This window comes from Streptomyces sp. NPDC046931, assembly GCF_040644655.1.
Lineage (GTDB): Bacteria > Actinomycetota > Actinomycetes > Streptomycetales > Streptomycetaceae > Streptomyces.
Genome location: NZ_JBEYWX010000005.1, coordinates 301,424 through 347,607, shown reverse-complemented (window position 1 = coordinate 347,607; position 46,184 = coordinate 301,424). Strand labels below are relative to the sequence as shown.

46 protein-coding genes and 4 pseudogenes are annotated in these 46,184 nt (G+C 69.4%); 26 read left to right on the top strand and 24 right to left on the bottom strand.

The features are described 5' to 3' along the window. The first annotated feature begins 304 nt into the window (after positions 1–304). The gene (gene lexA / locus ABZ876_RS13655; RefSeq protein WP_361779008.1) at positions 305–976 is read left to right on the top strand and encodes a transcriptional repressor LexA; all 672 of its coding nucleotides are present in this window, start codon (positions 305–307) and stop codon (positions 974–976) included. A gap of 572 nt (positions 977–1,548) precedes the next feature. Continuing rightward, positions 1,549–1,692: a hypothetical protein gene (locus tag ABZ876_RS13650; protein ID WP_361779005.1), complete on the top strand. Its 144-nt coding sequence runs from the start codon at positions 1,549–1,551 to the stop codon at positions 1,690–1,692. 53 nt (positions 1,693–1,745) lie between these two features. Here ABZ876_RS13650 and ABZ876_RS13645 read toward each other — a convergent pair whose 3' ends face one another. Then, on the bottom strand, positions 1,746–2,120 hold the full coding sequence (locus ABZ876_RS13645; RefSeq protein ID WP_361779002.1) for a hypothetical protein: 375 nt from the start codon (positions 2,118–2,120) through the stop codon (positions 1,746–1,748). Positions 2,121–2,221: 101 nt separating this feature from the next. On the opposite strand from ABZ876_RS13645, the gene sigJ reads away from it, so the two are divergent. Beyond that, positions 2,222–3,172, top strand: a complete 951-nt coding sequence (sigJ, locus tag ABZ876_RS13640; protein WP_361778999.1) for an RNA polymerase sigma factor SigJ — start codon at positions 2,222–2,224, stop codon at positions 3,170–3,172. 348 nt (positions 3,173–3,520) lie between these two features. Further along, positions 3,521–3,994, top strand: a complete 474-nt coding sequence (locus ABZ876_RS13635; protein ID WP_361778996.1) for a GNAT family N-acetyltransferase — start codon at positions 3,521–3,523, stop codon at positions 3,992–3,994. A 136-nt stretch (positions 3,995–4,130) separates the two neighbouring features. Here the strand turns inward: ABZ876_RS13635 and ABZ876_RS13630 are convergent, their stop codons facing one another. Beyond that, positions 4,131–4,688: a GNAT family N-acetyltransferase gene (locus ABZ876_RS13630; RefSeq protein WP_361779067.1), complete on the bottom strand. Its 558-nt coding sequence runs from the start codon at positions 4,686–4,688 to the stop codon at positions 4,131–4,133. Between the two features lie 34 nt (positions 4,689–4,722). On the opposite strand from ABZ876_RS13630, the pseudogene ABZ876_RS13625 reads away from it, so the two are divergent. Beyond that, positions 4,723–4,902, top strand: a pseudogene (locus ABZ876_RS13625) (IS5/IS1182 family transposase); the annotation flags it as partial. Between the two features lie 309 nt (positions 4,903–5,211). On the opposite strand, the gene ABZ876_RS13620 reads toward ABZ876_RS13625, so the two are convergent. Then, positions 5,212–5,862, bottom strand: a complete 651-nt coding sequence (locus ABZ876_RS13620) for a TetR/AcrR family transcriptional regulator C-terminal domain-containing protein (RefSeq protein ID WP_361778993.1) — start codon at positions 5,860–5,862, stop codon at positions 5,212–5,214. Positions 5,863–5,936: 74 nt separating this feature from the next. On the opposite strand from ABZ876_RS13620, the gene ABZ876_RS13615 reads away from it, so the two are divergent. Next, positions 5,937–7,319, top strand: a complete 1,383-nt coding sequence (locus ABZ876_RS13615) for an FAD-dependent oxidoreductase (protein ID WP_361778991.1) — start codon at positions 5,937–5,939, stop codon at positions 7,317–7,319. Between the two features lie 24 nt (positions 7,320–7,343). Here the strand turns inward: ABZ876_RS13615 and ABZ876_RS13610 are convergent, their stop codons facing one another. Then, positions 7,344–8,585, bottom strand: a complete 1,242-nt coding sequence (locus ABZ876_RS13610) for a SpoIIE family protein phosphatase (protein WP_361778988.1) — start codon at positions 8,583–8,585, stop codon at positions 7,344–7,346. A gap of 534 nt (positions 8,586–9,119) precedes the next feature. On the opposite strand from ABZ876_RS13610, the gene ABZ876_RS13605 reads away from it, so the two are divergent. The 4 genes from ABZ876_RS13605 (at position 9,120) to ABZ876_RS13590 (ending at position 13,679) form a co-directional block, all read left to right on the top strand. Then, a complete protein-coding gene (locus tag ABZ876_RS13605; RefSeq protein WP_361778985.1) occupies positions 9,120–9,818 on the top strand; it encodes an SDR family oxidoreductase in 699 nt (232 codons plus the stop codon). Positions 9,819–10,066: 248 nt separating this feature from the next. Continuing rightward, a complete protein-coding gene (locus ABZ876_RS13600) occupies positions 10,067–10,678 on the top strand; it encodes a DUF4232 domain-containing protein (protein WP_361778982.1) in 612 nt (203 codons plus the stop codon). 317 nt (positions 10,679–10,995) lie between these two features. Further along, positions 10,996–12,858: an FG-GAP-like repeat-containing protein gene (locus tag ABZ876_RS13595; protein ID WP_361778979.1), complete on the top strand. Its 1,863-nt coding sequence runs from the start codon at positions 10,996–10,998 to the stop codon at positions 12,856–12,858. A 191-nt stretch (positions 12,859–13,049) separates the two neighbouring features. Then, positions 13,050–13,679, top strand: a complete 630-nt coding sequence (locus ABZ876_RS13590) for a hypothetical protein (protein WP_361778976.1) — start codon at positions 13,050–13,052, stop codon at positions 13,677–13,679. A 63-nt stretch (positions 13,680–13,742) separates the two neighbouring features. Here the strand turns inward: ABZ876_RS13590 and ABZ876_RS13585 are convergent, their stop codons facing one another. Beyond that, a complete protein-coding gene (locus ABZ876_RS13585; RefSeq protein WP_361778973.1) occupies positions 13,743–14,312 on the bottom strand; it encodes a dihydrofolate reductase family protein in 570 nt (189 codons plus the stop codon). Positions 14,313–14,450: 138 nt separating this feature from the next. Between ABZ876_RS13585 and ABZ876_RS13580 the strand changes: the two genes are divergently transcribed. Continuing rightward, positions 14,451–15,065 (top strand): TetR family transcriptional regulator, encoded by a 615-nt coding sequence (locus ABZ876_RS13580; protein WP_361778970.1) that lies wholly within the window; start codon positions 14,451–14,453, stop codon positions 15,063–15,065. A gap of 90 nt (positions 15,066–15,155) precedes the next feature. Here ABZ876_RS13580 and ABZ876_RS13575 read toward each other — a convergent pair whose 3' ends face one another. Further along, the gene (locus ABZ876_RS13575) at positions 15,156–15,677 is read right to left on the bottom strand and encodes a hypothetical protein (RefSeq protein ID WP_361778967.1); all 522 of its coding nucleotides are present in this window, start codon (positions 15,675–15,677) and stop codon (positions 15,156–15,158) included. A 258-nt stretch (positions 15,678–15,935) separates the two neighbouring features. On the opposite strand from ABZ876_RS13575, the gene ABZ876_RS13570 reads away from it, so the two are divergent. The 3 genes from ABZ876_RS13570 to ABZ876_RS13560 all read left to right on the top strand — a co-directional run bounded on the left by ABZ876_RS13570 (position 15,936) and on the right by ABZ876_RS13560 (position 19,358). After that, the gene (locus tag ABZ876_RS13570; protein WP_361778964.1) at positions 15,936–18,188 is read left to right on the top strand and encodes a helix-turn-helix domain-containing protein; all 2,253 of its coding nucleotides are present in this window, start codon (positions 15,936–15,938) and stop codon (positions 18,186–18,188) included. Between the two features lie 15 nt (positions 18,189–18,203). Next, positions 18,204–18,758 carry an XRE family transcriptional regulator gene (locus ABZ876_RS13565; protein WP_361778961.1) on the top strand — a complete coding sequence of 185 codons (555 nt, stop codon included), beginning with the start codon at positions 18,204–18,206 and terminating at the stop codon, positions 18,756–18,758. Between the two features lie 393 nt (positions 18,759–19,151). After that, positions 19,152–19,358 carry an acetyl-CoA synthetase gene (locus ABZ876_RS13560; RefSeq protein WP_361778958.1) on the top strand — a complete coding sequence of 69 codons (207 nt, stop codon included), beginning with the start codon at positions 19,152–19,154 and terminating at the stop codon, positions 19,356–19,358. Between the two features lie 40 nt (positions 19,359–19,398). Here the strand turns inward: ABZ876_RS13560 and ABZ876_RS13555 are convergent, their stop codons facing one another. From ABZ876_RS13555 to ABZ876_RS13525, 7 genes are all read right to left on the bottom strand, one after another. Continuing rightward, entirely contained in the window at positions 19,399–22,044 is a 2,646-nt protein-coding gene (locus ABZ876_RS13555) for a glycosyl hydrolase (protein WP_361778955.1), read from the bottom strand. 236 nt (positions 22,045–22,280) lie between these two features. After that, positions 22,281–22,775 (bottom strand): DUF1877 domain-containing protein, encoded by a 495-nt coding sequence (locus ABZ876_RS13550; RefSeq protein WP_361778953.1) that lies wholly within the window; start codon positions 22,773–22,775, stop codon positions 22,281–22,283. Between the two features lie 245 nt (positions 22,776–23,020). Further along, positions 23,021–23,374 (bottom strand): VOC family protein, encoded by a 354-nt coding sequence (locus ABZ876_RS13545; RefSeq protein WP_361778950.1) that lies wholly within the window; start codon positions 23,372–23,374, stop codon positions 23,021–23,023. 180 nt (positions 23,375–23,554) lie between these two features. Further along, positions 23,555–23,911 carry an ArsC/Spx/MgsR family protein gene (locus ABZ876_RS13540; protein ID WP_361778947.1) on the bottom strand — a complete coding sequence of 119 codons (357 nt, stop codon included), beginning with the start codon at positions 23,909–23,911 and terminating at the stop codon, positions 23,555–23,557. Between the two features lie 49 nt (positions 23,912–23,960). Continuing rightward, the gene (gene folE, locus ABZ876_RS13535) at positions 23,961–24,617 is read right to left on the bottom strand and encodes a GTP cyclohydrolase I FolE (RefSeq protein WP_361778944.1); all 657 of its coding nucleotides are present in this window, start codon (positions 24,615–24,617) and stop codon (positions 23,961–23,963) included. Position 24,618: 1 nt separating this feature from the next. Next, positions 24,619–25,077, bottom strand: coding sequence for a hypothetical protein (locus tag ABZ876_RS13530; RefSeq protein ID WP_361778941.1), 459 nt, complete (start codon positions 25,075–25,077; stop codon positions 24,619–24,621). Positions 25,078–25,153: 76 nt separating this feature from the next. Continuing rightward, a complete protein-coding gene (locus tag ABZ876_RS13525) occupies positions 25,154–25,702 on the bottom strand; it encodes a DUF2231 domain-containing protein (RefSeq protein ID WP_361778939.1) in 549 nt (182 codons plus the stop codon). Positions 25,703–25,824: 122 nt separating this feature from the next. Here ABZ876_RS13525 and ABZ876_RS13520 point away from each other — a divergent pair, with 122 nt between their 5' ends. Beyond that, complete coding sequence (locus ABZ876_RS13520; protein ID WP_361778936.1) at positions 25,825–26,577, top strand: helix-turn-helix domain-containing protein; 753 nt, start codon at positions 25,825–25,827, stop codon at positions 26,575–26,577. A gap of 121 nt (positions 26,578–26,698) precedes the next feature. Continuing rightward, on the top strand, positions 26,699–27,472 hold the full coding sequence (locus tag ABZ876_RS13515) for a hypothetical protein (RefSeq protein WP_361778934.1): 774 nt from the start codon (positions 26,699–26,701) through the stop codon (positions 27,470–27,472). Positions 27,473–27,525: 53 nt separating this feature from the next. On the opposite strand, the gene ABZ876_RS13510 is transcribed toward ABZ876_RS13515, so the two are convergent. Both ABZ876_RS13510 and ABZ876_RS13505 read right to left on the bottom strand, forming a co-directional pair. Continuing rightward, entirely contained in the window at positions 27,526–28,119 is a 594-nt protein-coding gene (locus ABZ876_RS13510; RefSeq protein ID WP_361778931.1) for a TetR/AcrR family transcriptional regulator, read from the bottom strand. 252 nt (positions 28,120–28,371) lie between these two features. Beyond that, positions 28,372–29,250, bottom strand: a complete 879-nt coding sequence (locus ABZ876_RS13505; RefSeq protein ID WP_361778928.1) for an SDR family NAD(P)-dependent oxidoreductase — start codon at positions 29,248–29,250, stop codon at positions 28,372–28,374. Positions 29,251–29,684: 434 nt separating this feature from the next. Between ABZ876_RS13505 and ABZ876_RS13500 the strand changes: the two genes are divergently transcribed. From ABZ876_RS13500 to ABZ876_RS13490, 3 genes are all read left to right on the top strand, one after another. Further along, positions 29,685–29,885 (top strand): hypothetical protein, encoded by a 201-nt coding sequence (locus ABZ876_RS13500; RefSeq protein ID WP_361778925.1) that lies wholly within the window; start codon positions 29,685–29,687, stop codon positions 29,883–29,885. Positions 29,886–30,496: 611 nt separating this feature from the next. Next, positions 30,497–31,039 (top strand): HD domain-containing protein, encoded by a 543-nt coding sequence (locus ABZ876_RS13495; RefSeq protein ID WP_361778922.1) that lies wholly within the window; start codon positions 30,497–30,499, stop codon positions 31,037–31,039. A gap of 822 nt (positions 31,040–31,861) precedes the next feature. Then, positions 31,862–32,080, top strand: coding sequence for a hypothetical protein (locus tag ABZ876_RS13490; RefSeq protein WP_361778920.1), 219 nt, complete (start codon positions 31,862–31,864; stop codon positions 32,078–32,080). A gap of 1,115 nt (positions 32,081–33,195) precedes the next feature. Here the strand turns inward: ABZ876_RS13490 and ABZ876_RS13485 are convergent. From ABZ876_RS13485 to ABZ876_RS13470, 4 genes and pseudogenes are all read right to left on the bottom strand, one after another. Further along, a complete protein-coding gene (locus tag ABZ876_RS13485; protein ID WP_361778917.1) occupies positions 33,196–34,623 on the bottom strand; it encodes an alkaline phosphatase family protein in 1,428 nt (475 codons plus the stop codon). A gap of 419 nt (positions 34,624–35,042) precedes the next feature. Next, positions 35,043–35,561 (bottom strand): hypothetical protein, encoded by a 519-nt coding sequence (locus ABZ876_RS13480; RefSeq protein WP_361778914.1) that lies wholly within the window; start codon positions 35,559–35,561, stop codon positions 35,043–35,045. 6 nt (positions 35,562–35,567) lie between these two features. Beyond that, positions 35,568–35,654, bottom strand: a pseudogene (locus ABZ876_RS13475) (FAD-dependent monooxygenase); the annotation flags it as partial. 191 nt (positions 35,655–35,845) lie between these two features. Continuing rightward, positions 35,846–35,935: pseudogene (locus ABZ876_RS13470) on the bottom strand (FAD-dependent monooxygenase); the annotation flags it as partial. Positions 35,936–36,119: 184 nt separating this feature from the next. Between ABZ876_RS13470 and ABZ876_RS13465 the strand changes: the two are divergent. Next, the gene (locus ABZ876_RS13465; protein ID WP_361778911.1) at positions 36,120–36,269 is read left to right on the top strand and encodes a DUF3761 domain-containing protein; all 150 of its coding nucleotides are present in this window, start codon (positions 36,120–36,122) and stop codon (positions 36,267–36,269) included. 60 nt (positions 36,270–36,329) lie between these two features. Here the strand turns inward: ABZ876_RS13465 and ABZ876_RS13460 are convergent, their stop codons facing one another. Continuing rightward, positions 36,330–37,250 carry an MBL fold metallo-hydrolase gene (locus ABZ876_RS13460; protein ID WP_361778908.1) on the bottom strand — a complete coding sequence of 307 codons (921 nt, stop codon included), beginning with the start codon at positions 37,248–37,250 and terminating at the stop codon, positions 36,330–36,332. A gap of 549 nt (positions 37,251–37,799) precedes the next feature. Here ABZ876_RS13460 and ABZ876_RS13455 point away from each other — a divergent pair. The 3 genes from ABZ876_RS13455 to ABZ876_RS13445 all read left to right on the top strand — a co-directional run bounded on the left by ABZ876_RS13455 (position 37,800) and on the right by ABZ876_RS13445 (position 40,732). Beyond that, positions 37,800–38,456 (top strand): TetR/AcrR family transcriptional regulator, encoded by a 657-nt coding sequence (locus ABZ876_RS13455; RefSeq protein ID WP_361778905.1) that lies wholly within the window; start codon positions 37,800–37,802, stop codon positions 38,454–38,456. Then, positions 38,453–39,880: an MFS transporter gene (locus tag ABZ876_RS13450; RefSeq protein ID WP_361778902.1), complete on the top strand. Its 1,428-nt coding sequence runs from the start codon at positions 38,453–38,455 to the stop codon at positions 39,878–39,880. The genes ABZ876_RS13455 and ABZ876_RS13450 overlap by 4 nt, the downstream gene beginning before the upstream one ends. Positions 39,881–40,132: 252 nt before the next feature. Next, entirely contained in the window at positions 40,133–40,732 is a 600-nt protein-coding gene (locus ABZ876_RS13445) for a DinB family protein (protein WP_361778899.1), read from the top strand. Positions 40,733–40,782: 50 nt separating this feature from the next. Here the strand turns inward: ABZ876_RS13445 and ABZ876_RS13440 are convergent. Then, a pseudogene (locus ABZ876_RS13440) lies at positions 40,783–41,006 on the bottom strand (antibiotic acetyltransferase); the annotation flags it as partial. 59 nt (positions 41,007–41,065) lie between these two features. Continuing rightward, the gene (locus ABZ876_RS13435) at positions 41,066–41,452 is read right to left on the bottom strand and encodes a VOC family protein (protein ID WP_361778896.1); all 387 of its coding nucleotides are present in this window, start codon (positions 41,450–41,452) and stop codon (positions 41,066–41,068) included. 72 nt (positions 41,453–41,524) lie between these two features. Here ABZ876_RS13435 and ABZ876_RS13430 point away from each other — a divergent pair, with 72 nt between their 5' ends. Beyond that, positions 41,525–42,484: a YafY family protein gene (locus ABZ876_RS13430; protein WP_361778893.1), complete on the top strand. Its 960-nt coding sequence runs from the start codon at positions 41,525–41,527 to the stop codon at positions 42,482–42,484. A gap of 96 nt (positions 42,485–42,580) precedes the next feature. Here the strand turns inward: ABZ876_RS13430 and ABZ876_RS13425 are convergent, their stop codons facing one another. Next, positions 42,581–43,738, bottom strand: coding sequence for an FAD-dependent monooxygenase (locus ABZ876_RS13425; protein ID WP_361778890.1), 1,158 nt, complete (start codon positions 43,736–43,738; stop codon positions 42,581–42,583). A gap of 74 nt (positions 43,739–43,812) precedes the next feature. Here ABZ876_RS13425 and ABZ876_RS13420 point away from each other — a divergent pair, with 74 nt between their 5' ends. Next, a complete protein-coding gene (locus ABZ876_RS13420; protein WP_361778887.1) occupies positions 43,813–44,370 on the top strand; it encodes a TetR family transcriptional regulator C-terminal domain-containing protein in 558 nt (185 codons plus the stop codon). Between the two features lie 171 nt (positions 44,371–44,541). Here the strand turns inward: ABZ876_RS13420 and ABZ876_RS13415 are convergent, their stop codons facing one another. Continuing rightward, entirely contained in the window at positions 44,542–44,838 is a 297-nt protein-coding gene (locus ABZ876_RS13415) for a hypothetical protein (RefSeq protein ID WP_361778884.1), read from the bottom strand. 1,157 nt (positions 44,839–45,995) lie between these two features. On the opposite strand from ABZ876_RS13415, the gene ABZ876_RS13410 reads away from it, so the two are divergent. Continuing rightward, a partial coding sequence (locus ABZ876_RS13410; protein ID WP_361778881.1) for a PAS domain S-box protein occupies positions 45,996–46,184 on the top strand: 189 nt, incomplete at its 3' end.

Below are 46,184 nucleotides of genomic sequence, written 5' to 3'. Positions count from 1 at the left end.
TAAGGACTGGGCCACCGCGGACGCCATCCGCGACCAGCTGAACCAGTCGGGTCTGGTCATCGAGGACAGCCCCCAGGGCCCACGCTGGACCCTCGCCCCCGCCTGGGCCGACGAGCGGCGGTGAGGGCCGCCCGGACGGATCGGCCCCGGGGCGGCGCCTTCGCCGGCCGGGACCCTCGCAGGCCGGAGCTCATGCCGTGGCGGCGCATACGGCTCCACGACACTCGATAGTAGAAAGAGTGTTCCATTTGTGGGGGGTCGCGGGTTAAAGTCGCGCTCTAAGATCTTGTACGGAGGTGCCCGGATGGAGAACAACACGCCAGCGCGCCGGGGGCGGCCGCCGGGCACCCGGTCCGCCGAGGGAGAGCTGACCACCCGGCAGCAGGACATCGTGCGCTTCATCACCGACACGGTCGAGCGGCAGGGCTACCCGCCGTCGATGCGCGAGATCGGCCAGGCGGTCAGACTCGCCAGCACCTCATCCGTCGCACACCAGCTGATGGCGCTGGAGCGCAAGGGAATCCTGTACCGCGATCCTCACCGGCCGCGCGCCTACCGCGTACGGGCACCCGAGGCCCCCGACACCGCGCCTCGGACGGAGCCGCCCGTGGAAGTGCCGCTGGTGGGCCGGATCGCGGCCGGCGCGCCCCTGCTCGCCGAGGAGATGGTGGAGGACGTCTACCAGCTCCCGCGCCAGCTGGTCGGCGAAGGAGAGTTCTTCGCGCTGACGGTATCCGGCGACAGCATGATCGACGCGGCGATCTGTGACGGTGACATCGTCGCCGTGCGCCGTCAGGACAGCGCCGACCACGGCGACATCGTCGCCGCTCTTCTGGACGACGAAGCGACGGTCAAGGTGCTGCGGCGCCAAGAGGGGCAGGTCTGGCTCATGCCCCGCAACCCCTCCTACGACCCGATCCCCGGCGACCAGGTACAGATCCTCGGCAAGGTCGTAGGCGTCCTGCGCGTTCTCTGACCCGCCGGGCCCGTGGATGGTGCGTCAGGGGATTTCTCCAGCACGTCGGCGGTTGAGCAGATAGGCCGGCAGGCTCGGCTGCTTCGGAGCGACCGGGAATCCGCGGTCGTAGGCAAGGCATGCCATCGCGGGCGGTCCGAGTGCTGCCTGGGCGCGCGGCGCCGCCGGTTCGCCCCGGGTAGCCGCCGTGCTCGGTGAGGGCTTCGGCGAGCCCCTCGGCGAAGGCGTCGTGGTCGAGTCGACGGAGTCGTCCTGCCGCAGTGTCGCCAGTGGCACTTGGCACAGTCGGCTGGTCCAACCCTTGTTGCGGCACGCGATGGCGAGTGCTGGGTGTCCAGCCAGGCTCGGGCATCCGCCGGAGGTTCGAGAGCCTCGAAGCCGGACCGACCCGGCTGCGCCGGCACGCCGCCGCCCTGGCTCGCGAACCTCTCCCCGTCATGCGCGACGAACTCCTCGCCGCCTTCCTCGTCGATCCCCACCCGGAACGACGTCGCCTCCCGGCCCCACATCCGACGCCAGCCGGATCCCACGCAGCCGACAACCCCGCGCGGTACTAGAGACGGCGCTGACGCGTGCCGCTCGCCGGCGGCCTCAACTCACAGGCCCTCAGCCTCGCCGCCCGCAACACCGCGAGCATGCAGGACATCGGTGCCGTCCAGGGCACCGCGACCCTCATGCGCCGACTCGGCGCCGCGCTCGGAGTCTCCCCGTTGTGATCACAATCCACGGCTGGAGTACTGGTTGATCCCGGCGGGCCCTGTATCCGACCTCAGCGTCGAGCCAGCGCCAGCACACTCAGACCGAACATCAAGACGCCCAGGGGGAGATGGACCGACGGAATGTGCGCGATGCCGAGCACGACCTGGACCGAGGCCAGTACGAGGAATCCTGACGCGTGCCAGACAGGCCGGGGCGAGCCGCCGCCCGGCTTCCACGCCAGCACCGCCGCGAGCACGTACAGCATCGACGCCCCGTACATCACACGGGCTCCGACACTGTGCAGCGTCTCTCCGTAGGACGAGGTCAGCAGCAGTCCGGCGGAGACCGCCTGAAGGAAGATGGTCAGGGTCTGCAGGGCGATCGCGATCTGCAGGAAGGAGGAGTTGCGCTGTGCGTTCGCCGTCGCCGTCACCTGAGTAGCCATGTCACAGTCCCCTTTTCCGCCCTCGGGCAGTAGATCGATAAGGTCTCACCAGTCCGACGACGCGGGCTGGCGCAAGGTAAGGCGAGGGGGCGGTCGGAAGCATGGGGACTGTCGGGGCCGGCACAGATGAGATAGCCGGCGAGCGACGCCAACTGATCAATGTCGCTTACCGGTTGCTGGGTTCGGTAACCGAGGCCGAGGACGCCGTACAGGATGCCTACGCACGCTGGTACGGGCTGTCACGAAGCCGGCAGGAGGAGATCCTGTCCCCCGCCGCCTGGCTGACGACGGTGACCAGCCGCATCTGCCTGGACCTGCTCGGCTCGGCGCGGGCCCGCCGTGAACGCTATGTCGGCGCGTGGCTGCCCGAGCCGCTGCCCGACCGCACCGAGTGGGACCACGCGGGCGGCGCCGACCCCACCGGCCCTTCAGACCCTGCCGACCAGATCGTCCAGGACGAGTCGGTGGCCATGGCCTTCCTCGTCGTCCTGGAGTCGATGACGCCCGCCGAGCGGGTGGCGTTCGTCCTTCACGACGTCTTCCGGTACCCGTTCGCCGAGATCGCCGACGTTCTCGGCCGGACCCCTGCGGCCTGCAAGCAGCTGGCGGCCTCCGCCCGGCGGCGGGTGGGCGTCGCGCGCGCTCCGGTGACGGCGACCGGCCAGGCCGACGTGGTGAGGCACGTCAAAGAGGCGTGGGAGACCAAGGACATCGCAGCCCTCGTCGGTCTTCTCAACCCGGCCGCCGTGATGACCGCCGACGGCGGCGGCATGGTCGGCACCGTCCTGCGACCGGTCGAGGGCGGCGCGCGCATCGCCCAGTACATGGTCGCCATTGCCGACAAGGCTCCGGGGCTCGAACTCTTGGTGCGGTCGGTCAACGGTGTGCCGGGCCTGGTGGCCCTGCGTGCCGGCGTCGTCATGACCGTGGCCTCGTTCGTCGTCTCCGACGGGCGCGTCACCCGGATCTGGGCGGTCCGCAACCCGGAGAAGCTGCGACCGTGGGTGCTGGAGGGCTGGGGCGTGTATGGAAAGCAGATCTTACGACTTTGAGAGCGATTGAGTACGGGACGTGTTGGCCTGGCTGGTCGGCTGGTGCAGCGGCGTACGGCAGCCCCAGCCGCAGGTGCACCAGCGTGACAAGGAGCCGGTCGACGAAGACCCGACGTTGCTTGGGTCCGGTACCAACAGGCCGCCTGCGGTCCCCGCCCCCCCGCCGTTCACGCAAGGCCGACTCACGGGCGGCCTGCCACTTGGAGGCGAGTTCTTCGAACGACTCGCCGAACTGTGCGCGGGAGACCCCGGATAGGGCAGGGTGGGAACAGACCGCACGGGGCAGGCTTGCGTCACAACTTGCCCAACCCGTGTGGACCTTCGCCTGTAACGGCGAGGGCGCCTGCCATGATCGTCATCATGGGGATACACATCGCACCGGCCGCGGTGGCCGACTTCCACCAGGTCCTGACTGATCACCCCCGCTACTGGGGCGAACGCGACCTTCGGTCGCTGCACCTGCTGGCCCTGGTGCAGGAATTCGGTTCCACCTGTTTGGTTGCCCGGGCCGAGGACGGAATTCGTGGCTACATCTTCGGGTTCGTCACCCCAGACGGCACCGGGTACGTGCATCTGATCGCCACGCGGGATGATGCCCGTGGCACCGGTCTCGGGCGTCGTCTGTACACGGCGTTCGCTGAAGCAGCGGAACGTCACGGTGCACGGACGTTGAAGGCGATCACGTCAGTTGAGAACACCGGCTCGATCGCCTTTCATCGCAGCCTGGGCTTCGACACGAAGATCGTCGACGACTACAACGGCCCCGGCCGGGCTATGGCCGTCTTCCACCGAGAACTGTCGCTCAACGTCTCGCGGCCCTGAGCCACCAGCCGTCACCGGTAATCGCTCCCCAGTACGTGAGTCGTGGGATGACCTTGGTTCGTCGCACGTGGAGATCCGACGGACGAGCAACGGGCGGTGCTGGAGCCTTTGTCGCCGGGGGGCAAGAAGCCCGCGGCTACCGTCCCCGTTGCCGCCATCGACGAGTGGTTGTGAGGTACTGGTCCGACGACAACTCGAACACCCGTACTCGCCGACCGCAGGTGGGATTCACGGTCTCACGGACCGGATGCATCCCCAGTTTGGTCATGATCCGTTCGGAGGCGTCGTTGCCCACTTGAGTGATGCTGACGATCCGCTCCAGCCCTCGCTCTTCGAACCCGAACCGTACAGCGGCCGCAGCGGCCTCGGTGGCCAAGCCCTGGCCCCAGTGTGAACGCCCCAGCCGCCAGCCGACCTCAACGGCCGGCAGCACCTCCGGCAAGAAGTCGGGCACCGAAAGGCCGGTGAATCCGGCCAGCCCGCCAGTGGACCGGATCTCCACGGCGAACAGGCCGAAGCCCTGTGACTCCCACTCGCTCTCCCATGCCTGGACCCCGCCGCGAGTCTGCTGTTCGTCACGGACGCTGCCGTCACGGATCCACCGCATGACCTCGGGGTCGGCATTGATGGCAGCCATGGGCGCAACGTCTTCCTCGCGCCAGCGACGCAGGATCAAACGCGGAGTCTCAAGCATGACCATCCAATCATTCTGGATTACACATGGGCTCTCCGCCATCGACGAGCTCGGCGCCCGCGGCGCGCTGGACTGGTCGCGGTGCGCGATGGACTCCGCCAGCGTCCGGGCGGCACAAGGGGGGCTGCTGACCGGACCGAAACCGACCGACCGAGGCAAGAGCGGATCGAAAATCCATCTGATCAGGGACCGGAACCGACTGCCCCTGTCGCTGCGTATCCTCGGCGCCAAGACCCACTACAGCCTCGGCCCGAAGCCGCTGCACTGCATGGCCCGCAAAGGCATCGAGTCCGCCACGCGAACGGGCGGCCGGCGCTGGGGCGTTGGGGGAACCGGATCTCCGGCGGCCCCTCGGGCGCCGGCGGTACGACCGAGGGGTGTGCTCCGCGGCTTCAACAGCTGCGGCCGTGTCACGTCGCCCGCCGCCAGATCTTCGCATCAGGAACGCACCACCCACTACCGACCACGGGTGACAATCCACAGTCCAAGCGCGTGAGGAAACCGAAGGCGTCCTGTTTCCCGGTCAGTCGATTCCATACCGTGCCGCGATGCCGGCGATCACGAGTTCCAGCCCCTCTGTGAAGTGCCGCTCGTAATCCGCGAAGATCTCGGCGCCTGCGGCGGCGGACAGCGGGAAGTCGGCCATCGTCCGGGCGCGTTCCTCGACGTCGAAGCCCTCGCGCCGTTCATCGGGCAGTGGCTCGACGCCCTGCTCCTCTGTGACGAAGCCGATCGTGTAGAGGTACGTCGTCGCGGTCGCGCGAACCGCCTGGGCGAGGGTGAAACCGGCGGCCGTGAAGAGACGCAGGGTGTCCTCCATCTGCTCGGCGTGCTCGACCCCCGTGAAGCGTGAGCCGCTGAAGACCTTGGCGCCGTCGCGGTAGGCGCGCAGCGCCTCGCGCAGGCCGTGGTTGGACTTGCGCAGCCGCTCCTGCCAGGTGTCGGTGCGGTCGAGTGGCGTCCCGGCGACCATCCGGCGGTACATCTCCGTGGCCATCTCGTCGAGCAGCGCCTGCTTGTCCTTGAAGTGCCAGTAGAGGGCAGGCGCCTTGACGCCCAGCTCGCGGCCGATGGCACTGAGCGTCAGGCCCTCGAGGCCCACCTCGTTCAGGAGGTTCAGGGCGGCGTCCGCGACCCTCTTGCGGTCGAGGGGCACACGTCGGTTCGCAGTCACGCTTGACAGCTTAACGCCGTTAAGGCCATCGTCGTGCCCAACGGAATTTAACGACGTTAAGGAGCGTGGGCGGCATGGCTGCACAGGTGGACGTCCTGGTGGTGGGTGCGGGCCCCAGTGGGCTGACCCTCGGCATCGACCTCGCCCGGCGCGGGGTGGACGCCCTCGTGGTCGAGCGGGCCGACGGGCTGTTTCCCGGCTCGCGAGGCAAGGGAATCCAGCCGCGCACCATGGAGGTCTTCGACGACCTCGGCGTCCTCGATGCGATCCGCGCGGCTGGAGGCGCCTACCCGGCCGGGATGATCTGGCAGGACGGACGGCGCATGGGCGAGCGCCGGATGTTCGACCCGGCCGAGCCGACGGAGGACTCGCCGTTCACCGAACCGTGGATGGTGCCACAGTGGCGCACGCAGGAGATCCTGCTGGCGCGGCTGGAGGAACTGGGCGGGCGGGTCGCCTTCCGCCGGGAGGTGGTCGGCCTTGTGCAGGACGAGGACGGGGTGACCGTTCGATTCGCCCGCGGCGCCGACCTGAGGGCCGGTTATGTGGTGGCCGCCGACGGGGGCCGCTCGGCGGTGCGCCGGGCGCTCGGCATCGGCATGACCGGCGAGACGGTCGATCCGAGCACCATGCTGGTGGCGGACCTCCGTATCACCGGCCTGGACCGCGACAACTGGCACGTCTTCCCGCCAACGGGGCAGGGCGACGGCTTCATGGCGATCTGCCCGCTCGCGGGCACGGAGGACTTCCAGCTCGCGGCACAGTACCCGGAAGGCACTGCGGTGGACCTGTCCCTCGACGCCATACGCAAGCTCGTCGCCGCCCGCTCGCACCTCACCCCCGAGGACGTGACCGATGTGCGGTGGGCCTCGGACTTCCGCCTGCGGGCCGCCCTGGCGGACCGATTCCGAGAGGGCCGGGTCTTCCTCGTCGGGGACTCGGCACACGTCCACTCACCGGCCGGCGGCCAGGGCCTCAACACCAGCGTGCAAGATGCGTACAACCTGGGCTGGAAGCTGGGCGTGGTACTGCGCAACGGTGTGCCCGCCTCACTCCTCGACACCTACGAGCAGGAACGGCGCCCGATCGCCGCCGACATGCTCGGTCTTTCGACGAGTGTTCACCGCGGCGAGACCCGTCGTGGTGAGGCGACCCGTCAGCTCGGCCTCGGCTACCGGACCTCGTCCCTCACGGAGGAAACCCGTCAAACCCCGGGCCCGGTGAGGGCGGGCGACCGCGCACCTGACGGGACGGTGGACGGGGTACGGCTGTTCGACGCGTTCCGGGGGCCGCACTGGACCCTGCTGACGGCCGGCACGGACGCGGCACAGGGGTACGGCGCGGGGGTGTTTCTCATCCGCCCGGACGGTTACGTGGGCTGGGCGGGAGACACCACGGAGGGGTTGGCGGAGTACGCGGGGCGAGTGGGGGCCGAGGGGGCGCACCGGATCCCTTAGCGGACTTCGACAGGCGCGGCGGCGCTACAGGCGCACGACGATCAGGGCGATGTCGTCCTCTCCGCCACCGCTGACTCCGAGGCGGGACAGCAGGGTGTCTGCCAGGTGGGCAGGACCGAGGCGGGAGTGGGCGGCGAGGATGTCGATGAGCCGTTGCAGTCCGGTGTCGATGTCCTCGCCCCGGCGTTCGATGAGCCCGTCGGTGTAGAGCACGAGTGTGTCGCCGGGGGTGTAGGGCACGGCGGCCTGGGGGCGCGGGACATGTTGGGGGCGGGCTCCCAGCGGCGGGTCGGTGGCCTGATCGAGCAGGATGGCGGTGCTGTCGGTGCGGGTGAGGATCGGTGGGGGATGGCCGGCGCTGCTGTAGGTGATGTAGTGGCGGCTGGTGTCGATGACGGCCTTGACCGCGGTGGTGGCCAGTGCTCCTTCCAATGAGCGCGCGTACAGCCCCAGGACCTCCATGGCCCTGGCAGGCTCGTTCAGGGCACGGACGGCGGCGGACAGCGCGCTGCGAAGCATGCCCATGACGGCGGCGGCCTCCAGGCCGTGGCCCACGACATCGCCGACCGCGACGGAGAAGCCGCCCTGGGGCAGGTCCACCACGTCGTACCAGTCGCCGCACACGTTGAGGCCTTTGGCGGCGGGCAGGTAGCGCACCGCGATGTCGTGGTGCCGGGCCAGGTCCGGGGCCTGCATCATCGCCTCCTGGAGGGTGACGGCGACCTTCCGTTCTCTGGCGTGGGCTTGCCGCAGTTGCTCGTTCAGCCGCTGAAGCTCCTGCGCCCGCACATAGAGTTCGGATTCCATGGCTCGCTGCTCGCTGAGCCCCTGCTCCGGTCGCGGGCGGTCGCTGTGGGAGAGCACGAACTCGGTCACGTCCTCCATCCGGTGGAGGATCCACGCCACCTGTCCGTCCGGCCCGGGCACGGGGACGTTGATCGGGGACGCCCATCGTTCTTCGAAGACTCCGGGGCGATCGGGCACGGGGATGTCGTACTTCTGTACCACCAACGTCTCCGGCTGTCCCGAGCGCAGAACCCGGTGCAGGGAGGCATTCAGGCTCCGCGCCCCGTCGGCATCGGGGTCCGCGGGATTGCCGGGGAAGGCGTCGAAGAGATACCACCCGACCAGGTCTTCGCGAGGTCGGTGGACGGCACGGCAGAACGCATCGTTGACATCCAGGATCACCAGATCGCAGCCCAGCACCAGATACGGACTGAGTGTGGCAGCGAACAGCGCCCGGTAGTCGATGGGCGGCGCGGTCACGGGAGACCTCCGTTCCGGTCCGGTGGCCCCTTCTCCGCTTCTACTATGCGCCTTGCCGGTCACCACACCAGCGTGGCAGGCCCTCGGGGTGTCGTCAGAACCCCTGGTCAGGAAGGTGCCGGTCACCCTCCGGTCCCCGGCACAGCGGTAGCACTGTCGGCATCTCGGTCGCTGCTAGGTCATCGGAGGCTCTCGGACAGGGGGTCACGGCGGGGTGCGGCGGGGCTGAGTCGCTGGTGCGCCGCATATACGGACAGCGGCCGCAGCGCGACAGGGTGGTCACAGCATCGGCGAGAACCCGCCGAAGTGTGGTGCTCCTGATCGGGGACACCGGGCGGGTTCTACTTCACCGTGAGCGACAGGACGGACAGGATGGGCCTCCGTTCGGGAGAGGGTTTGATCGGGAGGGGGCGTTGGGATGGTTACGACCTGCAAGCAGCGATCGCAGACGGCGAGGTGCTGCGCCGCGTGGCGCGGGACCTCCCCGAGTCCGCGGGCCGGGGCCGCGCACGCTGGACAGCAAAGGAACCGATGATGGACATCAAAGGATCAGTCGCCCTGGTCACGGGGGCGAACCGAGGCATCGGCCGTGCGTTCGCCCGTGCCCTGATCGAGCACGGTGCCGGCAAGGTCTACGCGGGAGTCCGCGACCCCGCATCGGTTGCCGACCGGGACGTCACACCGCTGCGTCTGGATGTCACCAAGCCCGAGGAGGTCCTCCAGGCCGCCACGGTGGCGGATGACGTCACCATCGTGATCAACAACGCGGGCATCGGGGGCGCCCGCACCAAGCTCTGGGAGGGCTCCTTCGACGGTGCGCGCGCGGCGATGGAGGTCAACTACTTCGGCACCTGGGCCGTCTCCCGGGCGTTCGCCCCCGTCCTCGCCCGCAATGGTGGTGGCGCACTGGTGAACATGCTGTCAGTGGCCTCCTGGGTCGGGCAGCCCCTGTTCCCCGGCTATGCCGCGTCCAAGGCGGCGCAGTGGTCCTTGACCGACGCCCTGCGGCAGGCTCTGATCGAACAGGGCACCTTGGTGGTGGGCGTACACGCCGGTTTTGTGGACACGGAGCTGAGCGCCTGGACGGACGCGCCGAAGATCAGCGCGGCCGATGTGGCCGAGCAGACGATGCAGGCCCTGATCCACGGTCGGAGCGAGGTCCTCGCCGACCAGGAGACCAGGCAGGTCAAGGCCGCTCTGTCGCAGCCGCCCAACCCCGACCCCCGCCCCTGAACGCCGACCTGCCCTGCCGGGCCGGGTACACCGACATCCGGCCACGGGCGGCGGCGTGCCTCCGGCCCTGGCGCTGGTGCACCGGCGTGGAAGCGGCGTAGGCGCAGGCACCTCGAACGCTCCTGCGTGCGGCGCACAGGCCGGGCGCCGGCTGGAACCTCGTCGGGCGGCAATACATCTCTCTGTGCGGGAAGACAGAAGCGGCGGCACCCGGCCCCCGCAGGGGTGTCTTCACCAGAGGGAAATTCATGGTACGGCGGACAGCAGCGGTCTCCGCGATCGGCCTGGCGGTGCTTCTGGCCGCCACCGCCTGTGGTCGTGGCGAGACCGTCTCCACCCAGCCGGCCAAGGGAGCGCCGCAGACAACCGCTTCCACCACCGGGCCGAGGGCGTCCTCCCCGGCCTCGTCCAACCCGACCGGGGCCGCCGCCTGCGCAACGCCGCAGCTGCGCTGGAAACTGACGCGCCTCGACCGCAAGACGCACAACGCGCCGACGGCCCTGCTCAGCGCCACGAACACCGGCACTCGGCCGTGCGCCTTCGACGGCTACCCCGACATCGACGTCTACGTCGGCAAAGGCCCGAGCGTCTCCTCGAAGCCGAAGAGAGTCACGTCGGTCCGGCTGGTGCTGAACGCGGGCCATGCCGTCGAGTTCCCGCTTTTCTACGCGCCGACCGCCGACCCGCAGGGGAGCTGCTTCATCCCGGGCGATGACGACCCCCGCATCTCCGTGCGCCCACCGCACGCCGCCGGCGGCGACTACGGTGCCTCCGCGCAGCTGACCGACGTGAAGGGCCGCCATCTGCGAGCGCAGGTGTGCGGGACCACCATCCAGCTGGGCGCGCCCCAACCGGGTTAGGCGATATGGCTATTTACCGTGTGCAAACCTTCCGTCCGTGCGATCATGGTGGCTGCGACCGCTGACCACGGTCGACCGGAAACCGCCTCGCGGCGGCACGGGGGAGACGCAACGGGACGCGCTGTCATGTGCAGTGAGCACCACGTTGCAGGCGGACAGCGGGACATCACGCATCGCGCTGCGTAGCAGTGGATCGCCGTGCGGAGGACCAGGGCCGGTCTGGCCCACGGCTTCGCCGTGCCTGCCCTCGACACGCACAGCCGTGCGACTCACCGTGCCTGCCTCACTTGGAGAAGACCACGTTGCATAGAAGACGAATGTTCGGGGCTGTGGGTGTGCTGTGCACCGCGACGCTGATGGGCAGCGCGGCCGCAGCCCAGGGCGCCACGCCGGCCCCATCCACCACCGGCCCGGCGCCGGCCACGCCGGCAACTCCGCTCAAGACCACGTCCCTACCGAGCGCCTCGCAGTCGCTCGCCGCCTCACCGTCAGCCGACAACGGCTGGACGGTCCAAGAGGCCATCCGGTTCTGGACACCCCAGCGGATGGCCTCGGCCACCGACCCTTCGGGCCGCGTCGCCCAGCCGAGGGGCTGGACGGCACAGCGGAAGAACGGCCTGACCGGCGCCGGACTCACCGGTCAGCACTTCGGCGGCATCAAGTCCGTCGGCATGCTCTTCCACACGGACAGCAGTATGCGGGCCCACTACTGCTCGGCCAGCGTGGTGCGCAGCGCGGGTCACGACCTCATCCTCACCGCCGGACACTGTCAAGGCAAGAACGCCGCGTTCATCCCCAAGTACGACGCCACCAAGTCGGCGGCCAAGCAGCCGTACGGGATCTGGCCGGTCAAGGAATGGTTCCGCGACAAGCGGTACGCCTCCGACAAGAGCGTCAACTCCGACCTGGACTTCGCCTTCGCGAGCCTGAAACCCAATGGCCGCCGGAAGATCCAGGACGTCGTCGGCGCCAACACCCTGGCCCGTACACCCGGCTTCACCAACAAGGTGACGGTCATCGGCTACCCGTCGATCGGGCACAACCCGCAGGATCAGGCGGTCCGCTGCGCCAACGTCCGGACGACCGCGCTGCCGTCCTACTATCAGATGCAGATCGACTGCGGCGGTATGTGGGGCGGTGTCTCCGGCGGCCCCTGGTTCTCCAAGTTCGACGCCTCGGGCAACACCGGCCAGATCATCGGCAACGTGGGCGGCTTCAACGGGGGCGGCCCCGATGTGCGGCCCAGCGACCCCCTGTACAACCGGATCACCTACAGCCCGCTGCACGGGGACCGCTTCTTCCAGCTCTACGCCGACGCCCAGAGGGGCCTCCACCCCGACCACGGCCCGTACCACCAGCCGCCTCTGCCCTACACGATGGGCAACGGTTCGACCTGGAAGCACGCGAAGCTGATGGCCTCGGGCGACTTCAACGGCGTCGGCCACAGCGACATGCTCGTCGTCTGGGACGACGGCGAGGTGACCCTCTACACCAGCGACGCCAAAGGCCACTTCGTCGCCGAACAGCAGATGCTGGCCGCCAACACGACCTGGAAGCACGCGGCGACCATCACCGCGGGCGACTTCACCGGATCGAACCGTTTCGACCTGATGGTGCGCTGGTCCGACGGCGAGGTCACGCTCTACGGCGACGTCGGCACCAACGGCCTCAAGGTGCCCGGCACCCGGATGGTCGGCCCCAACACCACCTGGAAGAACGCCACCCAGATCGCCGCGGGCCGCTTCAACGCCTCGCAGTACGTCACCGACCTGATCGTGCGCTGGTCGGACGGCGAACTGACCCTCTACACCAGTGTCGGCGCGGGAACCTTCGGGCAGGAGCACAAGCTCAAGGACCCCAACCACACCTGGAAGAACGCCACGCTGCTCACCAGCGGCGAATACTCCGGCAACCAGAAGTGGGACCTGATGGTGCAGTGGTCGGACGGCGAGCTCGACAACTACGTGGGCACCACCCCCTCCGGACTCGGCACCGAGGCACGCATCAAGAACCCCAACGGCCTCTGGACTCACAACACCGTTATGACCACCGGCAGCTTCACCGGCAACCACCGCACCGATGACCTGGTCGTCCGCTGGTCAGACGGCGAGACGACGATGTACGCCGACACCGGCAAGGACCATCTGGGCACCGAAGGAAACCTGGTCCCCCACGCCTGATCCCGAAAGTCCACGGCATGGTGCCGCCCAGCGCCCTTCCGAGCTGGGCGGCACCGCCGTTGACCAGCTGCTCCAGCGCAACAGGGGGCCAGATCCGCCACTTCGGGATGATCTTCCTCATGCGTAGGTAATATCTGTCTCCTGAGTGGTGAAGTTCGCTTCACAGCTCTGGACCGGGGGCACGGGGAATGATGGCGACGGGCCGACCACAGACCGGCGACGCGGTGATCCTGGTCCCCGGAATCATGGGCAGCGAACTGGTCGACACGACCACCGGCCGCACTCTGTGGGGACTGTCGGACCCGCGCTGGTATGTCTCGGCGTGGCCCTCCGGTACGTCGTTGTCCGCGCTGCGGCTCACCCCCGAGGAACGGTCGGGACGTTACGGGCGAGTTCGAGCGACACGCCTGATCCGCTTTCCCGCGTTCGCACCGGTTCTCGCCGGCCGGTCGCCGTACGAGCAGCTGCGCAAGGGTCTGCGCGCCGTCGTGTGGCACCCGGCAGCCGTCGCGGAGTTCGCGTACGACTGGCGGCTGCCGGTCGCTCACAATGCGGCCCCGCTTGCCGAGTTCGCCCGCCGCCACCTCGACGACTGGCGCGCTCATCCCGCCTACGCAGAGGGCCGGTCCCGCCTCGCCCGTGCCGAGGACGACACGCCCGCGCGCCTTGAACCTGCCCGCACGCGCCTTCTACGAGCGCTCGGGGTGGACGTACGCCGGCCACGAGCAGGCGACCCCGGTCTGGAGAAGGCGGGCTTCTCCGTGCGGGAACGGCTGTACTTCAAGGTGCTCGACGAGCCCTTGCGGAAGTCCGCTGTCTGATGTCCGAGTGAGCCCTGTGGTCGCGGTGGCCACCGGCGGGGAGCTGTGGCGAGTGCCCTCACTTCATTTCCTCGTGTAGGTGACGATGTTGACGCCGGAATCGAAGCCGCGGCGTGAGGTCGGCAGAAAGCCGGTGGGGGCGAACCGGCCGTCGAACAGGGGGATACCGGCACCGAGGACGACCGGATTGTGCTTGATGATCAGTTCGTCGATTTCGTCACGGAGCGCGGCGGCAAGCTTGCCGCCCCCGGCCAGCCAGATGTCCATGCCGTCCTGCTTCTTCAAGTCCCGCACCAGTGCCGCCGGTTCGTCGGCGACGATCTCCACCTCCGGGTCGGCGGAGGTCAGGGTGCGGGAGACGACGTACTGCGCCAGGTGGGCGTACGGGCTGGTGATGCCCGCCTTCAGACCCGGCTCATAGGTGCCGCGACCCATGATCACGGTGTCGAAGTGCCGGTGCGGGGTGTCGGTCAGGCCGAGCGGCCCGCGAACGTGCACCGGCATCGTCTCGGGGTACTCGGCGAGGATCGCTTCCTGGACCTCCCCCTCGAAGGGGAAGAAGTCGTAATCACCGTCCGGCCCGGCGATGTAGCCGTCGAGGCTGGCAGCGACGTAGTAGGTGAGCTTGCGCATCCGGTCTCTTTTCTCTCTGCCGACGCGGCGAGGCCGGAGCCGCGTCCGGCCTCGTTCTCATTGATGTACTGTGGCTGAAGTGGTTTGAACGTAGTACTGCACTCGCAGTGGTGTCAATGAGTTTCCCAGGAGCTGCCGATGCGTCAGAACCCGGCCCGCCGTACCGCCTTGCTCGATGCCGCCGTCGAGGTCCTCGCCCGCGAGGGCTCCCGGGGCCTCACGTTGCGCGCCGTCGACAAGGAGGCGGCCGTCCCCACCGGTACGGCGTCCAACTACTTCGCCAACCGCGCCGACATGCTGGCCCAGGTCATGGAACGCACCCGCGAGCGTCTGACCCCCGATCCGGCCGAGCTGGCCGACACAATGAACGCCGCGCCGTCACAGGAGCTGGTCAAGACCCTGATGCTCCAGCTCGTCGACCGCATGCGCCGCGACCGCAGCAGTCACCTGGCCATGCTCGAACTGCGTCTGGAGGCCACCCGGCGGCCCGAACTCCACACGGAGCTGACGCGCTTCTTCACCGCCGAACTCGAGGCCAACACCGAGTTCCACCTGGGCCACGGCCTGCCCGGCGACCGCACCGGGGTGGTACTGCTCTACCTGGCCATGCTGGGGCTGATCGTCGATGACCTGACCGTCCCGGAACTTCTCACGCCGCACCGGCTCGACGCCCTGATCGACGTCATGGTGACGCGCCTCCTCCCGGAAGAGGCTGCCTGCCCACCGCAGCCGACCTCTCGCAGCGAAGGCTGAGCTTTCTCACCGGACAGTGAACGAAGGGCTCGCCGCGGGCCGGAAGCCCTGTAGGCGGCCAACCGGAATACGGCCGGAACATGGACGGTGCTACTGGGGCCCCATCACGGCGGAGACGCAGGGTGCGGACAAGGGCACCGCTGCGTTCCTCCGCCGTGATGGGCCGGGCAGTCCTACCCCCGGCGGGCAACCCAGGTGGCCTGGCTTGACGGGTCGTTGATGTCGACGGTCACGCCGGACCACCTGCTGTCCGAGCCGAGGTGTCCGTCGTACCAGGGCGGTGTGTCCGAAGTTCCAGTGGATGAAGAAGACGACGTTGCCTCCGCTGAGTTTGCCGTCGATGTCCCCGCTGTTGCCTTCCCAGGAGGCGAATCCGGTGAAGTTGCCGTCACCGTTGGGAGTGCCAAGGAAGAGGCTCACATGGGGAGCATTGCTCTGGTCCATGATCCACTTTCCGTCGAAACCGCCCGCTTGTAACACGGCAGGCGCCGACGACCGTGCCGCGTCCCGCCCATCGAGGGCAGAGGCGTCCGCAGTGGAGACGGTGAAGGCCAGCATGGCTGCCGAGACAGCCGCCACCGCCCCTGCTTTGCGCATCAGTCCGAATGTCATGAACCCCCTCCTTGGAACCCCTCGGAAACCAGCATGCGAGGAGGGGTACGCAGGACAGCCGCCGATCGCGCACAAACCACCCGTGGGGATATCCCCGAGGTGAAGTCACAAGGGGGCAGCCGGAGTGCGCCAAGCGCGTGGTCTCCGTGCTCCGCCTGGGCGCCGAGACCTCAAAACGTTCGGTTCGTACGTGCAATGTGCGGCAACCGTACGCAATCCGTACGGTCCATGGACTAGGGTGAGCAGTGGGAGGTGTGGATGTCGGAGTTGTTCGAGGCGGTCGATGCGTTGATCGCGTCTGCGTCGCCGCTGCCGCCGCCGGCGGAACGCAAGCGGCTGCGCCAAGCGCACGGGCTGACGCTGGACCAGGTCGCCGGCGCGCTGAAGGTACGGCGGGCGACGGTGAGCGGCTGGGAGAACGGGAAGACCGAGCCCAGGCCGCCGGAGCGGGAGGCCTACGCGCACCTGCTGAAGAAGCTCGCTGAGCTCTACCCCGTCGATGCGGCTCCCGCGGCCGCCACTCCTGCGTCCGAGACGTCCACGGCCGTGCCGGCCCCCGCAGGCGCGGCACCGGAAGAGGCACGGGCTGCATCCACCAGCGCGACGCCGGACGCCGCAGTCACGACTGGCTCCAAGAACACCCCACCGCGACCAGCCCTCGTAACCGCGTCCCGTCCGGGGGCCACCACAGGGCCGCCGACGAGTCGGCCGGGAGCGAAGAAGACCGCCCCCAAGAAGGCCGCTGCGACCACTGCGACCGTGTCTGCACCGGCCGCGGCCGATCCATGGTTCGAGAACGGGCCGCTGGCCGTTGTCGACGTCGACCAGGAGGGGGACGTCCTCGCCTACTGCGTCGGCGGGCTGGTCCTGGACGTGCCCGCCAAGTCACTCCCGTCGCTGGTCGACTGGACCCTGACCGAGGCGAGGCTCGGCGCGCCGCGCCTGAACGGCTCGGGCAAGGACGCCGACCCGCTGCTCGTGCTCACCGAGGCCGCGTGTGAGCGGTACGGGCTGCCGGTGCGCCTGTCGAAGGAGGAGCGCCTGGCCGGGCGGATCCCCGACTCGCACAAGGTCGTCACACAGTTGCTGCGGGCGAACTGGCAGCTGACGAAGCGTGGGTTCGGGCCCTGGGCGCGGATCTACCGCCCGGCCGAGGGCGGCCGGCGCAGGTGCGTCCAACTGTGCATCCCGTCCTGGGACGCGCTCGACAGCCGCCACTGGGGTGGTGCGGCGCAGTCGCCGCCGGCAGAACTGGCCCGGCTCCTGGGCGCCTACGCGACCCGGGTGATGACCCCTCGAGGCTCCACCGCCGTGACCGGCCTGGAGCTGATGACCGCCCTGCACCCGCCCACGAGGGCGAGCCGGCCGGATGAGAGCGGCGAGCGCCACAGTGAGCACAATCCCGGCTCGCTCGGCAGTCATCCGGTGGACTGCGCGCCGTGTGAGGCCCCCGACGGGCACCCCCTCCTCGCCGGCCTGCCCCGTTTCCACCAGCGGGGCCCGGCGGAGATGTTGCTGGAGGAGGCGTACGACTGGGCGCGGCCGCTCACCGACGAGGAGTGCCTCAAGCGCTATGTGGTCGGTCTCGACGTGAACCTGGCGTTCGGTGCGGCCGCCAACGGCGCCCTCGTCGGCCTCGCCGGCGAGCCGGTCCGCGTCAAGGACCCGGTCTTCGATCCTAAGCTGCCCGGCAGCTGGCTGGTGGACCTCTCCCACGTGGATCTGTCCCACGTGCTGGTCGGCAAACAGCGGCAGCACCTCGACGGCAAGCTGCTGCCCAGCCCGTTCACCCCGACAGGCGACCGGCCCGACGGGCCGGCCTGGTACGCGACCCCGACCGTGGCGTATGCCGTGGAACTCGGCTACGACGTCGCACCCCTCGAGGCGTACATCAGGCCTTCGAGCGGCCGCTACCTGGACGGCTGGTACAAGCGGCTCCGCGACGCGTACATCGCCACCATGGCAGACCTCGGCGTACCGGAGGACCTGACGCCGGAGCAGTTCCTGACGGCGATGGACGGCCACAAGCAGCGCGATGAGCAGATGGTGATCGTGCTGTCCGCGATCAAGGCGACCGTCAAGGGCGGCATCGGCAAACTCAGGGAACGACCGCGCGGCGGCGGGTGGCGCCCGGGCCGGCCCTGGCCGGCTCTGTCACGGCCGACCTGGCGGCCGGACATCCGCGCCGCCGTCATCTCCCGGGCCCGTATCAACATGCACCGCAAGATGCTCGCGCTCGCGGCGGCCACCGGGCGGTACCCGGTGGCGATCCTGTCGGACTGCGCCGTGTACGCCGCCGACGGCCCCAGCCCGCTGGACGTCCTGCCCTACCAAGGAGGCAAGACGGTGCCCGGCAGCTTCCGGCTCGGGGTCTCCCCGGGAATGGTCAAACACGAAGGCACCCAGACCACCTTGTGGGCCGAAGAGGTCCGGGAGCGGCACGGCCCGGAACTCAACCTCGCCCGCTACATCAAGGACGGCCGGATCTCCGCCGCCGACGGCGGAGAGTAAGAGAGGGGCTGGTCGATGGACACGGTCGGGGAAGGCCTCGAAGAGGCGCTGCGGAAGGCGTTCACCCGCCCCGTCCCGAAGAGTGCGGGCGCGCAGATGCGGTATCTGGTCAAGCAGCTCAAGGGCACCAGGCCCGTGGCCGAGCTGCTCGGCATCACCCAGCGCACCGTCGAACGCTACGTCAAGGACCAGATCCGAAGGCCCAGGCAAGAGCTCGCGGAGCGTCTCGAGCGCGAAGTCCGCAGAAGGTGGCAGCCGCAGATCCGCGCCCGGGCCAAGCAGCAGGCCGCCACCCGGACCGGCCTCGTCATCGACACCCGCGCCCGCTTCGGCTACACCGCAGCCCCCGGCACCACCGACGACCCCCGGCTGCGCCACCTCACCGTGGCACTGCCCCCCGAATACGCCGCCCGCCTGTTCGACGCCCAAGAAGCCGGTGCCACCGAGCGCCGACTGCGTGACATCGCGGCCGACGGTCTGGGCGAGATCTACTTCCGTGACCGCGGCCGCCGCGCCCAGGGCCTGGATGTGGAGTTCACCGACGTGGAACATGTGGAGTTCGACCTGTAGCGCTGCGCGGGAGGTGCCGGCATGCGATGGTGGGGCGCAGGATGGGCGGTCGCCGGGATGATCGTCCTGGCGGCCTGTGGTGCGTCTTCAGGGGATGGACCGAGCGAAGGGGCGTCGGCGGACCGCGCGGCGCAGCCGTCGAGTGGCGAGCCGACCCACAGCTCTACGGCCCCGCTCCCGGCTCCGCCCTCGACTCCGCCCGCGAGCCCCGGCACGCCGCGCCGGTCAGCGTCGGCCGCTCCGCCCTCCGTTACCGCGGGGAGTTGCGCCGCCGGGCATGCGCAGGTCACCGTCGCCCCCGGCGACGCACCCGTGCGGCGGCTGTGCGTGCGGCCCGGGACGATGGTGTCGCTCATTCTGGAGCCCCGGGTCGACGACCGGAGGTGGACGGTGGTGCGCAGTTCCGCGCCGGTTTTCGTCGTGCCGTCCGGCTGGCGGCTGGGCGGGGACGGTGCCGCTCGTGCCTCGCTGCGGTGTGCGGGCACCCGGGGCGGCACGGCCAGGGTCATCGCGCTGGCGAAGGCACCGGATGTGGCGGGCGCCGCGCGCGCTGCCTTCACCCTGGACGTGAGTGTGGTGCCGTATCCGCGGGAGGGGTGACCCCGGAAGCCGGCGCCACCCCTCGCGCATCCGAGATGCGTCAGTCGCAGTCACGCACCCTGATCGTGTAGATGCCGCGGCCGTGCGTGGCCGCGTACAGGGTGCCGCCGTCCGGGCTCAGCTTCAGCTGGAGCACGGCGACGGCCGGGAGAGAGCCGACACGCTGCCACTTGGTGCGCCCCGGCGCCCGGTAGACCACACCGAGGTCGGTGGCGAGGGCGAGGCCGCCGTTCGCCGTGACGACCGCGGAGTTGGTCGGCACATCGGGGAGGTTCGCCGAGATGCCCTTCCAGGTGGTGCCACCGTCGGTGGACTCGAAGACGTGGCCGACGCCGGCGCCGGGCCCCTCGGTCCAGTGCCGGGAGAAGCCGTTGACCGCGAGGAAGACATGGTCGGCGTTCTTCGGGTCGATGGCGAAGCCGCTGAGGTAGCGGTTGGGCACCGTGCCGTCCGTGCCGCCGGCCGGAAGGGTGATGTCGTGCCAGCCGGTGCCGTCCGCGTTGCCGACGGCGATACCGCGGGCGAAGCCCTGGTTGTTGCAGGGCCCGCACCAGGCCGCGTAGACCTTGCCGCCGGAGGCAGCGACGGCGGTCGCGGTACGGCCGGCGCCGAGGTCGTACACGCTCTTCCACTCGGAGCCGCTGCGGATGGCATAGCCGTGGGTCTGCACCCAGATGTGGCGGCCGCCAGCGATCCAGGTGGAGCCGTTCTTCATGTCGGCCGCCAGCGGGGCGATGAAGCGGGCCTCGCTGGTGGCGTTGTCGGCCGGGGCGACGTTGTACGACGTCGCCTTGCCGGGGTCCGTGGTCCAGGAGCCGTCGTTCACGGCGCAGTTCTGGGTGACCTGGACCGCGAGGTAGACGTACTCCTCGGCGAGGTTGCAGCCGTTGGCCGGGTCCGTGAGGGTGTCGCCACCGTCGCCGCCGAAGTTGGAGCCCATGACCTTGTCGTTGCTGCGCAGGACGGACTGACCGTTGTCCTGGAGGCCGCCGGTGACGGAGACGCCGCCATGGTCCGGGTCCTTGCCGATGCCCACCGAGTAGTACTGGAGGGTGTCGATGGTGCCGTCGTTGAGCGAGGTCCAGTCGGTGGCGTGGCCGGAGGCGTCCTGTGCGCCGTCGACCGGGCGCCGGTAGGCACCCCCGTCGTTGCCGACGTACACATAGCTCTTGCCGTGGTAGCCGCCGATCGCCACGCCATGCTGGTCGGAATGCGTGGTCTGGCTGCAACTGCCGGTCTGCCTGGCCGGGTCGATGCTCCAGCAGGAGAACGGGAAGTTCCAATACGGGCCCACGGTGGACCAGGTGGCGCCGCCGTCCTTGGTCTCGTAGACCTCCTCCAAGCCCGCGTACACATGCCGGGGGTCGGCCGGGTCGACGGTCAGGAACTGGTTGTACCAGGCCTGCACGCCCGGCATGTAGCCGGCGGTTGTCAGCGCGGAGCCGTCGGCGGCCAGCTGTTTGTAGTCGGCGATCTTCGTCCAGGGACCGAACGGCGAGACGGCGCTGTAGATGCCCTTCAGACCGCTGTCCGGGTTGGTGGCCATCTGCTCGGGCGACTGGTCGATGGCGTAATAGCGGGAGCCGTCCCCGGACCGGGCGAAGGTGACCGTGCCGACGTTGTCCGCGTCGGTCGGCAGGTCGCCGAAGCCGCTGCTGATCCGCTGCCAGCTGCCGCCGACCTTGGTGTAGAAGCCGTTGTAGTCGTCACCGCTGCGCCAGCCGACCGCGAGGATCACCTTCGAGGGATCCCTGGGGTCGATGGCGATGTCGTTGGTGATGTTCTTGTACGCGGCGGCGTCGTCGGCCGCCTTCGAACCGCCCGGCAGATAGTCGGGGTTGGGCGCGAACTCCAGCTTCCACGAGCCGCTCAGCTTCTTCGTGGAGTGGCTCCACACGCCCTCGCTGGTCGCCGCCCACACCTTGCCGCCGCCGAACCGCAGTTGGCGGACGGTGGTGCTCTCCAGCTCGTCGCCGCCGACCCGGGTACGAGTGGAGAAGGCGCCGTGGTGTGGGTCGGACAGCAGGAACACGCCGCTGCCGAGGTACGCGTCCGCGTTGGTGTTCGCCTCGCCGGTGCCCAGCCACAGCCGTCCGGTGCTGTCGAGGGCGAGCGCGCCGGTGGACTGGGAGGGCAGACGGTCGCTGATGGGCTGCCAGTGCCCGCCACCGTTCCGCGAGCGCCACACTCCTCCGCCCGCGCTGCCCGCGTAGACGTAGCCGTCGTCGTCCGCGGCCATCGCGGCCATGCGGCCGGTGACGTTTCCGGAGCCGCCGCTGGAGTTGGAGTCGATGTCGCGATAGCGCGAGTCGTCGGAGTTGTACGGCAGGCCGGTGCTGTGCCGCCAACTGCCGCCGGTGCGCGGCAGTTTCGTCAGGCCGCGCCAGGCTGCGCCGTAAGCGCCCGGCGCGACGATGCCGGGGGAGGTGCGGGCCTCGGCGTACTGGTCCGCACCCTCGGCGATCTCATCGGCCTCGTTGCCGTCGTTTCCGTCTTCCGACTTCGCTGCGGGATGGATGACGCCAACCGAGTGCCCGCGCTCGGCGGCGAGTTGAGCAAGCATGCGGGCCCCGAAGGGGCTGGTGTGGCGGCCGGGCGCGGCGCTCGCGGGTATCGCGACGAGCCCGGCGGACGCGGTGATGGCACAGATCGTGAGCCACCGTCTTCTGCGGGTTTGTGCTGGCACCAGATCCTCCTGAACGGGTGTGGATACAGCCGTCGCAGGAGACCCGATCACGATCGGACGACGACGTCCGACACTTGGGCAACATTTTGTCCGGAACCTGTCACCGCATCAGCCGCAGGGGGGGGTGCCGACCAGCCGCAGCTCGCCTACGAAGGGCCGCCCATACGGCCTTGCCGACGCCGCGCTCCACCGCGAGGCGCTGAAACGGATGGCTGTAACCGGCACGTGGGCACGTCTCAGGCCCACACCGCCTCGACCACGGCGTGGCCTGCCGAAGCCGCCTGTTCGCAGAGCCCCTGGAGGTCCCTGTGGTGGTCGAGGAACTCCTGCCGGACCTGCGCCTGTTCCCGGATACGCCCGCCGAGCCTGGCACCGGCGTCGTTCCACAGCCCGTCGAAAGAGACAGTCGCGAGGAACTCTGCCTGTGACACCCCGGGCGGCTCCAGAATCATCAGGGGCGGGTTGGAGGGGTCGGCGTCAACGCTGTGTGCCACGGGGCGGCCGCCGTAAATCGGCAGCGTCCATGGCCTGTCGGCGTCCGCATCGAGGACACCGGCCGCGGCGTAGAGGTCATTGACGGAGTTGCAGACCTCCTCGATCGAGTCGGCGATACCCGCCGCGTACTCGTCGGGATGGTTGTCCCAAGCCTTGGACATGAACGCCGCGAGCCAGGTGCGGTCGTCCAGGATCTCGGCTTCCGCGACAGCGCGAAGGTGCAGGTGGATGCTCACGGCGTCGAGTCCCCAGTCTGGCCGACCGCCGGTCGGGCCGAACGGACAGAACTTACTCGGCGGCACTGACGGCGAGACCCCCCGTCTCTCAACGCGGAACGCCCGGCGCTGCCAGGACGTCCTCCGTCACCCGAGCGCCGTGTGTCGTCAAGACCAACCGCTGCGGACAGGCAGCCATCCCTACGGAACTTACGCAACAGGCCCAAGTGGGCCATCAGCACGTCACCGCCTGCGCGGAGACGCGGTCATGCGGGCTGCCACAGCTCGAGCCGATTGCCCTCAGGGTCGGTGACCCAGCCGAACCGACCGACTCCCTCCATGTCCTGAGTCTCTTCGGCCACCTCCGCTCCCTTGGCGCGCAATTGCGCGAGCATCGCATCCAGGTCGCGGACTCGGAAGTTGAGCATGGTCTGCTGGGCGCGGGACCCGAAGTAGTCGGTCTCGGACTCGAACGTTGCGAACACCGTCACCCCGGCTTCCTGACGCCACACACCGCTCTCATCGGTGTCCAGCCCCAGACAATCGCGATACCACGCACTCATGGCCGCCGGGTCGGCCGCCCGCATGAAGTATCCGCCGATTCCAAGCACACGTTCCATGTCCCCATCTTGCCAGGACGGCGATCGAGCGGGCCGGCACCACACCATCGCCCGCTTCACGCCCCCGTCTCAGTCGTGGGGGAACTCGTAAGGAGGTGGTGGCCCGCGGCGCCGTGGCCGGCGGTGGTCGCGAGATCTGGTGCTCGGTATGGGATCGGTCGAGGGACCGGTTCCGCTGAGTCAGCGCACGACCGACCGTACGGCGTCAGCCGAGCGGCCCACCACCGCTGTCCCGTCGTCCGCGGTGATGATCGGGCGTTGGATGAGGGTCGGCTGCGTGGCCAGAGCGTTGATCCAGCGGTCGCGATGGGCGGCATCCCGCTGCCACGTGTGCATGCCCAGGTCGGCCGCGGCCGGTTCCCCGAGCCGGGTGATGTCCCAGGGCTCCAGCTCCAGCCTTTGCAGCACCTGCTCGATCTCTTCGGCGGTCGGCGGCTCCTCCAGGTAGCGCCGCACCGTGTACTCGGCGCCCATGGCGTCCAGCAGGGTCAGAGCGGAGCTGCACTTGGAGCAGGCTGGGTTGATCCAGATTTCCATGCGTTGTGGTCTTTCGATCGCGGGCCGGGTTGTGTGCGGCGTTGTCAGGTCAGCAGGCTACGCCGGTCAGGGCGAGGAATTCGCTGCGGGAGCGGGCGTTGGAACGCAGCAGGCCGAGCAGGGTGGAGGTCATCGTGCTGGAACCGGTGGCCTGGACGCCGCGCAGGGTCATACAGGAGTGCTCGGCCTCGATCACCACACCGACACCCTTGGGCTCGAGGTGGGTCTGCAGCCAGTCGGCGACCTGTTTGGTCAGACGTTCCTGGACCTGCGGGCGGCAGGCGAAGTGCTCGACGACGCGGGCCAGCTTGGACAGGCCCAGGATACGGGCGCCGGGCAGGTAGCCGACGTGGGCCGTGCCGACGAACGGGAGCAGATGGTGCTCGCACACCGAGCGGACGGGTATGCGGCGGGCCAGGACGAGTTCGTCGTAGCCCTCGTCGTTGGGGAAGGTGGTCAGGTCGAACGGGCGCGGGCTGAAGAGTTCGGCGTAGGCGCGGGCCATCCGGCCCGGTGTGCCGCGCAGGCTCTCCGAGGCGGTGGAGATGCCCAGGGCCTGGAGGAACTGGCCGGCCGCGGCTTCTGCGGCGGCCAGGTCGATACCGCCGGGCTGATGGACGACCCGCAGGGCAGGCCGTACGGATGCCGTCACTTCCTCGTGGCGTGGATCTCTGCGGGGGGTGGTGCGGAGCGGGCGCTCGCTCATGTCAGCTGCCGCCGATGCCGAGGGCAGTGAGCAGGACCAGGACAAGGGTGACCACGGCGAACAGTCCGTGCGCCAGCACGACGGGCAGCGGGAAGTGGCGCTCGGCAGGGACGGCCGCGTCGGCTGTTTGTGCCGTCGCCGTGGCTGGTGTCGCCTCGGCGGTGGCCCGGTCGCGGTAGACGGGGATCCAGCGGGCCAGCATGACGAATCCCAGCAGGGCGACCGGCAGGAGCAGGCCGAACGCGGTCCAGGCCAGGGCGCTGCTGTCGGCCACGACATAGATGATCCACACCACCAGCCCGATCGCGGCGAGGGCGAAGTGCCCGAAGACGACCGGCACGGGCAGGCGGCTGGCGCCGGACTGCTGTTGCCGGATTCCGCCCCGTTGGATCCAGGTACCGAGCATGTAGAAGCCGCCGAGGGCGGTGACCGCCCAGGCGGTCAGTGCGGCGATTTCCATGGGGGAACTCCCGGGTGATGAGGGTGTCGAAGGCAGCCGGACGACACCGGCCGCCGGGAAGGCTGCGCGGGCCGGGTCACATGGCAGAGCGGGCGTCTCGTTCGCTGATGTCAGGCGTGTAGCCCTCGGCCTGGGTGCTCTCGTCGGCGACCCGTACGCCGTAGCGGTAGGCAAGCTTTCCGCCCAGAAATCCCGCGACGCTCAGGGCTGCCAGGCTGAGTGCGGAGAGGAGGAGCCTGCCGAGGCCGACGCTCCCGCCGTCGGTGCAGGTGCTGTGGCGCCACAGGAAATTGACGGTGTAGGCGGCGGTCACCAGCAGGTTCAGAGTCATATGGACCAGTGCGGTGCGAAAGGCCGGGGTGCCGGCCGGAATCGCGAACAAGTCGAGGAACCCGACCATGGCCGCCGGCAGGGCACCGATCACCCCGAGGGCGATCAACCACTGCGAGCCCTGGGTCAGGAACCCCGGACGGTGTACGACGTGGGAAGCGATGTCGAACACCAGGCTGGCCACCCAGGCGCCGATCGGCACGGTCACCAGGATCGGGTGGAACGGATGGCCGTACGGGCCGGCGAGCGAGGCGCTGACCGGACGCTTCGCTTGAAGCTGCGACTCACTGACCATCGCGACCTCCTCGCTAGTTTCACCAACAAATCTTGGTGTTATTCGGGATGGACGTCAAGATGCGCAGCACATGGAGTCAAAGAAGGGCTTGTGCCCACACACATGGGAGTTACCGTGGTCTCGTGGCTTCTGACCCGACTCCGCAGGCCGACGCGGCCCACACCGCCATCGACTCCGTCAGCGCCCTGAGCGAGGACTCGCGGCGGCGCATGTTCAGCTTCATCCGGCGTGCCCGCCGAGCCGTCACCCGCGACGAGGCCGCCGCCAGCGTCGGCATCTCCCGCAAACTCGCCGCCTTCCACCTCGACAAGCTCGTGGACGCCGGCCTGCTCCGCGCGCGCTACGAAACGCCCGACGGGATCCGCAAGGTCGGCAGACAACCCAAGGTGTACGAAGCCACCGACGCTCAGATCACCGTGAACATCCCCGACCGCCGCCACGAACTCCTGGCGGACCTCCTCCTGGATGCCGTACTGACCGAGGGTGCCGACGAAAACGCCGCGCAGGCAGCCCTGCGGACCGCCGAGCAGCGCGGTCGGCGGATGGGCGAGACCGCGCGGGACGAGACCCGCCCGGGCCGCCTGGGCCCAGAGCGCGGCGTGACCGCCTGCGAGCGGCTGCTGGACCAGTACGGCTACGAACCCGTCCGGGAGACCCCCACCCGGCTCCGTCTGCGCAACTGCCCCTTCCACCCGCTGGCCGCAAAGGCCCCCGACCTGGTGTGCGGTATGAACCAGGCCTTCCTCAGCGGCTTCCTCACCGGCCTCCAGGTCAACGGAGTCCAAGCCGTCCTGGCCCCCGAACCCGGGGAATGCTGTGTGCGGCTGAGCCCGGACGACACCGATGGTGACGACCAGATGGCCCAGGACCACTGACGCGACGCCGACCGCCCGCCCTCGCGGGCCAAGACCCACGGAGTCGGGGCCGCCATCGCGGGTCGAGGACGCAGGCCCCGCAGGACTCCTCTTCCTACTCGACCTGCGACAGCTCTACTTGATGGCCCAGGCGGTCAGCGTCCGCTGGACCCTCCTCGGCCAATTCGCACAAGCCGTCGGCGATCCGGACTTGCTCACCGGTCGAAGTACACCGCCCCTCAGGTTTTGGCCACAGGCGACTGGCAGTGCGCCCTGGTCGGGTCGTCTGTCGCCGTGGCATCTTGGCCGAGTGATGCGCGGGGAAGAAGAGGAGTGGCTGGCGACTCAGCGTCCGTCGCGCGTGCGTGAGGTCCAGGCCGGTCGCCTGGCCTGGACCGAGGTCGACCTCATCGACATAGAGGGCGGGTTCGCGCGTCCGTTGCGTGAGGGGCTGGAGGTCTTCGGCGTCCACGTGAACTATCTGCCCGTCGGCCAGCCTCGCCACCTGGTGGCGGCACTGGACGGCAGCAGACCGATCGCACCTTATGTGATCGTGTCCTGCCACGGCGACGAGGGACGCATCCTGCTGGAAGACGTCGCCGAGGAACTCGCCCGATTCCAGCCGTTCAACGGTGCCATCGGCCGAGAGCGAGTACGCGAACATCTCCACCTGCCCGGCAGCGTCACACTCGTCACCGGCGGCGATACCGGGGAGCCTGCTCTCGCCGACGCCTTCCTCGACGCCGACGCGAGCATCTATGTCGCCCCGCGCGGCGCCCCGTTCGGCTATGCGAGCGTGTTCGCCCCGTTGTTCTTCTTCTACGAGCTCACCGAGCGGCGCACCCCCATGGAGGCCGTGGAACGCCTGCGCGCGCACGATGAGGAACTTGCCATGTGGCACCTCTATCGACGCTGACTGCCATGCCCGCGGCCCAGGCTTCGGCGCGTCTTTGCCGGCCACGTGCGGCCTCAACCACGCGAACGCGGATGCCCTGCCTTATGGATGCACAAGCCTTCCAGGAGCGCGGCCAGATAGCGGCGGGCGGTCTCGACACGGTCGGCGGGGGCGCTGTGGACGGTCGCGGCGTAGGCGACTCCGCACATCAGCGGCACCAGGTCGTCGGAGGTCAGGTCCGCGCGCACCACCCCGGCGTCGCGCGCCCGCTCGAGCAGCTGTGCGCCCACCGACCGTAGGGTCCGCTTCAGTTCGGTGGTGCGCGGCAGGGCGTCCGTGACTGCGGCGGTGACCGTGGACAGGGAGGCGTCGGTGACCTGCGCTTCGATGGTGCGGGTCAGGAAGTCCGCGAGGGCGCGCCCGGGGTTGGCGTCGGCCAGCGCCTGCTCACCGTGGGCGGCGAGTTTCTCCAGGCAGGGGGTGGCAACGGTCTCCAGGAGCGCCTCGGCGGTGGGGAAGTGGCGGTAGACGGTGCCGACACCCAGTCCGGCGCGGCGGGCGATGTCGTTGAGCTGCAGTGGTGTGCCTTCGTCTACGAGATCGCGGGCCACGGCGACGATCCGTTCCCAGTTGCGGGCGGCGTCCTTGCGTAGGGGGGCGGTCGTCATGGGAGAAGTCTATCTGGATGGTTCATCCGATTGCTGTGGCCTGCGAACCGGATGAGCCACCCCACCCCTTCCTTTCCCTCCTCTTTCTTCCTTCCTCCTTCGGGCGACTCCGTGCCGAGCCGAGGCTGCGCATCGGCCGAGAGCGCTGGGTCCGTCCTCGCCGACCTCTTGGCGCCCTCCGCCGGACGCCCACCTTGTCGGCGTGTGGAAACGGGCCGCCTTGTGGTCGTAGCCGATCGGCCCCGGATCCCGTCACCCGGTCGTGACGGGAGCGAGGCGCTCACTGAGGCGGCGGACGGCCTTGGCGATGCGGGGATCCGTCGCCGAACGGAAGGGGGCGACCGGATGCGCCTGGGGTCCGATGACGACGCCGGTCCGGCCGGCCAGCGAGCCGTCGGTCGCGGCGAAGATCGAGGGCCTGGCCGCCACGGACGCCGGACCCGAGGTCGAGCGTTCGAACTTCCGTCGGACCAGTGGCCAGAGCAGCCGCAACCCCGGCGAGACGATCTTGGGATCGCGCATGGTGCCGTTGGTCATGTCGGTCGCGGCGCCGCCGGGGTCTGCCGCGAAGACCGAGACGCCCGTGCCGTCGAGCCGGCCGGCCAACTCCAGTGTGTAGGCGAGGTTGGCGAGCTTGGCGCGGCCGTACCAGTGGAAGCCGTAGTAGCCCCCCGGCGGCTCGACGGCGTCGAAGGCGTGCTTGGCGACGCCGATCGCGCCCGAGGTGACGTTCACGATCCGGCTCGGCGCACCGGCTCGCAGTGCGGGCAGCAACAGTTCGGTGAGCAGATACGGCGAGAGGTGATTGACGGCGAACGTCGCCTCGATCCCGTCCACCGAGTCCTGCCGCTCCGGGAACATCGCTCCGACGTTGTTGACCAGCACGGTCAGCGGACCGTTGGCGGCGATGCGGTCGGCCAGGGCGCGGACCGCATCGAGTGAGGAGAGGTCGGCGGCGAGGAACTGGGCGGAATGCAACGGTGCCGTTTCGTTGATCCGTTCGACCGCGCGGTCACCACGCTCGGCATTGCGCCCGACCACCGTGACCGCAAGGCCTGCCTCGGCCAGCCCCAGGGCGGTCTCGAACCCGATTCCCGCTGTGCCCGCCGTGACCAGCGCTGTCTGCTTCATCGCATGACCCGTTTCGCATATGTGGATGGATTATCCGGTTGACGCCACCATAGCAGATCCGGATGGTCTATCCGGTTCGGTTTGGGCTGGCATGGTGTTGCTGCGGGGCTGCGGGGCTGCGGGGCTGCGGGGCTGCGGGGCTGCGGGGCCGCATGCCGGCCGTAGCGCACAAACCCGTTCCCGATTGCGGTGGGTTGAGCTTCCGCGCGGGCGCTTCTGAGTACGCGTACTCAAGGCTCGGCGGCTATCGGCGGAGAGGGTGGAGGCAGACCGAACGACTGGAGAGGATCGTGCCCGTGTCCCGCAGCATCAGCCGACCCACCACCGCCTTGTGTCCTGGCAGGTTCCGGACCGTAGCTGTCGCTCTCGTCGGCGCGGCCGCCTTCATGGCGCTCACCGGGTGTTCCTCCCTTGAGTACCGGGAGGACATCTGCATGAGCAACGAGTACCCCGTCCTGACCGTGGGGGACACCGGTTCGGCGTGCGTCGGGGAGGGTGATCAGCCCCCGGCGGGATACGTGCGCTATCCGAAGGGCAAGGTGCCCCAGCAGGTCGACGACAAGTGGGACGTGTACTGGCGTACTCACACGCTCGACAAGGACGGCAACGTCATCGACGCGCCGGACGCGGGCTGACCGGTCGGCCCGAGCGCCGGCTCCGGCTGGCGACGCGCCGCGCGGTGTAGCGGGACCTGGAGGGTGTCTCTGTAGGGGCCCGGGAATCTCGCGTGCGTGGGTCCTCTGCCCTTAGGTCAGGACGTGGCTTGCGGTGATGACGGGAACGGCACGATGCCACGTCCGACGCCGGCGGCCAACGGCAGGTCCCGCGGGGCTGCTCTGTCCCAGGAGGAGTCCCACAGCTACCAGCAGAGGAGCAGTGCAGCCCACGTTGGAGGTAGCGGCCGCCCGGTCGCGCGCTGCGCTCCAGCCCCGCCCGGCGAGCAGCCACGAGTAGACCGCATGAGCGCTCGCGACCGCTCTACACTGCCAACGAGAAGCTCGGCACCCACGAGGACCCCGGGCTGTTCACGACCTCATCGAGGACTTCGCGCACGAGACGCACCAGTTGGCCGAGCAGCAGCGGCAAGCAGAACGCAGGGCCCCAGATAAGGAACGCCCGAAGACTCGGTCGCCGCGCCTTCGTCGGCATCCTTGTGGACCAATGGCGGGCAGCCGCAGGCTGTGGCCAGGTACGCCCGGACGGGGAGCCCTCGATGACGGTGGCCCACCGGATGAAAGGAGCAGCCATGCAGACTGTTGAGGAAGTCGACGCCTTCGCGGCGGAGGCGCACGCCGGCCAGGTCGACAAGATCGGCGTCCCCTATGTCGAGCATGTGCGGGCGGTCGCTGCGGGACTCGCACCGTTCGGCCCCGAGTTGATGATGGCTGGGCTGCTGCATGACGTTATCGAGGACACGCACTGGACGGCTGAGCAGTTGCGGGCAGCTGGTATCCCGGCCCATGTCGTCTCTGTCGTGGAGGCTGTGACCAACGAGCCCGGCGTGCCCTACGGCGAGAAAATCAAGCGCATCACCGGCAACCGAGACGCAACCCTGCTGAAGATCTCCGACAATGCACACAACAGTCACCCCGACCGGGCCGCCCACCTTCCCGCCGGGAAGCGCGATCGGCTGGCTGCGAAGTACCGGGCGGCCCGCGACGTACTCTGGGCCGCCGCCGACAGCGACCACATCGAGGCTGTCCTCTCGATCGTCAACCCTTCGCTGCTTGCCGAGCTGAGGGAGCGGCAGACCGCCGCACAATCGGCGCCCCCACCATCCCGGCGCTGAAGCCACCCACCGCATGACAAAGCCCTGCCCGGACCCCGGAGCGTGCCGCTGCGCGCGGGACTTCGGCTGGGACGGTGGCATCGACGAGGAGCTTGTCCTCGCAGCCAATGCGTATCAGTCGACGACACACGCAGAGCACGGAGCACGGAGCGACGGTCATGGATCAGGCTGGGCTCTGCGCAGCAAGCTCTGCATAACCGCGATTCCCACGTTCGGCACCCAGTGGGTGTGATGTGCCGCTGAGAACGAAGAGTTGCGCTGTCTGACTTCCGGCTCCCACTGCGTGGTCGGCCTCGCCGGGACGGCAGCGGCGGGACTCGGGGTTGTACTCGCTCATGATCACGCCGGCATGGTCGCCGTCAGGCTCAGTTCGTCGATCGGGGCGCGGCCCGCCAGTGTTCGGGCCGGGCGTATCCGACGACGGTCCGAGGACTCCCCCCGTCGAGCGCGCGGGGGTCCAGGGCGGCAGCCAACGCGGCGTTACTGCCCCGGGACCAGCCGGCGAGCGCGATCCGTCCCGTGTCCCCGCCGAAGTCGGCTCCGTGGTGCCGGACGGACAAGGCGCAGCACGACAGGCGAAGCCTCCGAGTCGGCCTGCACGTATCGAGGTCCAGTTGGCGGACGCCCGAATCCATTCCGAAGCTCGTACGCGCCGTCCGCCGATGCCGGCGGCGTGGCCGAACGCGCGCTTCCAGGTCCGTCCGCGTAACACACTCCTTCGAGGCATTCGTGGAGATCAAGGCGCGATCGACCGGCACCCGGAGTCGGACACACGGAGTAGCCCAGCGTGCGCACCCCGGGCCCGCGCGCGAGGCTGATGCCATGGCTGAGCGTCGTGTGATCGTGTTCCCGCCCGGGGAGGGCGGCGGCCGGCGTGTCCAGGTCGACAGCGAGACGCTGGGCACGGCGTACAGCTTGCATGACCTCACGGTGTTTCTCGAGCGTGCAGGGCTGGAAGGTATGGACGAGTTGGATGTAGTCATGTCGCCGCTGGTGGAGTGGCATGGCGGCGGCCCCGAGGTGTGGCCGGCGGTGTCGTGATTCCTTGCGCGCTGCGGGTGGGTCCGCCAGTGTGGGCTGTGCCACACGGCCGCGGGTCTTCCGCTTTGACAGGCGGAGGCGTACGTTCCGTTTACCTCGCGACGGCGCCCCCCCGGGCGCCGGCCCACCGGTTCCGGAACGGTGGGCCACGCGGGGGCCAACGTGGAAGTCGCTGCACATGCGGGCGAGGAGTAATCCGTACGTAAACGTGCCGATCCGGGCCTGCATGCACGCATCAACCGTGGGCAAGATGGTGTGGGTCGTGGCCGTGGTCCTGTCTCCTGGCCTGCCGGCGCCGCGGCTGTTCCTCATCACGGGAAAAGCGCATCGTCACAACTCTGCTGCCCGCGGTCTACGCCCTGGTCACCTGCGGCTCGACGAGCCTGGAATCGCCGGCCGGGAATCCGAGGAACCGGGAGGGCGGCGGTCTCGCCATCCCTGTGATCGTCGCGGCTGTGCACACGGCGATCCTGGACACCGACTGGAAGTCCGGCCGGCAGACCGGGGGAGAAGGGCGGCTGCTGCACTGGATCTTCCGTCTGAGCGCGTGCAGGGCGTACGGTCGCTCGTATCCCGCGAGGGGCGCCCTTCGGGGCACCGGCCCGCCGATCCCATGGTCTGGAACGGCGGGCCGTTCCCTTTCAGAGGGGGCTGCGCCCGTTGGACACCTCGGCACTGGTAGCGGCCGCCGGCATTTCGTGTCGCCTTGATCCGGTCATGCCGACCGAAGCGCCCCTCCTGGGCGGGACGTCGTGCTGTATCCCGCTTGTCCGCCATTCGGCGGTCGCCGACGTGAACCCGGTCGGGTGGCCGGCTCGTACCGATGCCGAGTTTCACGATCCACTCCAGAGGTCGCGGACGGTCGCGCCCTCAGCGTCTGACGCAGACCGGCCACGCCCTGGGGCTGCTGCTCGTGTTGCCGGTCGACGATCTGGTCGAGAACCGCCCGCTCGCGACGCGGACGCTGCTCGTGACGGCGACCGCACTGTTGCTCACCGCGGCGAGGCCGGTATTCGGGATACGGCAAACCAGGTGGCTACCCGGCCTGGGAAGGCGCCTTCATGGGCGAGGGCCCGGGCACAAACGGCGCGGGCCCTCTCGGATGTCATCGGCCGTCACACGTGCGGACGGTCGCCCTTCTCCTGATGGGGGACGGTCTGGTCCGCTCCCGGAAGCGTCGGCTTCGGCAACGTCCTCACCTCCTCCTTCGCCTTCTCCAACTGCTCCGCGGTGTCGTCGGGGAGCGGCGGCGGACCAGGGCGGGCGTCGCTGAAGCGGAAAGCGGTCGTGAAGTCGCCGAAGGTGCCGCGACGCCAGTCGCTGATGTTCGGCTCCTCCACCCCGGTGAGCCGCTCCAGGAACTGCAGGGCTGAGGTGTGGTCGAAGGCCTCCGAAGCAACCCAACCACCGACCGTCCAGGGCGAGATGATGATGGCGGGGACGCGGAAGCCGCCGCCGATCGGCAGACCCCTGATGTACTCGTCCGCCGTGCCCACGGGTGGAGTGGGCGGGGCCACGTGGTCGAACAGGCCGTCGTTCTCGTCGTAGTTGAGAATGAAGGCGGTCTTGCGCCACACCGCCGGGTTCGACGCGATCGCCTCGATCTTCGAGGCCACGAAGTCGGCGCCGGCTGCCGGGAGGTAGTCGGGGTGCTCCGACTGGTAGCTCGTGGGCACGATCCAGCTCACGGTCGGGAGACGGTCGTTGCGGGCGTCGTCCTCGAAGGTGCCAGCGGGCTGCGGGCGTACGCCGCGCTCGTACAGGTCGGACCCGGGCTGGGCGTTCTTGAAGGTGGCGAACTGCTCCAGCATGTTGCAGCCGTAGTCGTCGTTCTGCTGGTACACCTTCCAGCTGATGCCGGCGGCCTGGAGCCGTTCGGCGTACGTCGTCCAGCGGTACGGCCTGGGCGCGACGTTGCTGATGATCGGGCCGCCCCGGGTGCCTCCGGGGTCGATCGTGCCGGTCATCCACATCAGGCGGTTGGGCCAGGTGGGACCGAACACCGAGCAGTAGTAGTTGTCGCAGATGGTGAAGGTCTCGGCGAGCGCGAACTGGAACGGGATGTCTTCGCGCGTGTAGTAGCCCATCACATAGGGGCCGTTGACGCCGTCGGCCTGGCGGTGGGCGGGCAGCCACTGGTCCATCTTGCCGCCGTTCCAGGCCTGGTGCTGCACGGCCCAGGCATGGCTGGTGGACGGGATGGCCTGTGCGCTCGACTTGTGGGTGTCGAGGTGGAAGGGCAGCAGATAGCCCTTCGGGTTCTCGGCGTCGGGCTGGTAGAAGACGGAACGCCCATTGCCGAGCGTGAGGGCATGCGGGTCGTCGAAGCCCCGGACCCCCGACAGGGTGCCGAAGTAGTGGTCGAACGATCGGTTCTCCTGCATCAGCATGACGACGTGCTCGATGTCGCGCAGCGAGCCTTGCTCGGACGGCCCGGCGGCGACGGCCTTCTGAACGCTCGGCGGGAGGAGGGAGAGCGCTGCGACGCTGCCCAGCGCGCCTGCGGCCGAACCCAGAAGTCTGCGGCGTGTCAACTCAGGCATGAGGGCCCCTTCTTGAGCGAGAAAAGTAGCTCTTCGGAGTGGCGGCCGGCCCGCCGAAAGGCGGGCCGTCTATCATCCTTCGCCCGTCACAGCGGGGTGCATCAGGGATGGTCAGTGAACATGTGGCCAACGTGCGGGAAGGGGTTGACCAAGCCGTGACCGCCAACTTCCGGACGTCGCACCGCTGTTGCCCCCCGTTGAGAAGGCGGCGGACGCTCCAGGGACCCGGGCGCGGCTACGCCACGCGCATCCGGCGTTCGAGCACTGCCGCCGGCACCGCTCCGGGGCGCCCCCGCGAGCGGCGGGCCGTCCTGCATGGACTCCGAGCGCTGGTGGATGGCCTGCTCGCCACGCGGTGGCCAGGCCCGCCGGTCGTTGTCCGGCGGGGCTGGCCAGCGAGGCTTTTGCGGAGGCCCGGCTCAGCGCACCCTTGCAAGGTTGCCGGCGATTGCCGCGAGCAGGGTGTCGCCGTAGGCGGCGGAGCTGTCCGCAGCCCGGCAGACGTAGCCGTTCGGGACGGACGAGCAGGGCGGCAGCGCCCCATTCGTCGGTGCACTTGGCACGGACGAGGTCGACTCGTGGTGGGGAGGCCGGGGATCGGCCGGGACACTGCCGGCCAGATCGAGCAGGAGGGCGTGCCCCGAGCCGAACAGTGCCGACAGCCGGATGGGGCCTGCTTCGGTGACGAGGTCGGCGTCCGGCATGCGCTGTCCGGTCTGCGGATGCTCCCCGGGCAGCTCGTAACGCAGCGACAGGCCGGACATCAGTCCTGCGAGATGGCGGTAGGCATCGGGCAGCCGCAGCAGGTCGATGAAGATGTCGCACAGGGCGGCCACGTCCCCGCTCGGGTTCGGATCTGCCAGGACGCGCTGCGCCGACGTGTGGTGCAGGACCTGCGCTCCGACCGGATGCCGTTCGGCGTGGTAGCTGTCCAGCAAGCCGCTCGGCGCCCGGTCCCGGACGGCCGCGGCCAGTTTCCAACCGAGGTTGAACGCGTCCTGTATGCCGAGATTGAGCCCCCGGCCGCCCAGCGGCGGGTGGATGTGCGCGGCGTCCCCCGCGAACAGGACACGGCCGGCCGTATCGGCGCTGGTGCCTCAGCAGATGGGTCATATGAGCACCCTGACCCGTCATGCGGGCGGTTACTGGACCATGCTGGTCCCCACAGGAGGATGCCGGCGAGTACCCCCTGCTGGGTCCCGGGCCTGCCGGGAAACGGAAGCCCGAGCAGTTTCCGCACCGTACCGTGGCCGCCGTCGCACGCCGCCAGGTAGCGGGCCCGCACCTTGAGGCCGCCGGCCGTCACGACCACATCGTCGTCGTCCGGCTCGACCTCTGAGACGGCAGTGCCGCGCAGAATCCGCGCACACCGGCGCCTGACCGGCGGCAACTGGAGGGAACCGTGCTGTCACGCGGCAGGTTCGGCCGGTGGCGGCGGCGGCTGCGGCCGGTGGGTGAACCGTTGAAGGCAGCGGGGAGAGCGTTGCCGGGGCGCGGTGGCGGGCGGGGGCTCAAGCTCCTCGGGCGGCTCTGCCGATGCCGGCAGCGGCGCTACCGCTCTTTGCAATGACGGCACCTACTCATACGCCGCGCACCACCAGGGTGCCTGCTCGCACCATGGAGGGGTCGCCGTCTTCTACAGGTAGGTCGGGTGCGGGGGGAGGCGCTGGCCTGTTTCCGTGGTTGTCCGACCCCGGGGAAGCCGGTCAGGTCAGCCCGGCGAGCGGGTCGGTGGGCTCCCAGACAGTGGGGAGCACCACCTCGACACCGTCTCGGCGGGCCAGGGGCAGCAGTTGCTCCATGGTCGTGTCGAACCGGTCTGCGAAGTAGGGCATCGGCCGCAGCGGTCGGTCCAGACCGGTGAAGAAATCGTCCCAGTGCACCAGGACGACACGTCGGGCGCCGGCCGTGCCCACGACCTCATCCCAGTATGTGCGTACGAACTCCGGCGACTGTCTGCCGAGAATCCCTACGCCGAGGTAGATCACGTCAGCCTGGCAGTCGGCGAGCATTCCGGGCCGGTGGTTCGCGCTGGCGTGCAGCAGCACGCTGCCCCGCGGGTGGGAGACGTGCACGGAGAAAGCCGTACCGGTCTTCCAGGCACGCGTCCGGGCGGGCGGAACCAGTGGTTGGTCGACCGTGCCCGGGTAGTGGTCGCCGGGGCTGTGCAGGGAGTCCAGGAAGGTCAGCTCGAACCGGCCGTAGGTGAGCACGTCGCCGCCCTGGACCACCTTCAGCGACGACTCGGGCACACCCACACCGCGTCCGACGTTGGCCGTCGACTCCGAACCGACCAGATCGGCACCGGTCTCCAGACACCACACCGGAGCGTCGAGAGCGTGGTCGTAGTGAGTGTGCGCGCAGAACACGGCCGCGAGCGAGTGGGCGTCCGACCGCTCGATCGCATCCCTGACCAGCGCCCGATCAGGTCCGATGCGGCCCAGCAGCACACGCAACAGCCCCGGCCTGGTGACGAATCCGTCACAGAGCAGTGTGGTGTCCCCATCGGAGAGCAACAGAGAACTGGTGCCCAGGAAGCGCGCGGTCAGACCATCAAGGGTGACCACCGAACGCTGCATGTACGTGTTGTAGGGGCGCAGACTCGGACGACCGAACGGCGATCTCATGGCGCTGTCACCTCCACCCATGCGACTGGACCAGAACGAGCTGCGGCCGTCCGAGGCAGACGTGGCTGGTGTGCGGCTGCACGTCGGGTGTCATCGTCGCCTCCGCAAGGTTCGGTGTGAGGGTGGAAACGATATCGGCCGAGGGGGAAGTCCGATCGATCACGGCTGGACAATGAGCCAAGTCGTCGGTGGGTGATGAGGGCAGCAGGGGAGTTGGAGGACTGCTTCGTGACCGAGGCGAAGGCCCGCTCGATCATCATCGGTAGATGTCCGGTCCCGTGCCGTGCCGCGTTCCGCGGCGGGCGATCGCGGGCCACGTCGTCCGGTTCGGCGCTGCATTCGGGCAGGGCCCGGCGCATTCCCCGTGCAGTCGCAGGAACGCGGCCGCTTCCTGCTCGGTATCAGCACGCAGGCGTTCCCCGGTGAGTGCCCGTCAGGCGCGGCCGCCCGGGCGGGCTGCTCTTGGCGTAGCAGGGCGCGGCCGTTGCGGCGCAGCACTTGTGACCGCGGTGACGTAGACAGTGTCTGCGACTGTGGTAGACATTGTCTATGAGTGATGAGAGCTCCCTGCGTGAGCGGTTGATCGATGCCGGGGTGGACCTCGTGCTGACTGAGGGTTCCGCGTCAGTGGGCTTGCGGGAGACAGCCCGTCGAGCAGGGGTGTCGCACGGAGCGCCGCGTCGGTACTTCCCCACGCACCACGCGCTGCTCTCGGCCATCGCCCGCCGTGGCTTCGACGACCTCAGAGCCCGGTTCGAGGCCGCGCTCGCCGACACGACCACACCACGCGGCCAGTTGGAGGCCCTTGCGCGGGTGTACGTCGGCTACGCGCTCGAGCGCCGCGGCATGTTCGAGCTGATGTTCCGGCATGAGCTGCTCGACAGCGCGGCGCAGCCGTTGGACCAGCCACGGCTGCGCGAGTCGACCCTCCCCCTGTTCGGGCACATCACCCAACTCGTCGCCCGATGCCGATCGGAGCGGGATGCCGCGCAGCGTACTGACGGGCCATACGAGGCGGCACCGGCGCCCGCCGTGACCGCCGCCGCCCTGTGGTCGAACCTGCACGGCATCGCCCAGCTATGGGCCTGGGGCAGCCTGCAACTGGCCCTCGAGGCCACATCGGTGGCCGACGACCCAGGTGACGAGCAACGCGACCGGCTCATCACGGCAGTACTGGATGCTCATCTCGGCCTGGTGACCTCGTGACGGCACGCGTACAGCGGCAGCTCGCTCTTCTGGTCAGCGTGGCAGGCGCGATGACCGTCGCACTGGACGGCACCATCCTGCTCGTGGCGCAGCCCAGCCTGCAGCGTGATCTCGACGCGAGCCTGGGGCGGATCCAGTGGACGAGCACCGGCTATCTGGTTGCGGTGGCCGCGTTGCTCGTCATCGCCGGGCGCATGGGGGACCGGTACGGACACGCGCGCCTGCTGTTCGTCGGCGTCCTCGGTTTCGGGGCCGCCTCGGCGGGGATCGCGCTCGCGCCGACCGTCGGCTGGGTGACAGCCCTGCGCGCGGTGCAGGGTGGATTCGGCGCGCTCCTTCAGCCTGCGACGCTTGCGCTGCTGCGGCTGGCGTATCCCGCGGACCGGCTCGGCACGCCGATCGCCATCCGCACCAGTGCGATCGCGGTGGCGGCGGGGTCCGGTCCGATCCTCGGCGGCATTCTCGTGGCGCATCTAGGGTGGCGCGCCGTGTTCTGGGTCAATGTCCCTATCGCGTTAGTCATCGCCGCCCTTGTCCTCGCCGTGCGGACGCCGCCTTCGACACCTGCCAGCTCTTCGCGGCTCGACCTCACCGGTGCGGGACTGCTCGCGATCGGGCTCGCGGTCCTGGTTCACGCCTTGGCCGACGTGCCCTCGAGGGGGTGGACCACAGCGCCGACGATGCTCGAACTCGCCGCCGTCACAGGCGTGGCAGCGGTGCTCGCCTGGCACGAACGCCGCACCCCGCACCCAATCGTTCCGCCGGCCGTGGCGCGGTCCGCACCGGTGGCGGCGGCGATGGCAATTCTGCTGGTCACCTCCGCCGGCCTGTTCGGCGCACTCTTCCGGGCCACGTTCTACCTTCAGGACACGCTTCACCTCGACCCGCTCGCCTGTGGTCTACGGGTCCTTCCGCTGACCGCGCTCATGATCCTCGGCGCTCCCGCCGCGGACGCCGCACTGCGCCGCCATGGTGCGCGCCGCACCGCGACTGCCGGTACGGTCCTCGTCGCGGCCGGCATCGCGGGGCTGTCCCGGCTCGGTGCGGCCAGCCCGTGGATGGCCATGGCCGGGGCCTTTGCCGTCATCGGTGCCGGGTTCGCCACGGTGATGGTCACCGCCACCGGTACCGTCGTCGGCGACGCGCCGCCCGGGTACGCCGGGGTCGTCGGTGGGCTCAAGCAGACCGCCATGAACATCGGGCCGACCCTCGGCATCGCCGTCGCGTCCAGCGCAACCGGATCCGCAGTTTCAACGATGAGCCCTGTCCTGCTGGTGCTGGCCGCACTCGCCGCCCTCGGCCTGCTGCCCGCGTCGCTCCTGCCCCGGTGTGCGGCTCATCAGCAGGGAGGCGACACGACCGCGGCGCACTCGGCGACAGCACCGACACTGCAGGCGGCACCTGCTCGACAGACGAACAGTTGAGCAACCGCCGACCACACACAGCGGAGGTGATCCGGAGCGGGCGCGGGCGCCCTCTCCGGCGCGTCGCCTGTCAGGCACAGCCGAATCCCGAGCACGTCGATACGGCTCTCCGCCGGCCGGGCCCGCATCAGCAGAAGGCGTTCGGCACCCGCGCGGAGCGCCCCGTACACGTACTCGTCGATCTCAAAGGTGGTCACCACCCCGTCGTTCTGTGAGGCCCGGCTGTCAGTGGTGGGTGCAAGACTGCCTCGCATGATCGAACCGAACCCGAAAGCGGACCTTCTCAGATACCTGCAAGACGCGCGTGACGCCCTGGTGTGGAAGCTCGACGGGCTCTCGGAATACGACATCCGCCGCCCGCTGACCCGCACGGGCACGAACCTTTTGGGACTGGTCAAACACGTCGCCGGTGTGGAACTGGGTTACTTCGGCGACACGTTCGGGCGGCCGTTCTTCGACGAGGAGCCGCCGCCCTGGTGGTACACGGAGGACGCAGAACCCAACTCGGACATGTGGGCCGCTGCAGGCGAGTCACGCGAAGACATCGTTGGGCTCTATCACCAGGCGTGGGAGCACTCCAACGCCACGATCACGGCGCTGGCCCTTGACTCGATCGGTCGCGTCCCGTGGTGGCCGGAGGAACGACGTGAGGTGACCCTGCACCACATCCTGGTGCGGGTGATCTCCGATACCCAGCGCCACGCCGGGCACGCCGACATCGTCCGAGAACTCATCGACGGAAGCGTCGGGTACTTGAAGGACAGCGACAGCATGCCCCAAGGAGACGAGGCATGGTGGGAGAGCCACCGACGTCGACTGGAGCGTGTGGCGCGGGAAGCCGGCGACGGCTGATCTCACCCTGCCGCCGCCCACCCCGTGGCGATGAGTGGGCCGAGGGTGGGGTGCTCGGCGCCGGCCATCAGGAACCGGGTGCCGGTGGCGATGGCGCGGTACTTGCCGATCACCAGCCGCTCGGGGCCGTAGGCGTACAGCACATTGCGCTGCCGCACTCGCAGGGCGTTTCCGGGGCGTCGTGGTACGTGAAGTCCCCGACCTCGATGCGTGGGTCGGTCACCAGGGCCTTGAGGAAGGCCACCCGCTGGTGATCGGGCAGTGGGTGGATCACCTCGGGTCGGGGATCGCGGAGGTCAGCGGTGTGTGTCCTTCCTGTGGGTCGAGGGCGGATCAGACCAAGGTCGTGATGCAGAACGGGTGGCCCGCGGGGTCCAGCAGCACCCGCCAGCGTTCGGGCTGCGGCTGGAACTCGGGCTTGACGGCGCCCAGGTCGAGAAGTCGCTTCTCGGCGATGTCCAGGTCGTCCACCCCCAGCTCGATGTGCGCCTGCTTCTCCTGGGTGGGGTCCGGCCAGGTGGGCGGGCGGTAGTCGGCCAGGCGGTTGAAGCCGAGTCCGGTCGCTCCCTCCTTGCCGAGCAGGACGAAGTCCTCGCTGGAGAAGACAACCGACATGCCGAGCAACTCGCCGTAGAAGCGGGCCATGTCGGCGGGATCGGCGCAGTCGAAGGTGACGGCGGCGTAGCGGAACGCGGGTGTGGAATTGGTGTCCGTGCTCATGAAGAGAACGCTATGACGTAACCCGGACAGTTTCGGTCCTGGTTGTGGCGTGGGTGTGGAAGACTTCCGTGAGTGATCAGCTCCTCCGCCCGTCTGCTGAGGCTGCTGTCCCTGCTGTCCTCCCGGCCGTCGTGGACCTGCGCCGAACTGGCCGAGCGCATGGAGGTCACGGATCGAACGGTCCGGCGGGACATCGCCCGGCTCCGGGAGCTCGGGTACACCGTCGACTCCGAGGCCGGTCCGTGGGGCGGTTACCGCCTCCGCGCCGGTTCCCGGGTGCCGCCGCTGATCCTCGACGACGAGGAGGCGCTGGCCGTGGCGGTCGGGTTGCGGGAGGCGGCGCTGAGCGACGCCCTCGGTGGTGACCAGGCCGCACTGTCCGCCCTGCTGAAGCTGCGCCAGGTGCTGCCTCGGCGGATCGCGCAGCGGTTGGGCGAGCTGGACGACGCTTTCGTCAGCCTCCCGGGGGCCGACGGGCCGCAGATCAGGGCGGGCCTGTTGCTGGAGTTGGCAGTCGCCTGCCGACAGGGCGAGCGTGCCCGGCTGTCGTACGTCGACGCAGAGGGACGGGCCACGGTCCGGGACGTCGACCCGTACCGTCTCGTCCGCACCGGACGCCGCTGGTACTTCGTGGCGCGGGACGTGGTTCGAGGAGAGTGGCGGACGTTCCGGGCCGACCGTGTCGACCGTGTCGACCGCCTCCAGCCCATCGGCCGGCCTGCGGACCTCACCGACCCGCCCGACCCGGCATGGCTGGTCTCCCGCAACATCGCGAACGGTCCCTACCCACTGACCGCGACCATCCGCCTCCCGCTCCCCATGGACGCGGCGCTACTGATCGTCCCCGCGACGGTCGGCACCCATCGCTCCGACGGCCCGGACGCGACCGTGGTCGACATAGGCGGGCCCGATCCGGATGGCCTCGCCCGCTACCTCCTCGGCCTGGGAACTCCGCTGCGGGTCCTCGCACCGGAGTCGGTACGGCAGGCTCTGCTGCGTCGCACCCGGGAACTCCTGGAGGCCCACGGGTGAGGGCTGAACCAATGGGTGGCCGACCGGGATGTCCGGGCGGAGGACGGCTGTCCCCCGGACGGTGTCTGGTGGTGAGTCGGCGGTGCGCGAGTCGGGTCAGCTCAGCTGTGGTGGGACCCAGCCGTGGTGCCGAAGGATCATGCGTACGGCGGCGCGGGAGGGTGTCAGCCGCATCGCCGCGTTGCGCAGGGCGACGGCCAGTGGGTGGGAGAGCTGCTGGCCCACCCGCCCGGCCTGCCGGGCGGCCCGCGCGACTGCCTGGCTGCGCGGCCGGCGCTCGGCGTCGTACCGGGCGAGCGCGGCTTCGACGGTGGGGCCGGTGGCGAGCGCGGCGGCCAGGGTGACCGCGTCCTCCAGCGCCTGGCAGGCGCCCTGTCCGAGGTTGGGGGTCATCCCGTGTGCCGCGTCGCCGAGCAGCGCGATGTGGCCGACCGTGTACGAGGGGAGCGGCGTACGGAGCTCGTTGACGTCGTGGTGCAGCACGGCGTCGGTTCGGGTTGCGTTGAGCAGGGCAGGGATCGGGTCGTGCCAGTCGTGGAATCGCCGGCCCAGTTCGGCCAGTGGGTCGGCGAACCGCGTCCCGGCGGGGAGGTTGAGTACGGCGTGCCACTCGGCCCGCCCGTCCTGCAAGGCGATGTGGCCGAACTCGGCGCCTCGGCCCCAGGTCAGCTCGAAGTCGGTGCGCAGTTCGACCGCTTGCTCGGTGATGGCGCGCAGCACCGTCGAGCCGCTGTAGACCGGGCCGGGGTGGGCTGGGAAGAGAAGACTGCGTACCTTGCTGCCGATGCCGTCGGCCGCTACCACCAGATCGGCGTCCAGGACCGTGTCGCCGCAGCTGACCCGAACCGTCCCGGGGCCGATCTGCTGGACCGATTCGGCCTCGGAGCCGATCAGCAGGGTCTCGGCGGGCAGGGAGTCGCGAAGCAGCCGGTGCAAGGTGGAGCGTGGGATGGCCATGATGGGCGTGCCCACTGCCTTCTCCAGCACCGCGCCGTCCATCCGGGCCAGCCAGCCACCCCCCGGCGTGCGGGTGCCGCCGCGGTACTGGCCCCGCGAGGCCTCCCGCACCGCCTCGCCGACGCCGAGTTCGTCCAGTGCCCGAAGGCCGTTGGCGGCCAGCGAGATGCCCGCTCCCGCGTCGTCGAGCACGGACGCGCGCTCGACGACCGTCACCTCCCAGCCGACGCGTCGCAGACCGATCGCGGCGGCCAGCCCGCCGATGCCCCCTCCGACGACCACTGCCGTGTCGCCCATGCCGATCCCCCCAGCGCTTCTACATCTGTAGAAGGATGACCCTACCTGAGGCTCTACAGGTGTAGAAAGGAGCCATGGTTTCAGATCGGCGCACCCTCCTCGCGGACGCGGCTCTCGCCGTACTCGCCGACGAAGGGACCCGCGGCCTGACCCACCGCGCAGTCGACCGCAAAGCGGCCATGCCGCTCGGCACCACGTCGGCGTACTTCCGCACCCGAGCCACGCTGCTCACCGGACTCGTCACGCGCCTGGTCCAACTCGACCAGGCGGAACTGCAAACGATGGCCGAGCGCCTTCCATCCCTACGCACCGCCGAGGAACTGGTGGAAGGCATCGCGCTGCTTACCCGACACCGACTCACCGGCGAGGGTCGCCGCCGCTCGCTCGCCCGTTACGCCTGCGCCGTCGAGAGCGTCCGCGACCCCGAGCTGCGCGAGATCCTCGTACCCCGCGAGAACGCCGGCCGCGAGGCCGTCCGGCTGTTCCTCGCCGGGCACGGCGTGACGGACGTCGAGAACCGCACCCACACCCTGCTGACCTGCATCGACGGACTGATCTTCGACCGGCTGGCAAGCGGCGGCGAAGTGCCGCGCGAGGCCCTCGAAGGGCTGGTCGCCGCCGCGCTGCGTTAAGGACACCGCGCCGTCGGCGGTTCCGGCCTGAGCAACGTGCGCTCGGCCATCAAGGCCGTCACCGCCCGCTGCCACCGTTTCCCGTCGCCGATCGACAGGGACACCGGACCGACTCCAGGCATCACGGGTGATCACTGACAGACACGGCACCCCGCTCGCGGTCATTCATCCTCACCGGTGGGGACCGCAACGCGCGGCGGCCAGGCCCCAGTTCGTACCGAGACCGCCCACGGTAAGGAGAGTGCGCGCCCCCTGGCGGCGCACGTCCGGCAGGATCCACTCCAGCTTGCGGATCTTGTTGCCGCCCCAGCCGCCCGATCCGTAACCGCTCTCGTCCTTGCACCAGACCGGGACCACGGAGGTCAGTCCGGTCAGCTCCCGGACCGGAGTCGGCGCCCGGCCGAGCCGGAGGTGGGGCAGTGAATCGGCCAACGGGGTGTAGCGGCTGTGCAGCAGCGGACGGCTCATACTGACCGGCCCTTCAACGAGGCGTCGCGGCCCGGCCGCCGGCCCGCGGCACCGGTTCTCCGCCGAGTGCCGGTGAGCTCCGCGGCGCCGCGGAGACCGTCAACCCCAGCACGGCACTGCACGTGCTGTGGCCGTGATCTCCACAGGGGCAAGCCGTGCGTAACCCTTCGAGTCTAGGTCAGGTCTGACGGGTCGTGGACTCGCGTGGCAGCCTCATGACGCGGTCGGTGATCGTTGGAACGGTTTCCGAGGCCCTCTGGAGAAGCTGAAGGCCGTTCAGGGCGGGCGTGTGGCGGGTGTGTGTCTGCCCGGGGTGCACGACTGCGGCCTGCGATTCCGCCTGGGCAGTTGCGTCACTGTGGCGCTGTGACAAGGCGCAGCAGAAGGTCGCACAGGACTCCCGGCGAACCGGAGGTGACACACAACCGCAAGTGGCCGTCGGCGCGGACGACTGCCAGGCTGGCATCTCGGCTCATGCCCGACGGAAGATGATCCGGCGTGAGACTCACTGACCCTCCACGGTCATCCAGCGACCACCCTCCCGCACCGGTCAACTCGCCGTCCCACGACCAATCGACCGGAAGCCCGACTGCCGAGAACCGCCCGTTGGCGGAAAACTCGACCTTCCCGGTATAGCCGTCCACCTTCCAGGTCCCGAGGATCGAGGACCGGGAGGAGGCGACAGCAAGACGGGGCCTTGCGCTGTACCGGTCCATGAGAAGCCAGGCGGCCCCGGCGAGGAGCGCGGCGACCAGAACCACGAGCGCCACGGCACGACGCCGCCGCGTCGGCCGCTGTTCTCTCTTACTCATCGCGCAGCTCCCACAACTCGCTTGATCATGAATGGGGACAGTGTGGCAAAGAGGACCGTGCGCGTCACCGCAGTGCTTTGCGGCATCCCGGCGCCCCGACGGGCGTGGTCGGTGTGCAAACCGGTAGGCGGCCCTGCCGGCGGAGAAGTCGACCATCGTCTGGGCCGGGGGCGGGTTGTGACGTCGACCAAGTCGGTCAAGTCGGTCAAGTCGTTCAGGCGGATCGCGTCTTCCCCAGGGCATGTTCGAGCGCCGGCAGCCAGTTGTGAACATGCAGGGGTTCCTGCGGGCCTTATGCGCTGAGGTAGTCCGATACCGCCGGGACAGCGAGGCCGGAGCATAGGCATGAGCGACGTAGTCAGCACAACCCCACCAGACAGAGACGCGGCTGCCGAACAGAGGCAGGGTCCTTGGGGCGGTGTGGAAGGTGCGGCGGCCGAAGAGCGGTTTCGGGGTTTGTTGGAGGCGGCTCCGGATGCCATGGTGATCGTGGATGATGCGGGGGATATCGCTCTGGTCAATGCGCAGACGGAG

What these genes read in the sequence shown, in the direction of transcription:
- ABZ876_RS13590 (WP_361778976.1), top strand. Translation starts at nt 13,050, where the DNA reads ATGGCGACGGGCCGACCACAGACCGGCGACGCGGTGATCCTGGTCCCC.
- ABZ876_RS13490 (WP_361778920.1), top strand. Translation starts at nt 31,862, where the DNA reads ATGGCTGAGCGTCGTGTGATCGTGTTCCCGCCCGGGGAGGGCGGCGGC.
- ABZ876_RS13515 (WP_361778934.1), top strand. Translation starts at nt 26,699, where the DNA reads ATGGCCCAGGCGGTCAGCGTCCGCTGGACCCTCCTCGGCCAATTCGCA.
- ABZ876_RS13630 (WP_361779067.1), bottom strand. Translation starts at nt 4,688, where the DNA reads ATGCTTGAGACTCCGCGTTTGATCCTGCGTCGCTGGCGCGAGGAAGAC.
- ABZ876_RS13510 (WP_361778931.1), bottom strand. Translation starts at nt 28,119, where the DNA reads ATGACGACCGCCCCCCTACGCAAGGACGCCGCCCGCAACTGGGAACGG.
- ABZ876_RS13600 (WP_361778982.1), top strand. Translation starts at nt 10,067, where the DNA reads ATGGTACGGCGGACAGCAGCGGTCTCCGCGATCGGCCTGGCGGTGCTT.
- ABZ876_RS13525 (WP_361778939.1), bottom strand. Translation starts at nt 25,702, where the DNA reads ATGGTCAGTGAGTCGCAGCTTCAAGCGAAGCGTCCGGTCAGCGCCTCG.
- ABZ876_RS13540 (WP_361778947.1), bottom strand. Translation starts at nt 23,911, where the DNA reads ATGGAAATCTGGATCAACCCAGCCTGCTCCAAGTGCAGCTCCGCTCTG.
- ABZ876_RS13605 (WP_361778985.1), top strand. Translation starts at nt 9,120, where the DNA reads ATGGACATCAAAGGATCAGTCGCCCTGGTCACGGGGGCGAACCGAGGC.
- ABZ876_RS13545 (WP_361778950.1), bottom strand. Translation starts at nt 23,374, where the DNA reads ATGGAACGTGTGCTTGGAATCGGCGGATACTTCATGCGGGCGGCCGAC.
- ABZ876_RS13485 (WP_361778917.1), bottom strand. Translation starts at nt 34,623, where the DNA reads ATGCCTGAGTTGACACGCCGCAGACTTCTGGGTTCGGCCGCAGGCGCG.
- ABZ876_RS13415 (WP_361778884.1), bottom strand. Translation starts at nt 44,838, where the DNA reads ATGAGCCGTCCGCTGCTGCACAGCCGCTACACCCCGTTGGCCGATTCA.
- ABZ876_RS13425 (WP_361778890.1), bottom strand. Translation starts at nt 43,738, where the DNA reads ATGGGCGACACGGCAGTGGTCGTCGGAGGGGGCATCGGCGGGCTGGCC.
- ABZ876_RS13420 (WP_361778887.1), top strand. Translation starts at nt 43,813, where the DNA reads ATGGTTTCAGATCGGCGCACCCTCCTCGCGGACGCGGCTCTCGCCGTA.
- sigJ (WP_361778999.1), top strand. Translation starts at nt 2,222, where the DNA reads ATGGGGACTGTCGGGGCCGGCACAGATGAGATAGCCGGCGAGCGACGC.
- ABZ876_RS13445 (WP_361778899.1), top strand. Translation starts at nt 40,133, where the DNA reads ATGATCGAACCGAACCCGAAAGCGGACCTTCTCAGATACCTGCAAGAC.
- ABZ876_RS13455 (WP_361778905.1), top strand. Translation starts at nt 37,800, where the DNA reads ATGAGTGATGAGAGCTCCCTGCGTGAGCGGTTGATCGATGCCGGGGTG.
- ABZ876_RS13645 (WP_361779002.1), bottom strand. Translation starts at nt 2,120, where the DNA reads ATGGCTACTCAGGTGACGGCGACGGCGAACGCACAGCGCAACTCCTCC.
- ABZ876_RS13460 (WP_361778908.1), bottom strand. Translation starts at nt 37,250, where the DNA reads ATGAGATCGCCGTTCGGTCGTCCGAGTCTGCGCCCCTACAACACGTAC.
- ABZ876_RS13635 (WP_361778996.1), top strand. Translation starts at nt 3,521, where the DNA reads ATGATCGTCATCATGGGGATACACATCGCACCGGCCGCGGTGGCCGAC.
- ABZ876_RS13580 (WP_361778970.1), top strand. Translation starts at nt 14,451, where the DNA reads ATGCGTCAGAACCCGGCCCGCCGTACCGCCTTGCTCGATGCCGCCGTC.
- ABZ876_RS13615 (WP_361778991.1), top strand. Translation starts at nt 5,937, where the DNA reads ATGGCTGCACAGGTGGACGTCCTGGTGGTGGGTGCGGGCCCCAGTGGG.
- folE (WP_361778944.1), bottom strand. Translation starts at nt 24,617, where the DNA reads ATGAGCGAGCGCCCGCTCCGCACCACCCCCCGCAGAGATCCACGCCAC.
- ABZ876_RS13595 (WP_361778979.1), top strand. Translation starts at nt 10,996, where the DNA reads ATGTTCGGGGCTGTGGGTGTGCTGTGCACCGCGACGCTGATGGGCAGC.
- ABZ876_RS13435 (WP_361778896.1), bottom strand. Translation starts at nt 41,452, where the DNA reads ATGAGCACGGACACCAATTCCACACCCGCGTTCCGCTACGCCGCCGTC.
- ABZ876_RS13585 (WP_361778973.1), bottom strand. Translation starts at nt 14,312, where the DNA reads ATGCGCAAGCTCACCTACTACGTCGCTGCCAGCCTCGACGGCTACATC.
- ABZ876_RS13530 (WP_361778941.1), bottom strand. Translation starts at nt 25,077, where the DNA reads ATGGAAATCGCCGCACTGACCGCCTGGGCGGTCACCGCCCTCGGCGGC.
- ABZ876_RS13570 (WP_361778964.1), top strand. Translation starts at nt 15,936, where the DNA reads ATGTCGGAGTTGTTCGAGGCGGTCGATGCGTTGATCGCGTCTGCGTCG.
- ABZ876_RS13500 (WP_361778925.1), top strand. Translation starts at nt 29,685, where the DNA reads ATGAGCAACGAGTACCCCGTCCTGACCGTGGGGGACACCGGTTCGGCG.
- ABZ876_RS13565 (WP_361778961.1), top strand. Translation starts at nt 18,204, where the DNA reads ATGGACACGGTCGGGGAAGGCCTCGAAGAGGCGCTGCGGAAGGCGTTC.
- ABZ876_RS13505 (WP_361778928.1), bottom strand. Translation starts at nt 29,250, where the DNA reads ATGAAGCAGACAGCGCTGGTCACGGCGGGCACAGCGGGAATCGGGTTC.
- ABZ876_RS13495 (WP_361778922.1), top strand. Translation starts at nt 30,497, where the DNA reads ATGCAGACTGTTGAGGAAGTCGACGCCTTCGCGGCGGAGGCGCACGCC.
- lexA (WP_361779008.1), top strand. Translation starts at nt 305, where the DNA reads ATGGAGAACAACACGCCAGCGCGCCGGGGGCGGCCGCCGGGCACCCGG.
- ABZ876_RS13575 (WP_361778967.1), bottom strand. Translation starts at nt 15,677, where the DNA reads ATGACATTCGGACTGATGCGCAAAGCAGGGGCGGTGGCGGCTGTCTCG.